General features: G+C 52.7%; 62 protein-coding genes, 2 tRNA genes, 1 pseudogene and 1 riboswitch (1 of these 66 running past the window's edge). Of the genes and pseudogenes, 35 read left to right on the forward strand and 30 right to left on the reverse strand.

Annotated features, from left to right (window positions below):
* Nucleotides 1-126 precede the first annotated feature (126 nt).
* Entirely contained in the window at nt 127-1,551 is a 1,425-nt protein-coding gene (gene sbcB / locus FHD02_RS18770; protein ID WP_137371247.1) for an exodeoxyribonuclease I, read from the reverse strand.
* 392 nt (nt 1,552-1,943) lie between these two features.
* Between sbcB and phsA the strand changes: the two genes are divergently transcribed.
* The 7 genes from phsA to FHD02_RS18805 all read left to right on the forward strand — a co-directional run bounded on the left by phsA (nt 1,944) and on the right by FHD02_RS18805 (nt 9,197).
* A complete protein-coding gene (gene phsA / locus FHD02_RS18775) occupies nt 1,944-4,217 on the forward strand; it encodes a thiosulfate reductase PhsA (RefSeq protein WP_137398461.1) in 2,274 nt (757 codons plus the stop codon).
* Nucleotides 4,218-4,231: 14 nt separating this feature from the next.
* Nucleotides 4,232-4,810: a thiosulfate reductase electron transport protein PhsB gene (gene phsB / locus FHD02_RS18780; protein ID WP_042307544.1), complete on the forward strand. Its 579-nt coding sequence runs from the start codon at nt 4,232-4,234 to the stop codon at nt 4,808-4,810.
* Nucleotides 4,807-5,574 (forward strand): thiosulfate reductase cytochrome B subunit, encoded by a 768-nt coding sequence (gene phsC, locus FHD02_RS18785; RefSeq protein WP_042307546.1) that lies wholly within the window; start codon nt 4,807-4,809, stop codon nt 5,572-5,574. Before phsB ends, phsC begins: the two co-directional genes overlap by 4 nt.
* A gap of 139 nt (nt 5,575-5,713) precedes the next feature.
* Nucleotides 5,714-6,886, forward strand: coding sequence for a serine-type D-Ala-D-Ala carboxypeptidase DacD (gene dacD / locus FHD02_RS18790; RefSeq protein ID WP_069323527.1), 1,173 nt, complete (start codon nt 5,714-5,716; stop codon nt 6,884-6,886).
* A 124-nt stretch (nt 6,887-7,010) separates the two neighbouring features.
* Complete coding sequence (sbmC, locus tag FHD02_RS18795) at nt 7,011-7,478, forward strand: DNA gyrase inhibitor SbmC (protein WP_042307550.1); 468 nt, start codon at nt 7,011-7,013, stop codon at nt 7,476-7,478.
* Between the two features lie 86 nt (nt 7,479-7,564).
* A complete protein-coding gene (locus FHD02_RS18800; protein ID WP_038641701.1) occupies nt 7,565-8,623 on the forward strand; it encodes an FUSC family protein in 1,059 nt (352 codons plus the stop codon).
* A gap of 238 nt (nt 8,624-8,861) precedes the next feature.
* Nucleotides 8,862-9,197, forward strand: a complete 336-nt coding sequence (locus tag FHD02_RS18805) for a DUF496 family protein (RefSeq protein ID WP_032939582.1) — start codon at nt 8,862-8,864, stop codon at nt 9,195-9,197.
* 39 nt (nt 9,198-9,236) lie between these two features.
* Here FHD02_RS18805 and FHD02_RS18810 read toward each other — a convergent pair whose 3' ends face one another.
* From FHD02_RS18810 to pduA, 21 genes are all read right to left on the reverse strand, one after another.
* Nucleotides 9,237-10,103, reverse strand: a complete 867-nt coding sequence (locus tag FHD02_RS18810; protein ID WP_137360863.1) for an L-threonine kinase — start codon at nt 10,101-10,103, stop codon at nt 9,237-9,239.
* Nucleotides 10,104-10,195: 92 nt separating this feature from the next.
* Complete coding sequence (locus tag FHD02_RS18815) at nt 10,196-11,410, reverse strand: acetate/propionate family kinase (protein WP_137360864.1); 1,215 nt, start codon at nt 11,408-11,410, stop codon at nt 10,196-10,198.
* Nucleotides 11,395-11,847 (reverse strand): EutP/PduV family microcompartment system protein, encoded by a 453-nt coding sequence (gene pduV / locus FHD02_RS18820; RefSeq protein WP_042307555.1) that lies wholly within the window; start codon nt 11,845-11,847, stop codon nt 11,395-11,397. Before pduV ends, FHD02_RS18815 begins: the two co-directional genes overlap by 16 nt.
* 4 nt (nt 11,848-11,851) lie before the next feature.
* Entirely contained in the window at nt 11,852-12,202 is a 351-nt protein-coding gene (gene pduU, locus FHD02_RS18825) for a propanediol utilization microcompartment protein PduU (RefSeq protein WP_032939586.1), read from the reverse strand.
* Entirely contained in the window at nt 12,202-12,756 is a 555-nt protein-coding gene (pduT, locus tag FHD02_RS18830) for a propanediol utilization microcompartment protein PduT (RefSeq protein WP_137360865.1), read from the reverse strand. The genes pduU and pduT overlap by 1 nt, the downstream gene beginning before the upstream one ends.
* Nucleotides 12,757-12,758: 2 nt before the next feature.
* Complete coding sequence (gene pduS, locus FHD02_RS18835) at nt 12,759-14,114, reverse strand: cobalamin reductase PduS (RefSeq protein WP_220394192.1); 1,356 nt, start codon at nt 14,112-14,114, stop codon at nt 12,759-12,761.
* Complete coding sequence (locus tag FHD02_RS18840) at nt 14,111-15,223, reverse strand: 1-propanol dehydrogenase PduQ (RefSeq protein WP_220394193.1); 1,113 nt, start codon at nt 15,221-15,223, stop codon at nt 14,111-14,113. The genes pduS and FHD02_RS18840 overlap by 4 nt, the downstream gene beginning before the upstream one ends.
* Before the next feature lie 10 nt (nt 15,224-15,233).
* On the reverse strand, nt 15,234-16,619 hold the full coding sequence (gene pduP, locus FHD02_RS18845; protein ID WP_220394194.1) for a CoA-acylating propionaldehyde dehydrogenase PduP: 1,386 nt from the start codon (nt 16,617-16,619) through the stop codon (nt 15,234-15,236).
* A complete protein-coding gene (pduO, locus tag FHD02_RS18850) occupies nt 16,616-17,623 on the reverse strand; it encodes a two-domain cob(I)yrinic acid a,c-diamide adenosyltransferase PduO (RefSeq protein WP_137371252.1) in 1,008 nt (335 codons plus the stop codon). Before pduO ends, pduP begins: the two co-directional genes overlap by 4 nt.
* Before the next feature lie 8 nt (nt 17,624-17,631).
* Nucleotides 17,632-17,907, reverse strand: a complete 276-nt coding sequence (locus FHD02_RS18855; RefSeq protein WP_042307565.1) for a EutN/CcmL family microcompartment protein — start codon at nt 17,905-17,907, stop codon at nt 17,632-17,634.
* A 3-nt stretch (nt 17,908-17,910) separates the two neighbouring features.
* Entirely contained in the window at nt 17,911-18,402 is a 492-nt protein-coding gene (gene pduM / locus FHD02_RS18860; protein WP_137371253.1) for a microcompartment protein PduM, read from the reverse strand.
* Nucleotides 18,399-19,031 carry a phosphate propanoyltransferase gene (locus tag FHD02_RS18865; protein ID WP_042307570.1) on the reverse strand — a complete coding sequence of 211 codons (633 nt, stop codon included), beginning with the start codon at nt 19,029-19,031 and terminating at the stop codon, nt 18,399-18,401. Before FHD02_RS18865 ends, pduM begins: the two co-directional genes overlap by 4 nt.
* Nucleotides 19,031-19,495: a BMC domain-containing protein gene (locus FHD02_RS18870; RefSeq protein ID WP_137365973.1), complete on the reverse strand. Its 465-nt coding sequence runs from the start codon at nt 19,493-19,495 to the stop codon at nt 19,031-19,033. Before FHD02_RS18870 ends, FHD02_RS18865 begins: the two co-directional genes overlap by 1 nt.
* Nucleotides 19,496-19,519: 24 nt before the next feature.
* Nucleotides 19,520-19,795, reverse strand: coding sequence for a propanediol utilization microcompartment protein PduJ (pduJ, locus tag FHD02_RS18875; protein ID WP_001057752.1), 276 nt, complete (start codon nt 19,793-19,795; stop codon nt 19,520-19,522).
* Between the two features lie 19 nt (nt 19,796-19,814).
* Nucleotides 19,815-20,165 carry a glycerol dehydratase reactivase beta/small subunit family protein gene (locus FHD02_RS18880; RefSeq protein ID WP_061381976.1) on the reverse strand — a complete coding sequence of 117 codons (351 nt, stop codon included), beginning with the start codon at nt 20,163-20,165 and terminating at the stop codon, nt 19,815-19,817.
* Nucleotides 20,155-21,987, reverse strand: coding sequence for a diol dehydratase reactivase subunit alpha (locus tag FHD02_RS18885; RefSeq protein WP_220394195.1), 1,833 nt, complete (start codon nt 21,985-21,987; stop codon nt 20,155-20,157). The genes FHD02_RS18880 and FHD02_RS18885 overlap by 11 nt, the downstream gene beginning before the upstream one ends.
* 15 nt (nt 21,988-22,002) lie before the next feature.
* Nucleotides 22,003-22,521, reverse strand: a complete 519-nt coding sequence (gene pduE, locus FHD02_RS18890; RefSeq protein WP_220394196.1) for a propanediol dehydratase small subunit PduE — start codon at nt 22,519-22,521, stop codon at nt 22,003-22,005.
* 14 nt (nt 22,522-22,535) lie between these two features.
* Entirely contained in the window at nt 22,536-23,210 is a 675-nt protein-coding gene (pduD, locus tag FHD02_RS18895) for a propanediol dehydratase medium subunit PduD (RefSeq protein ID WP_042307579.1), read from the reverse strand.
* A 10-nt stretch (nt 23,211-23,220) separates the two neighbouring features.
* Entirely contained in the window at nt 23,221-24,885 is a 1,665-nt protein-coding gene (gene pduC / locus FHD02_RS18900) for a propanediol dehydratase large subunit PduC (protein ID WP_042307581.1), read from the reverse strand.
* 18 nt (nt 24,886-24,903) lie between these two features.
* Nucleotides 24,904-25,716: a propanediol utilization microcompartment protein PduB gene (pduB, locus tag FHD02_RS18905; protein WP_003030252.1), complete on the reverse strand. Its 813-nt coding sequence runs from the start codon at nt 25,714-25,716 to the stop codon at nt 24,904-24,906.
* A complete protein-coding gene (gene pduA / locus FHD02_RS18910) occupies nt 25,716-25,997 on the reverse strand; it encodes a propanediol utilization microcompartment protein PduA (protein WP_003030255.1) in 282 nt (93 codons plus the stop codon). Before pduA ends, pduB begins: the two co-directional genes overlap by 1 nt.
* Nucleotides 25,998-26,521: 524 nt before the next feature.
* Here pduA and pduF point away from each other — a divergent pair.
* The 23 genes from pduF to ldtA all read left to right on the forward strand — a co-directional run bounded on the left by pduF (nt 26,522) and on the right by ldtA (nt 46,581).
* Entirely contained in the window at nt 26,522-27,331 is an 810-nt protein-coding gene (gene pduF, locus FHD02_RS18915) for a propanediol diffusion facilitator PduF (RefSeq protein WP_087855993.1), read from the forward strand.
* 203 nt (nt 27,332-27,534) lie between these two features.
* On the forward strand, nt 27,535-28,446 hold the full coding sequence (gene pocR, locus FHD02_RS18920; protein WP_006683984.1) for a regulatory protein PocR: 912 nt from the start codon (nt 27,535-27,537) through the stop codon (nt 28,444-28,446).
* Between the two features lie 329 nt (nt 28,447-28,775).
* Nucleotides 28,776-28,951: riboswitch (cobalamin riboswitch) on the forward strand.
* An 87-nt stretch (nt 28,952-29,038) separates the two neighbouring features.
* Nucleotides 29,039-30,418 carry a cobyrinate a,c-diamide synthase gene (locus tag FHD02_RS18925; RefSeq protein ID WP_085047977.1) on the forward strand — a complete coding sequence of 460 codons (1,380 nt, stop codon included), beginning with the start codon at nt 29,039-29,041 and terminating at the stop codon, nt 30,416-30,418.
* On the forward strand, nt 30,415-31,374 hold the full coding sequence (gene cbiB, locus FHD02_RS18930) for an adenosylcobinamide-phosphate synthase CbiB (RefSeq protein WP_137360870.1): 960 nt from the start codon (nt 30,415-30,417) through the stop codon (nt 31,372-31,374). The genes FHD02_RS18925 and cbiB overlap by 4 nt, the downstream gene beginning before the upstream one ends.
* A 10-nt stretch (nt 31,375-31,384) precedes the next feature.
* Complete coding sequence (locus FHD02_RS18935) at nt 31,385-32,017, forward strand: cobalt-precorrin-8 methylmutase (protein WP_008785140.1); 633 nt, start codon at nt 31,385-31,387, stop codon at nt 32,015-32,017.
* Nucleotides 32,014-33,150, forward strand: a complete 1,137-nt coding sequence (cbiD, locus tag FHD02_RS18940) for a cobalt-precorrin-5B (C(1))-methyltransferase CbiD (protein ID WP_137360871.1) — start codon at nt 32,014-32,016, stop codon at nt 33,148-33,150. Before FHD02_RS18935 ends, cbiD begins: the two co-directional genes overlap by 4 nt.
* A complete protein-coding gene (locus FHD02_RS18945) occupies nt 33,144-33,749 on the forward strand; it encodes a cobalt-precorrin-7 (C(5))-methyltransferase (RefSeq protein ID WP_137360872.1) in 606 nt (201 codons plus the stop codon). The genes cbiD and FHD02_RS18945 overlap by 7 nt, the downstream gene beginning before the upstream one ends.
* A complete protein-coding gene (locus FHD02_RS18950) occupies nt 33,739-34,308 on the forward strand; it encodes a decarboxylating cobalt-precorrin-6B (C(15))-methyltransferase (protein WP_137360873.1) in 570 nt (189 codons plus the stop codon). Before FHD02_RS18945 ends, FHD02_RS18950 begins: the two co-directional genes overlap by 11 nt.
* Nucleotides 34,301-35,074, forward strand: coding sequence for a cobalt-precorrin-4 methyltransferase (locus tag FHD02_RS18955; RefSeq protein WP_042307599.1), 774 nt, complete (start codon nt 34,301-34,303; stop codon nt 35,072-35,074). Before FHD02_RS18950 ends, FHD02_RS18955 begins: the two co-directional genes overlap by 8 nt.
* Nucleotides 35,055-36,110 (forward strand): cobalt-precorrin 5A hydrolase, encoded by a 1,056-nt coding sequence (gene cbiG, locus FHD02_RS18960; protein ID WP_042307600.1) that lies wholly within the window; start codon nt 35,055-35,057, stop codon nt 36,108-36,110. The genes FHD02_RS18955 and cbiG overlap by 20 nt, the downstream gene beginning before the upstream one ends.
* A complete protein-coding gene (locus FHD02_RS18965; RefSeq protein ID WP_003030278.1) occupies nt 36,110-36,835 on the forward strand; it encodes a precorrin-3B C(17)-methyltransferase in 726 nt (241 codons plus the stop codon). The genes cbiG and FHD02_RS18965 overlap by 1 nt, the downstream gene beginning before the upstream one ends.
* On the forward strand, nt 36,832-37,617 hold the full coding sequence (locus tag FHD02_RS18970; protein ID WP_137360874.1) for a cobalt-precorrin-6A reductase: 786 nt from the start codon (nt 36,832-36,834) through the stop codon (nt 37,615-37,617). The genes FHD02_RS18965 and FHD02_RS18970 overlap by 4 nt, the downstream gene beginning before the upstream one ends.
* Before the next feature lie 10 nt (nt 37,618-37,627).
* Nucleotides 37,628-38,422, forward strand: a complete 795-nt coding sequence (locus FHD02_RS18975; protein ID WP_042307607.1) for a sirohydrochlorin cobaltochelatase — start codon at nt 37,628-37,630, stop codon at nt 38,420-38,422.
* Nucleotides 38,419-39,132: a cobalt-factor II C(20)-methyltransferase gene (locus tag FHD02_RS18980; RefSeq protein WP_038641643.1), complete on the forward strand. Its 714-nt coding sequence runs from the start codon at nt 38,419-38,421 to the stop codon at nt 39,130-39,132. The genes FHD02_RS18975 and FHD02_RS18980 overlap by 4 nt, the downstream gene beginning before the upstream one ends.
* Nucleotides 39,129-39,866, forward strand: coding sequence for a cobalt ECF transporter S component CbiM (gene cbiM, locus FHD02_RS18985; RefSeq protein WP_061381969.1), 738 nt, complete (start codon nt 39,129-39,131; stop codon nt 39,864-39,866). The genes FHD02_RS18980 and cbiM overlap by 4 nt, the downstream gene beginning before the upstream one ends.
* Before the next feature lie 2 nt (nt 39,867-39,868).
* Nucleotides 39,869-40,150: an energy-coupling factor ABC transporter substrate-binding protein gene (locus tag FHD02_RS18990; protein WP_006683999.1), complete on the forward strand. Its 282-nt coding sequence runs from the start codon at nt 39,869-39,871 to the stop codon at nt 40,148-40,150.
* A complete protein-coding gene (locus tag FHD02_RS18995) occupies nt 40,137-40,814 on the forward strand; it encodes an energy-coupling factor ABC transporter transmembrane protein (RefSeq protein WP_137360896.1) in 678 nt (225 codons plus the stop codon). The genes FHD02_RS18990 and FHD02_RS18995 overlap by 14 nt, the downstream gene beginning before the upstream one ends.
* An 8-nt stretch (nt 40,815-40,822) precedes the next feature.
* Entirely contained in the window at nt 40,823-41,638 is an 816-nt protein-coding gene (locus tag FHD02_RS19000) for an energy-coupling factor ABC transporter ATP-binding protein (protein WP_038641638.1), read from the forward strand.
* Nucleotides 41,635-43,155, forward strand: a complete 1,521-nt coding sequence (locus tag FHD02_RS19005) for a cobyric acid synthase (RefSeq protein WP_220394197.1) — start codon at nt 41,635-41,637, stop codon at nt 43,153-43,155. The genes FHD02_RS19000 and FHD02_RS19005 overlap by 4 nt, the downstream gene beginning before the upstream one ends.
* On the forward strand, nt 43,152-43,697 hold the full coding sequence (cobU, locus tag FHD02_RS19010) for a bifunctional adenosylcobinamide kinase/adenosylcobinamide-phosphate guanylyltransferase (protein WP_042307622.1): 546 nt from the start codon (nt 43,152-43,154) through the stop codon (nt 43,695-43,697). The genes FHD02_RS19005 and cobU overlap by 4 nt, the downstream gene beginning before the upstream one ends.
* Nucleotides 43,694-44,437, forward strand: a complete 744-nt coding sequence (gene cobS / locus FHD02_RS19015; protein ID WP_220394198.1) for an adenosylcobinamide-GDP ribazoletransferase — start codon at nt 43,694-43,696, stop codon at nt 44,435-44,437. Before cobU ends, cobS begins: the two co-directional genes overlap by 4 nt.
* A 24-nt stretch (nt 44,438-44,461) precedes the next feature.
* Entirely contained in the window at nt 44,462-45,526 is a 1,065-nt protein-coding gene (gene cobT, locus FHD02_RS19020) for a nicotinate-nucleotide--dimethylbenzimidazole phosphoribosyltransferase (protein WP_220394199.1), read from the forward strand.
* 125 nt (nt 45,527-45,651) lie between these two features.
* On the forward strand, nt 45,652-46,581 hold the full coding sequence (gene ldtA / locus FHD02_RS19025) for a L,D-transpeptidase (protein WP_137360879.1): 930 nt from the start codon (nt 45,652-45,654) through the stop codon (nt 46,579-46,581).
* A gap of 24 nt (nt 46,582-46,605) precedes the next feature.
* Here the strand turns inward: ldtA and FHD02_RS19030 are convergent, their stop codons facing one another.
* The 5 genes from FHD02_RS19030 to mtfA form a co-directional block, all read right to left on the reverse strand.
* Complete coding sequence (locus tag FHD02_RS19030; protein ID WP_079223639.1) at nt 46,606-47,289, reverse strand: ABC transporter ATP-binding protein; 684 nt, start codon at nt 47,287-47,289, stop codon at nt 46,606-46,608.
* A gap of 10 nt (nt 47,290-47,299) precedes the next feature.
* Entirely contained in the window at nt 47,300-48,988 is a 1,689-nt protein-coding gene (locus FHD02_RS19035; protein WP_042307632.1) for an iron ABC transporter permease, read from the reverse strand.
* Nucleotides 48,972-50,009: an extracellular solute-binding protein gene (locus FHD02_RS19040; protein ID WP_137371256.1), complete on the reverse strand. Its 1,038-nt coding sequence runs from the start codon at nt 50,007-50,009 to the stop codon at nt 48,972-48,974. The genes FHD02_RS19035 and FHD02_RS19040 overlap by 17 nt, the downstream gene beginning before the upstream one ends.
* A gap of 249 nt (nt 50,010-50,258) precedes the next feature.
* Nucleotides 50,259-50,334, reverse strand: a tRNA-Asn gene (locus FHD02_RS19045).
* A 99-nt stretch (nt 50,335-50,433) separates the two neighbouring features.
* Nucleotides 50,434-51,231: a DgsA anti-repressor MtfA gene (gene mtfA, locus FHD02_RS19050; protein WP_137360881.1), complete on the reverse strand. Its 798-nt coding sequence runs from the start codon at nt 51,229-51,231 to the stop codon at nt 50,434-50,436.
* Nucleotides 51,232-51,324: 93 nt separating this feature from the next.
* On the opposite strand from mtfA, the gene FHD02_RS19055 reads away from it, so the two are divergent.
* Nucleotides 51,325-51,414, forward strand: a tRNA-Ser gene (locus FHD02_RS19055).
* A 27-nt stretch (nt 51,415-51,441) separates the two neighbouring features.
* On the opposite strand, the pseudogene FHD02_RS19060 reads toward FHD02_RS19055, so the two are convergent.
* Nucleotides 51,442-51,680, reverse strand: a pseudogene (locus FHD02_RS19060) (hypothetical protein); the annotation flags it as partial.
* A gap of 12 nt (nt 51,681-51,692) precedes the next feature.
* Nucleotides 51,693-52,079, reverse strand: coding sequence for a VOC family protein (locus FHD02_RS19065; RefSeq protein WP_079223651.1), 387 nt, complete (start codon nt 52,077-52,079; stop codon nt 51,693-51,695).
* Between the two features lie 283 nt (nt 52,080-52,362).
* Between FHD02_RS19065 and FHD02_RS19070 the strand changes: the two genes are divergently transcribed.
* Both FHD02_RS19070 and FHD02_RS19075 read left to right on the forward strand, forming a co-directional pair.
* Nucleotides 52,363-52,722 carry a hypothetical protein gene (locus tag FHD02_RS19070; RefSeq protein ID WP_137360882.1) on the forward strand — a complete coding sequence of 120 codons (360 nt, stop codon included), beginning with the start codon at nt 52,363-52,365 and terminating at the stop codon, nt 52,720-52,722.
* A gap of 79 nt (nt 52,723-52,801) precedes the next feature.
* A complete protein-coding gene (locus FHD02_RS19075) occupies nt 52,802-53,134 on the forward strand; it encodes an EmrE family multidrug efflux SMR transporter (RefSeq protein WP_064507035.1) in 333 nt (110 codons plus the stop codon).
* A 105-nt stretch (nt 53,135-53,239) separates the two neighbouring features.
* On the opposite strand, the gene ompC is transcribed toward FHD02_RS19075, so the two are convergent.
* Nucleotides 53,240-54,415 (reverse strand): porin OmpC, encoded by a 1,176-nt coding sequence (gene ompC / locus FHD02_RS19080; protein WP_137360883.1) that lies wholly within the window; start codon nt 54,413-54,415, stop codon nt 53,240-53,242.
* Nucleotides 54,416-54,855: 440 nt separating this feature from the next.
* Here ompC and FHD02_RS19085 point away from each other — a divergent pair, with 440 nt between their 5' ends.
* Nucleotides 54,856-55,548 (forward strand): phosphohydrolase, encoded by a 693-nt coding sequence (locus tag FHD02_RS19085; protein ID WP_137360884.1) that lies wholly within the window; start codon nt 54,856-54,858, stop codon nt 55,546-55,548.
* 76 nt (nt 55,549-55,624) lie between these two features.
* Nucleotides 55,625-55,877, forward strand: the 5' end (the start) of a protein-coding gene (locus FHD02_RS19090; protein WP_137360885.1) for a DNA cytosine methyltransferase. The gene runs 1,178 nt beyond the window's last position; the window shows 253 of its 1,431 coding nt (coding positions 1-253); the start codon lies at nt 55,625-55,627; the stop codon falls past the right edge of the window.

The raw sequence follows: 55,877 nt of genomic DNA on the forward strand, positions 1-55,877 counted from the left end.
AAGTAACGAAGTCTGATGCAAATGTCAGATCGTATGCGCCTGTTAGGGCGCGGCTGGTAACAGAGCCTTATAGGCGCATCAGAAAAACCTCCGGCTATGCCGGAGGATATTTATTATACGTGGGATTTATACAATCTCTTGCGCATATTGCCAGAGCGCTTTCAGCAGCGTCAGCTTTTCTTTGTTATCCGCATATTGCTGACTCAGCATCTGTAACTCATTGGCGTAATTTTGCAAAAACTCCGGCGTGAATACCTGACGACGATGGTCCAGCCAGCGCTGTTGTTCGGCTTCATCCAGCGTTCCAGGGAAGTTACGCGCGCGGTAGTTAAACAGCAGCTTTTCAATGCGTTTATCGACAAAGGTGATATCCAGCGCCGGTAAATTGCGCGGTTCGGTTTCCAGAACGATTTTCATCGCGGCGCGGTCGGCATCGCTGAAAAAGCCGTTGTACAACTGGGCATCTACGTTATCCGATGGCGCAAAGGGTTCTGCCTCGGCAAAGATAGCCACGACTTTGTCGCGCACCTGGGGGTTTTCGCGCAGAATTTTGAGATTATCCAGACAATGCTGGCGGTTAATACCGAGACGATCGGCATCTTCCGGGCGCAGGGTGTTCGCCTGTGCCAGTACCGGACATTTGTTGATGTGCACCAGTTTAACCGGAACTGCGGGGTTATCTCCCAGATCTGCCTTAGCGGTATAGAGCCGCTCACGCAGCGCGTCGCTGTCCAGTTCGAGCAGTGGTGAAATATCACCGGCCAGATCGACCATGATAACCGCGTTGCGATTTTCCGGATGCCAGGCCATTGGCGCCACCCAACTGGTGTTACCGCGCCATGCGCCGAACATGCCCGAGACATGGACCAGCGGCTTCATCTGCGGCACATCAATTAGCGCCGCCAGCTTGTGCTTATTACGATGGCTATAGAGATACTCAAACAGACGAGGCTGGCGTGACTTGACTAATTGCGCCATCGCAATCGTGGCATACACATCGGCCATTGCATCGTGGGCATTGGCATGCTCAATCCCATTCGCTTTGGTCAAATGTTCCAGGCGAAAGCTGGGCAAGCCATCGTCATTTTCTGGCCAGTTAATACCTTCAGGACGCAGGGCATAGCAGGCTCGCATTACATCCAGCAGATCCCAGCGCGAATTATCGTTCTGCCAGCTCCATGCATAGGGATCGTAGAAATTGCGATACAGGATATTTCGCGTCACTTCATCATCGAAGCGCACATTGTTATAGCCCAAAATGCAGGTTTTCGGCACGGTAAACAGGGCGTGAATACGCGCAGCAAAAGCAGCTTCATTTTCTCCCTTTTCACGTGCTTCCTGCGGTGTGATGCCGGTAATAAGCACCGCCTCTGGCTGTGGCAAGTAGTCGTCTGCGGGTTTGCAATAAAAGACTTCAGGTTCACCGATAATGTTGAAATCGTTATCTGTGCGGATGGCCGCAAATTGTGCGGGTCTGTCCAGCGCCGGATGGGTACCAAAAGTCTCGTAATCGTGGAAGAGAAAGCCAGGTTGCTGCTTGCCGTCATTCATTGTTCAGTTATGTCCGGGATCAATTTAGCGCTTATCCAAGAATACCAAAAAATAGCGAGGTAATCAGCAAGAGGATTATCGATGCGGAATGGCCTACGCAAGAAAATTGCGCTGAACACGGCTTCGAACGAATGATTAATTATTTTCTTACCGTTAAAGGAAATTACTGGAATAAACTTTCTTAAAATCACACCTTGGGAAATAAGTTAATTGATAACCATTATTGTTATTTCATTTTCTGTTTTCTGGATGTTTTAAAAGTCTTTTAAAAACAACGACCTTATATTTTTATTAATGCGCTTGTATGCATTGTAATAAAATGTGAGTGAGGTTAAAAATTAATAATATAAACTCCATATAATAATTGGATATATCTAATAACAGGAGGTTATATGAGCATAAGTCGGCGTAATTTTTTACGAGGGGTGGGTATAGGTTGCTCAGCCTGTGCGATAGGCAGTTTTCCACCAGGCGCACTGGCGCGGAATTCTCCCGAGCACATAAAAGGGAAAACATCCCTGACGCCAAGTTTGTGCGAAATGTGTTCTTTTCGCTGCCCAATTCAGGCTCAGGTAATTAATAATAAGACGGTTTTTATTCAAGGAAACCCTAATGCGCCTCAGCAGGGGACGCGTGTCTGCGCGCGCGGAGGCAGCGGTGTTAGCCTGGTCAACGACCCGCATCGTATTGTTAAACCGATGAAACGCACAGGACCTCGCGGGAGCGGTGAATGGCAGGTGATTAGCTGGCAGCAGGCATATAAAGAAATTGCCGAGAAAATGACGGCAATAAAAGCGCAGCATGGTCCCGAGGGGGTCGTATTCTCTTCCAAGTCCGGTTCGCTTTCTGGCCATTTATTTCATCTCGCAACGGCTTTTGGATCGCCGAACACGTTTACTCACGCGTCGACATGTCCCGCCGGAAAAGCGATTGCCGCTAAAGTTATGATGGGCGGCGATTTAGCCATGGATATCGTCAATACCCGTTATATGGTCTCTTTTGGCCATAACCTCTATGAAGGCATTGAAGTTGCCGACACGCATGAACTGATGACCGCGCAGGAAAAGGGCGCGAAGATGGTCAGTTTTGATCCCCGTTTGTCCGTCTTCTCCAGCAAAGCGGATGAATGGCATGCGCTTAAGCCTGGCGGTGACTTACCGGTGCTTATGGCGATGTGTCACGTCATGATCAAAGAAAATCTGTATGACGCAGACTTTGTGGCACGCTACACCACAGGGTTTGACCAACTGGCTGAAGCGGTGCAAGAGACCACGCCGGAATGGGCGCAAAAGCTCGCTGATGTGCCTGCAGATGTGATTATCCGGGTCACCCGCGAAATGGCCGCCTGCGCGCCTCACGCCATCGTCAGTCCGGGTCATCGTGCGACGTTTTCGCAAGAAGAAATTGATATGCGGCGCATGATTTTCACCCTCAATGTGTTACTTGGAAATATTGAGCGTGAGGGGGGATTGTATCAGAAAAAAGCGGCGGCAACGTACAATAAGCTGGCCGGAGAGAAAGTTGCTCCCGTGCTGGCAAAACCCGATGCCAAGTTACCCAAACCAACGGCGCAGCGTATCGATCTGGTTGCCCCGCAGTTCAAGTACATCGCGGCCGGCGGCGGCGTAGTGCAGAGCATTATTGATGCCGTCTTAAATCAAACGCCGTATCCGGTGAAGGGATGGATTATGTCCCGACACAACCCTTTCCAGACCGTGACCTGTCGACCAGATCTGGTTAAGACTGTTGAACAGCTCGACCTGGTGGTCAGCTGCGATGTCTATTTAAGCGAAAGCGCGGCGTATGCCGATTATCTTTTACCTGAATGTACTTACCTTGAGCGCGATGAAGAAGTTTCTGATATGTCAGGGCTGAATCCAGCCTATGCCCTGCGTCAGCAGGTTGTAGAGCCTATCGGTGATGCGCGTCCGAGCTGGCAAATCTGGAAAGAACTGGCTGTTCAGTTAGGCCTTGGGCAATTCTACCCATGGCAGGATATGCAAACGCGTCAGCTGTACCAGCTTAATGGTGATCATGCGTTATCTGCTGAGCTACGTCAGAAAGGGTATCGGGAGTGGGGTGTTCCGCTATTGCTGCGCGAACCCGAAGCGGTGCGTCAGTTTGTGGCGCGCTATCCGGGCGCGGTTGCGGTTGATAGCGACGGCACCTATGGTGAACAACTGCGCTTTAAATCCCCGTCAGGAAAAATCGAACTCTACTCTGCGGAGCTGGAAACACTCCTGCCTGGCTACGGTGTTCCTCGCGCCCGCAATTTCGCGCTCAAAGGCGACAATGAACTCTACTTTATTCAAGGGAAAGTGGCGGTTCATACCAATGGCGCAACGCAATATGTGCCACTGCTGAGTGAGTTGATGTGGGACAACGCTGTGTGGATCCACCCGCAAACGGCCCGTGAAAAAGGCATCAAAAGCGGCGATGACATCTGGCTGGAAAATGCAACCGGTAAGGAAAAAGGCAAAGCGCTGGTCACCGCCGGTATTCGACCCGATACGCTATTCGTCTATATGGGATTTGGCGCCAAGGCAGGAGCCAAAACAGCCGCGACGACGCACGGAATTCACTGCGGTAATTTGCTTCCGCATGTCACCAGTCCGGTGTCAGGTACGGTGGTCCACACCTCTGGCGTTACGCTTCGTCGGGCATGAGAAAGGAGTACATCATGAATCAATCAACAAACCCTTATGTCATGCTGCATGACGAAAAACGCTGTATTGGTTGTCAGGCGTGTACGGTTGCCTGCAAGGTACTGAATGACGTGCCTGAAGGTTTTAGCCGCTTACAGGTGCAGATCCGTTCACCGGAACAGGAACCCGAGGCACTGTCCCACTTCCAGTTTGTTCGTGTTTCCTGCCAGCATTGTGAAGATGCGCCGTGCGTCAGCGTTTGTCCAACCGGTGCTTCATTCCGTGATGAAAACGGTATTGTGCAGGTGGATAAATCCCGCTGTATTGGCTGTGACTACTGCGTTGCTGCTTGTCCGTTCCATGTCCGTTATCTCAATCCACAAACGGGAATCGCAGACAAATGTAATTTCTGCGCGGATACCCGCCTGGAGGTCGGACAGTCACCCGCCTGCGTTTCCGTTTGTCCTACGGATGCGTTGAAGTTTGGTCGTCGCGATGATCCAGAAATACAGCACTGGATCAATCAAAAAGAGGTTTATCGCCAGCAGGATACGCGTAGTGGTCCGGTGAGTGTTTATCGGCGTAAAGAGATCCATCAGGAGGGTAAAGTATGAATTCTATCTGGGGAGCGGAGCTTAACTATGCGCCGGACTACTGGCCGCTGTGGCTCATTTATGCGGGCGTTATTGTTGTGCTGATGATTGCAGGGTTGATCACGCACGCGCTGTTACGTCGGATGCTGGCGCCGAAAACGGCAACCGGAGAGGAGCACCGGGAATACCTCTATTCGCTGGCTGTTCGCCGTTGGCACTGGGGAAATGCGCTACTCTTTATTCTGCTTTTGCTGAGCGGCCTGTTTGGCCACTTCTCTGTCGGACCGGTAGCGTTGATGGTACAGGTGCATACCTGGTGCGGCTTCGCATTGCTGGCCTTCTGGATAGGCTTTGTGTTAATAAACGCAACCAGCGGCAACGGCTGCCATTATCGCGTGAAGTTAAACGGGTTGATATCACGCTGCCTGCTGCAAACGCGCTTTTATCTGTATGGCATCATGAAAGGCGAGCCGCATCCGTTTGCCGCAACGGCAAAGGATAAATTTAACCCACTGCAACAACTGGCCTACCTGGCCATTATGTACGCGCTGGTTCCGCTGTTGATCATCACAGGGTTGTTATGCCTCTACCCGCAGGTGGTAGCGGCAGGGCCTGTAATGCTGGTGCTGCATATGGCGTTAGCGATTGTGGGTTTACTGTTCATCTGCGCACATATTTACCTGTGTACGCTGGGCGACACGCCAGGGCAAATTTTCCGCAGTATGATCGACGGCTACCATCGCCATCGCAGTCATCACGCAGAGACTGCGCCACGCAAAGGATAATTTCGCGCGCGGTTTGTCTCTGACAGCCTTGTATAACAGCAAGAAAATGTGCCTTATGTCACATTTTCTTGCAATTTATTCAAGTTTGTTCGACAGAACTTCCGTAAAAAGAACGGCTATTTCTCCCTTTTCTGAGGACATGCTGTTGAAACGCCGTTTGTTTATTGCCGCTTCACTATTCACGATGAGTTTTACGTCCGCCTGGGCGACCGATGCCGCCAGCTTCGCCCCTCAGCCGCCTGCGATAAATGCCGGGGCGTGGGTATTAATGGATTACACCACGGGCCAAATTCTGACAGCCGGTAATGAACACCAGCAACGTAACCCCGCCAGTCTGACCAAGCTGATGACCGGCTATGTTGTTGATCGCGCAATCGACAGTAAGCGCATTAGTCCAACCGATATTGTCACCGTTGGGCGCGATGCCTGGGCGAAAGACAATCCGGTATTCGTCGGTTCATCCCTGATGTTCCTGAAACAAGGCGATCGTGTTTCGGTGCGCGACCTCAGCCGCGGGCTAATTGTTGATTCAGGTAATGATGCCTGCGTGGCGCTGGCGGATTACATCGCCGGGGGACAACCGCAGTTTGTCGCGATGATGAACAACTATGCGCAAAAGCTGAACCTGCAGGACACCCATTTTGAAACGGTCCATGGTCTGGATGCGCCAGGTCAGCATAGCTCTGCTTACGATCTGGCCGTATTGTCGAGGGCTATCATCCATGGTGAACCAGATTTCTACCATATGTACAGTGAGAAAAGCCTTACCTGGAACGGAATCACGCAGCAAAACCGTAATGGCCTGTTGTGGGATAAAACCATGAACGTTGATGGTCTGAAGACAGGGCATACCTCCGGGGCCGGGTTCAACCTGATCGCTTCCGCCGTTGATGGACAACGTCGACTGATTGCGGTTGTGATGGGGGCTGAGAGTGCGAAAGGGCGCGAAGACCAGGCGCGTAAGCTGCTGCAATGGGGGCAACAAAACTTCGATACGGTGCAGGTTTTGCGTAGCGGTAAGCAGGTCGGTACTGAACGGATCTGGTATGGCGACAAAGAAAAAATCAGCCTGGGCACCGAGCAGGATTTCTGGATGGCCCTGCCTAAAGCGGAAGTCGCTAACATTAAAGCAAAATATGTCCTTGATAAGAAAGAACTGGTCGCGCCAATCGCGGCACATCAGCGTGTGGGTGAAATTGAACTCTACGATCGGGATAAGCTGGTGGCGCACTGGCCTCTGGTTACGCTGGAGTCCGTCAGCGAAGGTGGCGTTTTCTCGCGTCTGAGCGATTATTTCCACCATAAGGCGTAGTTATTTCCTGGAATGCCTGACTGGCAAGAGTGCGAATCTGCTCACATAATAATCACTATTTGCTTGTGGCCGTAATACCTAAAAATTACACTGTATATAAATACAGTGTAATCGCGGAGGTTATATGGAGTACGAGATTAAGCAGGTCGATAAACGCAGGATTGCCGGTTTTCATATGGTTGGTCCGTGGGAACAAACGGTAAAGCAGGGTTTTGAGCAGTTAATGAAGTGGGTCGACGGGAAGCAAATTGTTCCGCTGGAATGGATAGCCGTTTATTACGACAATCCTGACGTTGTCCCGGCGGAGAAACTGCGTTGCGATACCGTGGTATCCGTGCCTGAAGATTTTGCGATCCCGGAAAATAGCGAAGGGGTGATCCTGACCGAAGTGGCGGGTGGCGACTATGCTATTGCCGTTGCGCGCGTTGAAAATCATGATTTTGCCACGCCCTGGTATCAGTTCTTTGACCGCCTGATGCAGGATACGACTTACGAAATAGCCGCTAAACCCTGCTTTGAAGTGTACATGAACAATGGCATGGAGGATGGCTACTGGGACATTGAAATGTACATACCGGTGCAGTCGAAGTAACTGTTTTTGATGCAAAACAGGATGATATTTTCAGGCAAAAAACGAGTACAATTTTGTTCTTTGCTATTCGCTGACGGAGTGCATGAGTGCGTGCCAATAAGTCACTGAGTCCTTTTGAAATTCGTTTGTATCGTCATTATCGTGTAGTGCACGGTATTCGCATTGCGCTTGCGTTTATTCTCACTTTTCTGTTGGTACGCCTGTTAAACATTCCTGAAGGTACATGGCCTCTGATCACGCTGGTGGTGATCATGGGGCCTATTTCTTTTTGGGGTAACGTTGTTCCCCGAGCTTTTGAACGGATTGGCGGCACGATCCTGGGATCGGTGCTTGGGCTGGTGGCACTGCGTCTGGAGCTCTTTTCGCTTCCGCTAATGCTGATATGGTGCGCGGTGGCGATGTTTCTCTGCGGTTGGCTGGCATTGGGCAAAAAACCGTATCAGGCGCTGCTGATTGGTATTACGCTTGCTGTCGTTGTGGGCGCGCCCGCTGGGGATATGAATACGGCGTTATGGCGCGGTGGCGATGTTATTCTCGGTTCGTTACTGGCGATGCTGTTTACCGGCGTGTGGCCACAACGGGCATTTATACACTGGCGTATTCAGCTGGCGCATTGCGTAACGGGGTACAATCGAGTGTACCAGGCGGCGCTCTCCCCCAATCTGCTTGAACAACCGCGACTGGAGAAGCATTTACAACAGCTGTTAAGCGAGGTTGTCAAAATGCGCGGGCTCATCGTCCCTGCCAGTAAAGAAACCCACATTCAAAAATCCATTTTTGAAGCTATTCAGACGGTTAATCGTAACCTCGTCTGCATGCTGGAGCTGCAAATTAATGCACTCTGGGCCAGCCGTACCAGCCATTTTGTTATGCTGAACGCGCATACTCTGCGTGAAACCCAGCTCAGGACGCAGCAGGCGCTACTGACAATAACGCATGCATTATATGAAGGTAACCCGCAGCCAGTACTTGCCAATACGGAGAAGCTCAATGATACCGTGGTGGAGCTGCGTCAGCTTATCGCTGAGCATAAAGGTGATAATGTCGCGGAAACGCCTATTCACGGCTACGTTTGGTTGAATATGGAGATGGCGCGACAGCTGGAGTTACTTTCGCATTTAATCTGTCGCGCGTTGCGCAAATAAAGAGCAGATGAGGGGATTGGTTCTACTGCTGCTTCGATTCAGCAAAGATTAGAGGTATGATACTGAAAAAGGCTAAAACCATTGGTAACTGCAATGGCTTTACCCTCGATAATTCAGGTTTCAGCCATGCATTGTCGATGCAGATGCAACTTGAAGTATGGCGGGCATGAAAGTAATGTTGACCCACTTTAGCCGTTGTTTTAACGAATCCGAATCTCACATTATCAGGGGTGTAAAAATGGAAACTACCAAGCCTTCTTTCCAGGACGTGCTGGAATTTGTTCGTCTGTTCCGTCGTAAAAACAAACTGCAACGTGAAATCCAGGACGTTGAGAAAAAGATCCGTGACAACCAGAAACGTGTCCTGCTGTTGGACAACCTGAGCGACTACATCAAGCCTGGCATGAGCGTCGAAGCGATCCAGGGCATTATTGCCAGCATGAAAAGCGATTACGAAGATCGCGTTGATGATTACATCATCAAAAATGCTGAGATCTCAAAAGAGCGCCGCGATATTTCTAAGAAGCTGAAAGCCATGGGTGAACTGAAAAACGGCGAAGCCAAAGCTGAGTAACGATTTATGCTTGTCCGGGTCGCTGCTGTGCGGCGACCCTTATTGCAGTTCAACTCCGCCTGTGACCATCCGCAATAAATGCTGTTCTGGCCAGTGAACCGTTAGTTTTTTCTGTGTCAGCATCCATTTTATGTAATCCACATCATGACGTGTTCTGTCCAGCATCAGGCCGACAACGCTGCCGCTGTGCGCAACGTTAACACCGTATAAATCACATTCCTCTACCAGCGCTAATAGTGAATCAAAATCTGGTTTCGGTAACAGCAATTGGCTGGCGGTTGCGCTAAGCGTGGCGGCTTCGCCCATCCGGTAAGGATTTTGGCTGATACAGGCTTCCTGTACCTTTTCCCATGCTCGTTTGAGGGCCGGAGCGCCTGCCTGTAACCCGGCATGACGGGGAATACGGTGATAATCCGCAGTACGCAAGGTCTCCGGGCTTTCGAGAACCAACAGATCGAGTTGAGGCTGGGCTTCGCAGGCAATTTGCGTGGAGGCGTCGTTATGATCGAAAAGGGTAAGCTTACGAAAAACGGTGCTGTCGGTAGGCTCCAGCGAAACGCAAAGGTGCGCCAGCGTAGGCTCATCCAGGTGATGGCCCAGATGATGTGCTGTGGCGACAGCGGTGGCGGCAATATCTGCAGTGCTGCTGGCCATTCCTTTAGCGATGGGAATAGTTGACTGGACATCAATTCGGATATCCTGACTCATCTGCGCCGGGTATTGCCAGTGCTGCAATAGCCGATTAACCATCGCCCGTGAAAGTGGACGTTCCTCTGCCAGCGGCGAGCCTGAAGTGACCTCAACGGTGCTATACCATTCGACCGGGCAGGAGACTAATTTCTCACTGCCCAGAATCCAGCCCTGGATAAGTTCTCCGCACGATGCGGGACATTGCGCAACAGCCACGTCTTCACCTTTGTGATCAGCAATCTTCGGCGCATAGTGTCATGGCGATCATGCTATTACCATGATTTGCCGCAATTTGCGGTGCGGCAGCGCTAAGCGGGAATGCCCAATGTCACAGTTTCTGATATCGCTAAACGCATAACGTCCTGCGCTATCATCAGCTCTTCATTGGTATTAATCACCGCCACTTTAACCAGCGCATTTTCTGTCTGAATAAACGTGGCGTTTCGCTGATTTTTTTCTTCATCGACGGCCAGTCCCAGGAAATTCAGATTGCGACAAATTGCCGCTCGCGCTCGCGCTGAGTTCTCGCCGATCCCACCGGTAAACACCAGCGCGTCCAGACCGCCCATCTGCATAATATAGCTGCCAATGGTGGCGCGAATTCGCTCGGCAAAAAGCGTCAACGCCAGCGCCGCCTGATGATTACCTGCATCTGCGGCATGTTCAACATCGCGATAGTCAGGTGAGATGCCAGAGACACCGAGTAGTCCGGATTCATTGTTGAGCAATTGGTTGAGCTGCTGCGGTGTTTTGCCTTCGCGCAGGGCAATCCATGGCAAAATCGATGGGTCAATATCGCCGCTTCGCGTGCCCATCATTACGCCTGACTGCGGCGTAAATCCCATTGAGGTATTAACCGATTGCCCACCCTTAATGGCGCAGATGCTGCTGCCGTTGCCGAGATGGCAACAAACGACGCGCAGGGCGCTGAGGGGCACGCCCAGCTTTTCAGCAAGCTGGGCGCTGACGTATTTGTGGCTGGTGCCATGAAAACCGTAACGACGAATACCCAGCTCTGAATAGTAACGCCAGGGCAGGGGATAAATAAAAGAAGGCTCGTCAAGAGTCTGATGAAAAGCCGTGTCAAAAACCGCAACGGCTGGCGTTTCGGGTAATAGCTGGCGAAATACCGTGATCCCCAGGGCATTTACCGGGTTATGTAGCGGCGCCAGTTCCGCAAGGCGATCGATTTCCGCCAGCGTTTCATCAGTCACCAACGCGGAGTCTTTAAAAGATTCCCCGCCGTGCGCAACGCGATGCCCTACGCCGTCGATCTCCTGCAGGCTGCTAATAATGTTGTGGCTGAGCAGTTTTTCCAGTAACAGCGTCACTGCTTCACGGTGATCGGCTACGGGCAATGTTTCCTGCCATTTCTGCGCTGGCGTCTTAAGGGTGACCTGCGCATCAGACATACCGATACGTTCGATCAACCCCTGACAAATCATTTCACCTTGTGGCATCGCCAGCAGCTGAAACTTAAGCGAGGAACTCCCCGCGTTAATGGCCATTATTTTGTGAGACATGAAAGTTCCTTTGCATTCAGGAAAATGAACATCTCATCGACCCCTGTATTCTCCAGCGCGCTGGTGACAAACACTTTTTGCGCGCCAGCCTCGATTAACCAGCTCTCAACGAGGGAAATGCGCTGCGGGTTGGCTAAATCGGCTTTAGTGACGAGGCCAATAACGGGTCGGTTCATTGGGCCGGTGAAACCGGGAGAAAATGGTGACCACGGCGCGTCAGCATTGAGGACCAGCGCGATGATGTCTGCTTCACAGGAGCTGGCCAGCAGCGCACTATACAGACAGCGGTTTTCAAGATATTCGCCCGGTGTATCTATCGCTGTGGGCGACCAGACTATGGCCTGGGTCTTCTGATAGTGAAGTGCTTCTCCCCGCATGCATTGTGTGAGCGACGTTTTTCCGCACTGGCTGGGTCCGATTAGCATGATGCGTTTCATGAGATTACGTCCGGGTGATGGGGCAAGCGGTAAAACGCATCATTTCGCCCAGCGTTCGGGTTACCTGTTTCAGCGCGTACTCAACGGCGGAGACATCGCCCGTCAGTACCACTGCGCCGGTAAATCGGTCGAGAAAACCAATCTCTACCGCCCCGGATTTCGTGGCGATATCGCAGGCGATAATTGAGGCTTCGCTGGGGGTAATCGTCAAAATCCCGATTGCGGATACTGAATCCTGTAATCCCAGCTTCTTGAACAAATCTTTTCCGGGATTGGCGATAAGATGCGCCAGCGTGACCTGCTTGCCAGGAACATATTCCTGGATCATACGATCCGTGGTGGGCTGTCTTTCCATTATCCCTCCACCATCTGCCGCCACATGCTTTCATGCGGGCGAGGTATGACAGAACGATAAACCAACAGGCCTTTTTCACCCGCGCTTTCACTGGCAACCGTTACTGCGTTATTCACATCGGATACATCGCCAGCGACAACCATGTAGCACTTGCCGCCAATACCAAATGCCATGTGCACGCGAACCAACGTGACATTGGAAGCTTTAACTGCGCGATCCGCGGCACAGATACAGGCCGCCACGCTCCATGTTTCAACAATCCCGACGGCCTGACGCTTATCCACGCTATTTAACCCGCTGATCGCCGGGAGTACGCTGGCATGGATATTAGGCAGTACCAGACTATCAACGAGCATATCGCCAGCAAGAGATGTACCAGTGGCTATCGCCTGCTGTACTGCGCCTACGTCACCACCAAGCATAAGCAGGAATTTTCCCGGGCAGAGGGTCTTGCTGACCAGTAAATTCACATTCGCGCTTTTTAACATGGCATCGCCAGCTTCCATTCCTTTGGCAATGCTGGTGAGTTCTAAGATCCCTATAGCCTGAGACATGATTAACCTCTTATTACCGTGATGGATTGCTCAGTGATTTCGCTGACAATACCGTCAATACTGGCGTGGACTGGCGCACCTAATGCGCCTGCCGGCACATCGGCAACGCATTGACCGCGAACAACGCGATCGCCTTGCTGTACACATGGGATGGCGCTGGCGCCAATATGCTGGCGTAGCAACAGCGTCGTTTCATCGGTGGAATAATCAGTCTCAGCCAATGGCGCATCGTGATACCAGTCGCTAAGACCCAGTTTGGTAATAAGGCGCTTAACCGGGATCAACCGGTACTTCGCCATTTCATCCTCAGGATTTAGCGGCCCTTCATAACGATGGTTGAGCGCCCGTAGTTCGCGTTTAAGCATGCGGTTGATTCGCATCGGCGATATTCCAACCGGACAGGCTACGCTTTCACAGACATTGCATTCTGAGCAGGTCAGGGCCGTGAGCAGCAGCTGTGGTGTGGCCGCCTGCTGATAATTAACCGCGCGAACCAGCAGGTGTGGTGATAATTCATGGCCAATTAAGTGCCTTGGGCACAAATCCGTACACAAACGGCACTGCTCGCATACGGTTTTTGCGACGGAAAGCACGGTGCGTTCATCCTGCATTCGCCGCTGAATCAGCGCATGAGATTTTGGTAAAACCAGCAACCCCACGGTGGTTTTGCTGACGGGGGTATCCAGGGAGGTAATCAGACCGCCCATCATCGGGCCGCCATTAATAAATCCAGGATCGTCAACGGTTGCGCCTCCCGCCAGCGCCAGCACCTCGCGAAGTGACATCCCGATAGGGACAGTGAGAGTGATTGGTTTGGCGACTGCGCCGTTGACGGTCAGCGTGCGACGGGTAACGGGATATTGCTGTTCAACCGCTCTGGCGATGTTGAGCACGGTCTGGACGTTATTGACCACCACGCCGACGCTGACCGGCAGTGCGGCAGGTGGGACCCTCCGGCCTGTTGCCATCCAGATGGTCAGCACCTCGTCACCGGCCGGGTAGACATCTGGTAAAATGTGTAACCGGATATCGGCAGGAAGCAGGGGAGCTAACGCATTGATAGCATTCTGGTATTTTTCTTTGAGCGCAATAATACCGGCACTGGCTCCGGTAGCCGTCATGGCATATTTAACGCCGCGAATAAGTCGACCTGCCTGGACGCTCATCAATTGCTGGTCAACTTTTAACATCGGTTCACATTCGGCGGCATTCACCAGAAATGTATCGACCTGCGCCTGTAATTTTACGTGTGCAGGAAAACCCGCACCGCCTGCCCCGACAACGCCAGCAGCCCGAACGCGTTCGCGTATCGTCTGCGCATCATAAAGCGTGGACTCTGCCGTCATGGCTGTATTCATAATAATTCCTCAAGCAATTCCTGCATGGCACTGGCGTCGGCAACACGAGGATTGGTTTGCAGCGTGACATCAGCCAGCGCGGCCTGAACCATCGACGGTATACGCTGTGACCAGATTTGCTTTCCGTCTTTGAGCGCGTCAACGAAAGAAGGTAACGCACACTGTTTTTTGAGAAGCTCAATGTGATGAATGAGCGCATTCAGCGCAGCCGTATCGTTCGCATTATCCGGGCATAAATGGCAGGCTTTAGCGAAACGGGCATAGCGCTTCGCGGCCCTGGGGTCGCGGGCGTTAAAATGAATGACAGGGGCCAGCAGCAGCGCATTGGCAAGTCCGTGTGGCAGATGAAACTGGCCGCCTAACTGATGGGCAATCGCATGGTTTATCCCCAACCCCGCCTGACTAAATGCCATTCCCGCGAGTGTCGACGCGTTGTGCATTTTCCCCCTGGTTGCCAGACACTCGCCTTTGCTGACGGCGACGGGAAGGTACTGGAAGACGATTTGTGCCGCTTTTTCCGCCAGCGCGTCGGTGAAATCGCTGGCCTTCGTGGACACGTAAGCCTCCAGCGCATGCGTCAGGACGTCCATGCCTGTATTCGCGGTGATGGCTGGAGGTACGCTGACAACCAGTGTTGGATCGAGGATGGCTATATCCGGGTAAAGCGCATTATTAAACAAGGGATATTTAATGCCTTTATCCGGATCGCTAATCACGCAGGCGCTGGTCACTTCCGAGCCTGTCCCGCTGGTGGTTGGAATAGCAACACAGGTTTCGATTTCAATACCGAACTGTCGGCTGAACCAAACGATGGCTTTCGCGGCATCCAGCGCTGAGCCTCCGCCAAAACCAATGACAACATCCGGTTGCAGAGACTGCATTTGCGCAATCCCTTGCACCACCGTGCTAATGGTTGGATCGGGGGTAATATCGCTGAAAATGCTGATGCGATTATCCGCAGGAAGCGTGTTGCGCAGCTTTTCAATCACAGGAGAACGCGCAAGAAAACCATCGCAGATAATCCAGATATGCTTATTCGTGAAACGTTTGAGCATATCCAGGCTTCCCTGACCGCTGTACAATCGAGTTTGCAGTGAAAAGCTTTTCATAACGGCCCCATTAGCGAATAGAAAAACCGTTTGTCAGCACGCAACGACGAGAACGTGCGAAAGTACGTGCCGATGTTGTTCCTTCACCGGTCGGCGTCGCAATCGTGAAAGTGGTAAAGCCTTCACCACCCACGCCAATCCCGGCGTAAGAGGGGCCATTTTTCACAAAAATGGAGGTTTGAAGCGTGCGTGCGGCAAGATTCAAACGCGACACATTTTGTGAATGCATAATGGCGGTGTGATGCAATCCCTCTTCAACTTTCAGGGCCAACGTTAACGCACTGTCAAAATCGCTCACCGTGACGACGGGGAGCATTGGCATCAGTTGCTCGCTGGTAACCCATGGGTCGTCAGCCTTGACGAGACCTATCAGTAATCGAGGTGCTTTTGCCGGAACAGGTATTCCTGCGGCTTCCAGTAAGGTTGCCGGGCTTTTCCCTACCAGCTTTTTATTGGTCATGCCTTCGGGCAGACAGACTGCGCGCAGTTTGTCTACCTCTTCGCTAGTGAGAAGCAGCGCGCCAAAAGACTGCATTTGTTGAACCAGGCGTTCGGCAACGGCACCAACAACAATCAGGCTCTTCTCAGCAATGCAGGGGAGGTTGTAATCAAAGGATGCGCCGTTGATGATATCTTCCGCCGCCTTAACCAGGTCGGCAGTTTCATCGACAATACAGGGAGGGTTTCCTGCGCCTGCGCCAATGACTTTTTTCCCGCTTTTCATGCCCATAGCAACAATGCCAGGGCCACCGGTAATCGCCAGAACTGCAATTTTAGGGTGTGCCATCATCTGCTGGGTAGCCTCAAAGGTGGGTTCTGTGACCGTGACGACAAGATTCCGGATCCCGCAGCAGCGGAAAACAATATCCTCAATCATGGCAATCAGTTTGAGTGAGACCGCTTTCGCGCCCGGATGCGGGCTAAAATAAACGCTGTTCCCCGCAGCCAGCATACTAATGCTGTTGTTAATTATGGTTTCCGTCGGGTTGGTACTGGGGGCGACGGAGCCAATCACGCCAAACGGTGAATACTCGAATAACACCATGCCGCCATCGCCGGTCAGTGCCGTGGTGGTGAGATCTTCGATTCCTGGAGTGTTGTCCAGCGCAGCTTTATTCTTGAGGAATTTATCCTCTTTGTTGCCCATTCCAGTTTCGGCTGCGCTCTCAGCGGCCAGGGAAGCAAGATGAGGCGTCAGTTCTTCTCGCAGGGCGTGAATGATGGCGCTGCGGGTTTTTAATGGCGATTGCTGGTAACGTAAAAAAGCCTGATGAGCGGCATCGATAGCTTCACCAACGGACGGAAAGATTCCGTTTCCTTTGGTTTCTGTTTTTGCCGGGGCGAGTTGTTCACTCAAAATGTTACGGATGAGGGTTTCAAGTTCTGAAGTATTCATTGATGTGTTCTCACGTTAATCGCCGCAATGGCCGTTTCTGCAATGTCCATATCCTGTTCAACGCTTCCCCCGCTGATGCCAAGACCCCCAAGAAGTAAACCTTCACGCCATAATGCGAACCCGCCGCCAAAAGTGACGACTTTTCCCTGCATATGGCTTTCCAGACCGTAAAGCGCTGCGCCTGGTTGCACCGCAGACGTTAATTCATGCGTGGCGGTTTTCATCGCCACGGCGGTCCAGGCTTTTTTAGGTGCCAGTTCGCTACTGACGAGCAATGCGTCAGGCATGCGCCAGGTCACCGTTTGGGTCCCGTTCGCATCAACAATGCTGATGACGACCGGGACCTGAAGTTCTTCTGCTCTTGTTACCGCAGCGCGAGTCAGTTGGTGGAGCTCCTGAAAAGACAGAGACATCGCCGGCTCCTTTATGGCTGATGTACGGATGGCGGAGAGATAGCGCTCAGCCACTTTCTGAATAATGTCGTTTTGATGGGCGTCATGATCTTCTGCTCGTGCGAGCGCATATAAGCAGTCGGACAGACGATTGATATAACGCATCAGAACGTGTCTGACGTCGATATCGGCAGAGAGCTCGACCAGTCGCCTCTCTGCGCGGCGGGCCAGCGTGCGGGCAAAGTGCAGACGGCTGGCGGCTTCGCTGCGGCCAGGTAAAATAAAGCTGTGCAGCGGCGGTACTCTACCCATCGCGGTATCGATGGCGGTTTCCAACGCTGCAATTTCTTCTGAGCTGATGTAGCGCTGCTCTGGGTTTGGTTGTTCGCTCTCGCTGGCGAGTTCGGCGCTGAACCAAAAAAGCTGCAGTTGAATGTTTTCAAGTAACTTGCGGTGCTGTGGGTTTTTCGCCGCGCAAACGCACAGGCTAAGTGCTGCATTGAGTTCGTCCAGCGTCCCGTAAGCCTCGACGCGTGGATGCGTTTTGCTTACGCGTTGCCCGGTAAAGAGGGCCGTTGTGCCGGCATCGCCAGTGCGGGTATAAATCGCCATAGTTCCTCCTAACGAGAAAGCGTGTCGACAATGCCGACAATAGCCAGATCGATGGCCTCATTTGGGCCGGAGAAAACGTGCCTGGCACTGGAGCCGCTGCTGAGTAAAACCAGTTCGCCGGTTCCCGCGCCGACAGAATCAACGGCGACTTCGTCCCCGGTCGTCGGGGAGGCTGGCAGCTCTCCGTCAGCACTCACCCGACGTACCAGTAACAGCTTCTTCCCGACCAGGGAGGGGGACTTTTGCGTGGAGACAACAACGCCTGTAACCCGTGCCAGATGCATAGCTCACTCCTGCTTAATTAATTGGACATTTCGCGTACTGACAGTTTCCTGAGCCAGCGCAGTGACGACACATCGACGGCGTAGCACTAAAACCGCATCGTGCAATTGGGCGACGTCGGCGTAACTGAGAAGTTTTTCAGGATGCAGAACGATGGCTCGCCCCAGTTCGTCACCAAATTCCAGCGGCAGACGCGCGAGTTTTTTCACGGGTACTGCGGGTAACAAGTGGTGATGTAGTGAAATTTTCACGCGGACTCCGCATGCCAGCGCTTCGTGGATCGTGACCACCGACATATTGGCAGAGCTGCTTTCGGCAATTTGTTCCAGCAGGAGCAGATCAGCCTGTAAAATGTGCAGCGACGAATACTGGCAGCATAGTATCCGTGGGTCTATTTCCCGTAACTGCGCGACGCTAAGGGAGATCGTGCTTGCCGCGCGTTTTTTTAATCGGGAAACAACCTCCTCGATAATGCGTTGCAGCAGTTCGTTGTTCATCGTGAAGTCACCAATGTGGCGAATGCCTGAGGATTATCCGCCCCCGCAGCATTGGCTTCGTCGGTATCAATATGCATCTCAAGGCGCATATCCGGCGAAACGCGTACGGCGACGTTATCGAAAATCAGCCGGCGTTCATCGCCATTAATGGCGACCGAGACTTTATCGCCATGGGAAACCCGCAGGATCAAGGCATCGAGCGGCGACATATGGATATGCCGTTGAGCAACGATGACGCCGCATGTTAAGTCCAGTTCAGCAAATGGACTGACAAGGCGAATACCCGGCGTGCCCTGGATATTGCCCGACATACGCAGCGGGGCAGCAATACCTAGCGTACGGGCATCGGTACGTGAAATTTCAACCTGACTGGTGCTACGTAGCGGGCCGAGTAAACGCACATTTTTTAACTGTCCTTTAGGTCCGACCAGCGTGACGGTCTGCTCTGCAGCGTATTGGCCTGGCTGCAATAGCCCTTTTTTCTCGCTGATAGGCTGATTGGGAAACAAACGGACGTAATCTTCAGCGCAAAGATGAATATGACGATTAGAGATCCCCAGCGGAATAGGGCGCTCGCGCATTTCATCCAGAACTTTGGTGACCGTTGACTTGAGTTGCTGTTTATCCATCACGCTTTACCTCGTTTTCCAGAGTGCAGACAAAGAGAGCGGGGCTCACCTTTCTGGCGGGTACAGGCTGGGTCAAGGCACAGATTGCAGCTAATCAACTCCGCATTTTGCGGCGCTTCGGACGCTGTACTGTCCACCAATATCTCTTCTTGCGGCTCGACCTGGATGGGGGCGGGTGTTGGCTCTGCTTCCGGGGCAACGCTATGTGACAGGATTCCGTCCCCCGGTCTGGAAATGACTTTGTGAGCCACCAGCCCATCGCGTTGGTCAGCGAAATTGACACCGGTAGAAATGGCCGCCTGCACGGAGGCCACATCCCCGATAATCTTGATCACCGTCCAGCCTGAACCGTTGGTTTTTTCGAGGCCCACCAGCGTGATGGAGGCGGCTTTCGCCATGACGTCCGCGCAACTGATGGCTAATGCCAGACCACTAACTTCGAGTAATCCCAGTGATTGCTTCACGCTGTGCTCCTTGGTTGCAACGACTTATGCGGATTTAGGTAAAATGGCTTCAACGTCGCTGTGCGGACGCGGGATAACGTGGCAGGATTTCACCTCGCCAACGGCGCTTGCCGCTGCGCTTCCTGCATCTACTGCGGCTTTCACCGCGCCGACATCACCACGGACCATAACGGTGATCAGGCCTGAGCCGATTTTTTCGTAACCAACCAACTGCACGTTTGCGGATTTCACCATGGCATCAGCGGCTTCAATAGCGCCGACAAGCCCTTTTGTTTCAACCAGTCCCAGTGCGTTATTCATACTGCTTGTCTCCTGTGGGTTATGAGTGGCATTCCCGGAATGGAATGCCTTTAACCAGCCGCGCAGCGTTATTACCGATGCTGCGACGAGCGTGGTTATCTTGTTGATACATCAGCGTAAAAAGCGGCGCTGACGCGGGTAGGTTTTTGTAGTGCACGATCAGTTTTTCGCGACTGCAGCCAATGCCAACCAGCAGTGGCGACTGACATGCCGCGAGCCATGCGTTGTGCGTAACGTCGGTTGAATGGCCCTCCTGAATCACAAAGGGGATCCCTTCTTCTTCAATACCCAGCAGCACGTCGCTCCAGGCGTTGGCGCAGTCACCGGTGGTGAAGATAACGATGGCTGGCGTGTTGAGATTACTTTCCATGAGCGAACGCCTTGTGCCAGGAGAGAATCAGCCCGGTCGCAACCGCATTGCGCGGACCTTCGGTGCCACGAATGTTGCCGCGCCCGGCAACCAGGCGATAATGCGCCAGTGCATCGGTGACCAGTTGCGGTACTTCGAAGTCCAGGGACGAGCCGCCAACCAGCACCACAAAGGGAATATCCCGAATGTTCCCGGTCGGACTCACCTGACGTAAGGCTCTGAGCGCGTTGGTGACAAAAACGCGCTCCTTGGCGCTGCGGCGAATGGCCCGTACTTTCTCCAGCGCCAGTTCGCCTGGCAGGGGCACCAGCTCATCAGGTTTTACTACGCACACGCGGGCAAAAACCGTTGGCGGAAGAGGCTCAGGGAAGAACTGAACGCTGCCATCTTCGTGGCGAAGATGGAACAAGCTCTCAACTTTCGCCAGCGGGTACTTTTTGATCTCTTCGGCGAGATAACGGTCATCCAGCCCCAGTTCACGGGCAATAATCATCGTGACCATATCGCCCGCGCCCGCCAGGTGTGTGGCAATAATTTCGCCTTTCGGGTTGATGATGGAGGCGTCGGTCGATCCCGCACCGAGATCCAGAATAGCCAGTGGTCGCGTTGTGCCCGGAGTGGTTAAAGCCCCGAGTATGGCAGCTTCGGCTTCAGCCCCGCCAACCTGGACATCAATGTTGAGCTTTTGCGTGATTTCCTGAGCAATCATCGCCATTTGCAGGCGATCTGATTTCACCATTGAGGCAATGCCGACAGCCTGTTCCAGCGAAAATTCACCGGCAAGCCCGCCGGTCACGCTGACGGGAACCGAGGTATCAACCGCCAGTAGATCCTGAATAAAGATTTCCTGACTGGGTTTGTTGGTTAATTCAGCCATTGTCTGGCGTACATGCTCCAGCATGCCGCCAATATTGGTCCCCGCTTCGCCGGTGACGTTATCCAGTTTCGGACACTCACCAACGGCTTTCATAATCGCGTCAGCGCCAGCTGCTACGTCGACGCGTACGGTACGGCCTTGTGACTGTAGCTCCAGATTCCCGGCAGGAATGGCTCGGGCTTTCACATCGCCTGACGGCGTTTTCACCACTACGGCTGAGCGGTTGCCGATCAGCGCCCGCGCCATCGGGACAATGTTTTTAGTCTCGTCGGCATTGAGACCAAAAACGGTCGCAATCCCGTAGGGGTTAGAAAGCGTTTCAATGACCTTTCCTGGAACCGCGACTTCAATAGCAGCTAACATACCCAATGGGATACGGTCGATATGAAGCACTTCATCCACGATGGGCAGGGGGTGAGTCAGACGATTGCTGACCAACACGCCATCGTCTTGCTGCAAAATTACGCCAGTTAACTGGTATCCTGCGCGTAGCGAGGCATTAATCATCGTGGCGACATCGGCGAAATCGAATGCTGATGACACCACCAGAATATAAGGTGTATCCGCCGGACGGCTGAGCAGGTCTTCCGGCGTAATAGTAATGCCAACACCCAGCCCGACACCGCCCGGCGTTTTAGGGTTATGGCCGATCATGGTGGATTCAGTGATGATGGTTTCGGTAATCGTTTCCATCGCCACGTCGCCAATGACCGGAGTGGCTTCATTAATACGGATGAGCGAAATATCGCTGACATTGATGCCGGCGTTTTTTGCTGCCAGCGTAAGTGCCTCCTGAATGCCAAACACATTACGCAATGTGCCCTTAATCCCGGTGGTTTCTGCCAGGGCGCTGTTGGTAATACTCAACGCTCCAGACTCATCCAGGGTAGCCAGAGCGACTTCCGTTGATGAGTTACCTATGTCAATGCCAGCTATATATCGCATGATCCTGTCCCTGAGTTAGTCGTCGCCTTTGAGTTTTTTACGCTCAACGTACAGCGCTGCCGCTTCACGAACGAAAGCCGCACAGATCTTTGCCTGATAACGATTTTCGAGATCGTCAGCGATAGCCATCAGCTCATCTTTAGTAGAGCGATACGGGCGTAGTGCGTTGTAGATCTCCAGGATGCGATCATCAGGTACAGCGGTTAGCTCTGCGGCGCGCTCAAAGTTCATCGCCAGCCTGTCACGCCCGGCATCTTTGGCGATTTCCGCCTGCAGGCGCAGCGTTTCAGGCGTGATGCGCATGTCCTGTGCCGTCACCTTGTTGCTCAGAACATTTTCGAGCGTGAAGTCATCCAGAGTTTTATTGGTCGCGGTTTTTACCCACTCAGGATGTTTATTCGCGAGAGGGTAATCCGTGACTTTCGCGGTATGTGCTGATGAACTTGCCGCAACCAGAGTAGCGGACTCGCTTTGCAGGCTGTTCATCCGGCTCAGCACATCCCGAACCATCGATTCAATTGCGTCGGTATTCATGGAGTTATCCTTTATCAAAGCGCCACGCGCAGTTCCTGCGGGTTTTTGCCCGTCACGACGTATTTGGTCTCTTTAATATGCAGAATGGCCGATTTCGCCTGGTACTTAGGTCGGGCCATCTGGTCATTCAGCGTAGGGACCGGTTGCGGAGATTCACGCTTGGCATAACGCGCGGCGTTTTTACCGATCTGACGATAGGTTTCCAGCGTCAGAAGCGGCGCCTGAGGGAACAGTTCCAGATTAGAAAGCGGCGGTAACCCCTGCTGGTGGATAACCGTGGTACCTTTTGACTGGATGCCGATAGAGATCCCGGAACCGCTCAGACGGTTGCCTTCCACGGCGACAAACGCGACATCAGAGGATTTAAAGCAGCGGATAACGCGTGCTTTAATGCCTTCCTCTTCAATCCCGGCAATCACTTCGCGCAAGATATTCTTATGCGGGATCCCGACGATATTGACAGTTTGTGAGAGCCCGAACGCCGGACCTACGGCAATAATCACTTCGTCCTGCTGCTGACCTTGTTTAGCTTCGCCAATCTCGGTCAGAAAACTGTCGGCCTGTACCGCTGTGGTCTGTGGCGCGCTTGCCGCTGACGATGTGCGGAATGAGACGGGTTTGTCGCTGGTCTGCATTTCAGACAGTACGTCTTCAATTATCTGGCGCAGCAGCTTTTCATTGATTTCCATTTTTCACCCCTTAGCCAAGTTCGTTGGGATCAAGTGCGCCAGGGATGTTTTTGATCTCTTCCCAGCGTTCGCCTTGCAGGCGATAACCTGTTGCCGGACCGGCATAGTCATTGACGTCATTTACTGCGGATAGCACCTGTCCGTCGCCAACGATAATGGCGGAGGTATGCAGATAATCCCCGGTTAACTTGGCTTTCTGGATGTTGAGCATGTCCTGAGCGACATCGGTAAACCCGCCCTGAGCAAGCGCTTTTACCACTTCCAGGCCGTTACGGTTTTTATTGATAATCTCTTGTGCGAACTTGATGTCTTCCACGATGTTGCGCTCCGGCATATCTTTCGAACCGTGGGCGTAGGTCGCAGCCTCCACTTCTTCATCCGTGATTGGTGGTAATCCCATCCCGGCAAATACTGCCTGTAGCGCACGCGCCGCTTTGTTACGAATGGCGATAACATCTTCTTCTCGAACTGGACGCAGACCGCCGTCCACTTTCAGGTCGCGCTGGATAACGTTGTAGTCATCAAAGTCTTCCGCATCTTCGTTGGAACCGGCGAACATGTTGTCGTAGTTCGGTACCGCGGAATAACCGGAAGAGATGAAGTCAGTACCTGGCAGGAACTGCATCAGCAGACGCGCGGTACGACGCATATCCGAGTGGGTAAAGGTCTGGTCGTTGCTGGAGGCGCATTCCAGATCCAGAGAAGAACAGATTAGGTTTTCGGCCAGAACCGCACGAATACCGGACGGTACGGCGGAAGGCACGCCGATGCAGCTTACTGAGCCGTTCTGCAAACCCTGCACGCCAGCGGCTTTGGTGATGTAAATGCAGCGTGCTTCCAGATAAAGCATTGATTTACCTTCGGCGTAACCCATCTGAACTTCTGAGCCAGAGCCGGAGGTAAAGCGCATTTTCAGGCCGCGAGAGGCGTAGGAAGAGGCGAGGAAGCCTTTCGACCATGGCGTGTCGTCGCCGTCGGTAAAGACGGGTTCTGTACCATAGACGGAGATAGTTTCCGCGTAGCATGTGTGGCCCAGCATGCCGAGCTTAAGTTCGGTCGCTTCTTCCAGCGAGCACTGAGTTAACACGCCAGGGCGCCCAACCTGTGAACCGACTAACAGGGCAATGGCGTTAAATGGCGCGTAGCGTGCGACGGCAACGGTCGTTTCCTGTTCGTCAAATCCGCGCCATGCGCCTTCTGCGGCGTCTGCGGCAATCTGTACCGGGTTATCTTTAACGTTAGTGACGTGCGCCTGTTGAGACGGAGTACGACGAGCACGCATTTTCTGCATGGCCATCATCATCTCGACGACGTTCATATGGGACACCACTTCGACAATTTTAGCTGGTGTCATTGCGGTGGTCAGCGGCACGATATCTTTGCGCTTCACGTTAGGGTCGCAAAGCATATTGGCTAGTTTGACCGAGTCCATTGCCATGACTTCTTCAGCGCGCGCCAGGTTAATGCCGTAGCGGGCAATGAAATGGTCAATTAAGTCAAATTCACTGGCGGATTTGCCATCCAGTTCAGTCACTGTACCGTTGACGATTTTAATCGATGGTTTAGGGTCGTTCGGGCTTTCCATCGCAATGAAGCCTTCTTCGATCCACTCCTTAACGAAACCATCCTGATTCACAGGGCGTTTCGCCAGTGCTTCAAATCTTTTCGATCTCATGAATCAGCCTCACTGATATCAGATATAGGACGGACGATCGTTTTTCGGCTCTGAGCCGAGGGTCCCGAGTACGGTTTTACCAATTTCACGGGCGGAGATAACGGCCTGACGAACTGCGCCGGAATCACCTGAGATGACCAGAATGGCTTCGTTGCTGAAGCTGGTGCCATGGGCCGGGGAGCTGTAGGCTACAACTTCCACATTGGCGGATTTCAGCGCAGTATCAGCCATCAGGACACCTACGGAGGCTGGTGCACCGACAATCACACCACAGGCACGGCCAATCGGTGCGCCAAAGGCTTTTTCCAGCGCGTAGCTGGCGCGGGCGGTGTATTGCATCTCGATGTGACCGGCTTCGTTCGCATAAACATCGCCAAAGGTGCGATCCAGCTCTTTCAGCGCAACCTCAATTCCGCGTTTCACGTCGGAAACATCGTTGCCGCCGAGGATAATCAGCGAGCCGTGGCCCGCGCCGCCTTTGGTATCTCGTGGTAATTCAATACTGACGACTTCCGTATTTGTTGCTTTTACCGCTTCATCGGCGGCCATAATGTGCGGACCCGCGCCAGTACGGGCGCCAAGGATGCCAATGGAGCGATAACGTTTTTCAAGTTTCATCGCGTCCAGTAAGGCGCTGTCTACGTTGGCGATTACCAGACCGACGGTGTCGCCAATCGCGGTACCGACAAACTCCGTTAAACTGCAGCTTTTCTCTGCCATAGCCGTTTCTCGTGTTGGGTGATTATTTTCAGGGATAGCCTGCTGTTCTGGGGTTGCCACGCGAGCAATCACCTGCGCCATGATCTGTTCAACCAGCTCATTGCTGCTCATTAGCTAATTCCCTTCGGTAAGATTTTTTCTACATCGGTATGAGGGCGCGGGATAACGTGTACGGCTTTCACTTCTCCCACATTACGGGCTGCGGCGGCGCCGGCATCTGTTGCTGCTTTGACTGCGCCGACATCGCCGCGGACAATAACGGTTACCAGCCCCGAACCAATTTTTTCGTAGCCGACCAGCATTACATTGGCTGACTTCACCATTGCATCTGCGGCCTCTATGGCTGCAGTTAAGCCTTTGGTTTCTACCATTCCTAACGCTTCTTGTTGCATAAAGACCTCGCCTGGGTTGTCCCGATATTCATGACTATAAAAAGAAGCGAGGAAAAAGAATGGCTGAGTTGAAAGTATGAATGAAAAAATAGTGAGGTTATGGTGATATAAAATTGCTATGTTTTATTTTATCTTTTTGTTTTTAATGGTTATTTTTTATTTTAATAATATGAATATTTGGTTATGTTAATTCCATATTTACACTTTTGTTAGTGACATTAAAAATGGCATTTGCTATGCGGAAAAATGAAAATGTGATGATTGTCTGAAAACATAATTCTGCCAATAGCAATATTTTATCGTTTCACAAATGTACCACTAATAGTGGATTTTCCTGTGTTCTCGCCTGTTTTAATAAAAGTGATAGCAAGAATTTGCTATCTCAGCACGATTTTGAGGGGCATGCCGCCTTCAGATTGCCAACATTTTGCCGATACGGCTTTTTATAGTAAGCCTTGAAGTATTCTACGTACCAGCAAGGAGTCCGCTGGTAAAGACACGAACTCTGCTTAGAAGGTGTCACAATGAACGATTCACTAAAAGCGCAATGCATTGCTGAGTTTTTGGGTACCGGGCTGTTTTTGTTTTTTGGCATCGGATGCCTGAGCGCACTTAAAGTCGCGGGCGCCAGTTTGGGATTATGGGAGATCTGCATCATATGGGGGTTGGGGATCTCGCTTGCCGTTTACCTGACAGCGGGGATTTCTGGCGCGCATCTCAATCCTGCAATCACCATCGCCCTGTGGTTATTTGCCTGTTTTCCGGGGCGCAAAGTTGTGCCATACACCGTAGCGCAGGTTGCGGGTGCCTTTGGCGGCGCGTTGCTAGCCTATCTGCTGTACGGAAGTCTATTTACCGAGTATGAGTCTGCCCATCAAATGGTGCGTGGCAGCCTTGAAAGCCTGCAACTGGCCAGTATTTTTAGTACTTATCCAGCGGCGGCGCTCAGCGTCTGGCAGGCTGCGCTGGTTGAAGTGGTGATCACTTCCATTCTGATGGGCATGATCATGGCACTTACCGATGACGGTAATGGCGTCCCCAGAGGGCCATTGGCGCCTTTATTGATTGGCATTCTGGTGGCTGTTCTCGGTGCATCTACCGGGCCTCTCACCGGATTTGCGATGAACCCGGCACGTGATTTCGGTCCAAAATTATTTGCATGGATGGCCGGGTGGGGAGATGTGGCGATGACCGGCGGGCGTGATATCCCTTATTTCATCGTACCGATTGTGGCCCCCATCATCGGTGCGTGCGCAGGCGCAGCAATTTATCGTTATTTTATTGGCAAAAATTTACCGTGTAATACGTGTAAACTGGAGGAAAATGAGAGCTAGCTTCACGGAAGATGTTTATTTTTAAAGCGTAAAAACTGTTTTCGTGATCCGGTTTCCTGAACCGCTGAAAAAGTCTCCCCACAATGGGAGACTTTTGTTATGTTCGATGATGACTTTCATCAGCGCCCAGGAAAGCGAGATGAAACTGGATGTGTAAATAGTATGTTTTATTTATAACAATAAATTAACTGAGAGGTTTTATCATGATTTCTGCGAGTGCCCTGAACTCAGAACTCATTAATAAAATCGCACAGGATTTTGCGCAGGCCACCAGTCTGGCTGTTGTGGTTGTCAATATTCACGGTGATGAAATTTCTGAGCTTTTTAATTTCACCCCTTTTTGTCAGTTGATGCGCCAGCATCCTCAGCACAGTACCCGTTGTCGTATGAGCGATCGCTGTGGCGGGCTGGAAGCTTCAAAATCCGATCAACCCTGCATCTATCGCTGCCACGCGGGGCTTACCGACTTCTCAATTCCGCTGGTAATTGCGGGTCACCTGGTTGGGTTCGTATTGTGTGGTCAGGTGCGTTTAAGTAACGATGTCGGCCTGGTGGATATCCTGAACGTCGATGACCGCTGGCAAGCCGATCCCGAACTGCTCAGTGAATTTCGTAATGTGCCGGAGATGGACTATTCGCGCGTTATCGCCTCGGCGGATCTGCTAAAGCTCATCGTGGAAAATTGCCTTAAAAAACAACTAAATTTTGTGGTTATCAAAGACAACCCGCAGCAGGCAGAGCCAGTACGCGCCAACCGAACGCCGAATCCTCACGACAGCAAAATGAAAAAAGCGCTGCGCTATATTGATGCGCATTTGTCAGATGAGTTACGCCTGGAAGATGTTGCGTCTCATGTTTACCTTAGCCCTTACTATTTCAGTAAATTGTTCAAAAAATATCAGGGTATCGGGTTTAACGCCTGGGTAAATCAACAGCGAATGGCGAGTGCCAAAGAGTTGCTCTGTCATAGTGACTGGAGCATAGCCAGCATTGCGCGTAATTTAGGCTTTTCACAAACCAGCTATTTCTGCAAAGTATTCCGCCAGACGTATCAGGTTACGCCGCAGGCATTTCGCCAGCAAATAAATGTCATTTCACGCGGTGAGTCCGCTTAAATAGCAATATTTTGCTATTGCCGATTTTTGATATCGGGCGCTATGTCAGTAATTATAAAATGAAAAGTAACAACAGCAGTCAATAAATTGTCATAGCGCAACAAAATAATAGTATTAGAGGGATAAACTGCACCAGTTTTTATTTTTGTGATGAGATACAGTGTCTGCATGCCTGACTTTCTTTATTCTTTGCAGACACTTTCATTCAAAATGTGAACATGTGAATAAGTGGGTTTATGCCAGATAATTGGCTGAATGAACCCGGAAAGATATTAAATTGAATTATTGTCATGAGGTCGTGAATTTACCTCATAACAGGGAGCTTAATTACGGCTCCTGAACTGACAGGTTTGCCACATTTGTGGTAGGGAAGGGGGTGAGAATCCCCCGCAGCCCCCGCTGCTGTGATGCTGACGACCCCGTATGGACCACTGATCGCAAGATTGGGAAGGACGGGTGAGGATGACGCTAAGCCAGAAGACCTGCCTGTCAGTGACTACCAACAACTTCGGTGGGAAGTGGGTGGTTCAGATGCATACAGTCGAGAGACTGGGTATCTCTACACCCCTACCACCCTGAACAGGATCAGGGTATGGCGGCCAATTTTCACGCATTTGTTCTTGCAGGTACCGGAAGCGGCTGTGGTAAAACCACGGTGACGCTGGGCTTGTTGAGCTTGTTGAAAAAACGCGGTTTACGCGTCCAGCCTTGCAAAGTGGGGCCTGATTACCTTGATACCGGCTGGCATACAGCGGTATGCGGTACCGCTTCCCGCAATCTTGATAGCTTCATGCTTCCCGCTTCCACTCTGAATGCTTTATTCCGCGAGCAGATGCAACATGCCGATATCGCCGTGATTGAAGGCGTGATGGGGTTGTATGACGGTTATGGTACCGACCCGAACTACTGCAGTACCGCCGCGATGGCCAAACAGTTAGGTTGCCCGGTCATCTTACTGGTTGATGGTAAAGCTGTTTCCACCTCGATAGCCGCAACGGTAATGGGGTTTCAGCATTTTGATCCCACGCTGAACATCGCCGGGGTGATCGTTAATCGGGTCAACAGCGAAACGCATTATCAGTTGCTGAAGGTGGCGATTGAGCGTTACTGTTCCGTTCCTGTATTAGGCTACGTTCCCCGTATGGAAGGCGTTGCGCTTCCGGAGCGTCATCTGGGGCTGGTTACTGCGCGTGAGTCTGTTATCAATCAGCAGCCGTGGCAGGCCTTTGCCGCGACGCTGGAGCAGACGCTGGATATCGATGCTCTACTGAAATTAAGCCAGCTAAACACCCTCCCTGCGGGTGAATGGCCTACGCTTCCCGATACTGATGCCGGAGAAGGGCTAACGCTTGCTATCGCTGATGACGAAGCGTTCAACTTTTATTACCCGGACAATATTACTTTGCTTGAACGCACGGGGCTGAAGATTGTCCGTTTTAGCCCGTTGCACGACACCTGTTTACCTGATTGTCAGATGATCTGGCTGGGTGGCGGATACCCTGAGTTACATGCTGCGGCTCTGGCCCGCAATGTCCCGATGCTTAAGCAATTGCGAGCCGCACATCACCGCGGCGTGGCGATTTACGCCGAGTGCGGTGGGCTGATGTATCTCGGCAGTTCGCTGGAGGACAGCCACGGTGATAGCTGGTTGATGGCGGATATCATTCCCGGTCACAGCAAAATGGGGAAACGTCTGACCCGATTTGGCTACTGCGAGGCGCAGGCCGCGCAGCAAACCTTGTTAGCTGCAGAAGGCGAAGTGCTGCGCGGGCATGAATTTCACTACTCAGATTTTATTCCTGAAACTCCCGCGGTGATGCACTGTCGCAAAGTGCGCGATGGCAAAACGTTGCAGACCTGGTCCGGCGGCTGGCAGGTGGGTAACACTTTCGCCAGCTATCTACACGTTCATTTTGCTCAACGTCCGCAGATGCTTAACCATTGGTTGGCAGCCGCGAGGAGCGCGCTATGACGATCCTTGCGTGGTGTGTTGCCTGGCTGCTTGATTTTATTATCGGCGATCCGCAGAACTGGTCGCATCCGGTGCGCTGGATTGGCAATCTGATTTCTGCCATGCAGCGAGTCGTACGGCGCTACTGCCATAGCGATCGTGCGTTGCGCATTGGTGGCGCGGTGATGTGGGTAGTGGTGGTTGGCCTGACCTGGACTGTCTCCTGGGGCGTACTGGCGCTGGCGCACTCTATTCATCCCTGGCTTGGATGGATGGTGGAGGTTTGGATGATCTTTACCGTGCTTGCTGGGCGCTGTCTGGCGAACGCCGCGCAGGATGTCGAACGTCCGTTGCGTGCCGGTAACCTTGCCGCAAGTCGGGAAAAGTTATCTTGGATCGTGGGTCGCGATACCTCGCAATTACAACCTCAGCAGATCAATCGTGCCGTGGTGGAAACCGTGGCCGAAAACACCGTTGATGGCATCATCGCGCCGCTGTTTTTCCTTCTTCTCGGCGGCGCGCCTTTGGCGATGGCCTACAAAGCGGTAAATACCCTTGACTCCATGGTGGGTTACAAACATGAAAAATACCGCGCTATCGGTATGGTCAGCGCGCGTCTGGATGATGTCGCAAATTATATTCCTGCGAGACTGAGCTGGCTGCTGCTGGGCGTGGCTGCATTTTTATGCCGTCAGGACGGTTCGCGTGCTTTGCAGATCGGCTGGCGCGATCGCTACAACCACAGCAGCCCAAACTGTGCGTGGTCGGAGGCCTCAGTTGCCGGGGCATTAGGCATTCGTCTGGGTGGCCCTAATGACTACTTTGGCGAGCGCGTTGAGAAACCGTGGATCGGTGATGCGCAACGCGACATTTCGGTAGACGACATTTCCCATACGATTCGATTGATGTGGGTGGCATCGACGCTGGCACTGGCGCTGTTTATCGCGCTGCGGTGGCTGCTGGTCGGTGTAGCCTGAGGACAACACTATGCAATATATCCAGCAACCCCAGGCTATTGAGGCCAAAAGTTTCGACATTATTGGCGAGATTATCCGTGAAACCCGCCCGGACTATCAGTTTGCCAGTCCGTTGCATGAAGCCATTATCAAGCGGGTCATTCACACCACGGCGGATTTCGACTGGCTGGACATTCTGTGGTTTTCCAGTGATGTGTTGGAGCAGTTCTGCGCGGCGCTTAGCCGTTCGAGCGTAATTTATACCGATACCACGATGGCCCTTTCCGGGATCAATAAAACGCTGTTGGCAAAATTTGGCGGCGAGTGCCGCTGCTATATCAGCGATCCACGGGTCGTACGAACGGCAAAAGAGCAGGGGATCACCCGTTCAATGGCGGCTGTCGATATTGCGGTGAAAGAAGAGGGGGAAAAGCTGTTTGTCTTTGGCAATGCGCCGACAGCGCTGTTCCGTCTGCTTGAGCATGATGTTGCCGTCAGCGGTGTGGTTGGTGTACCGGTCGGGTTCGTGGGTGCTGAGGAGTCGAAAGATGCGCTGACCCAAAGCAACCTCCCGGCCATTGCTGCGTTAGGACGTAAAGGGGGAAGTAACGTCGCCGCTGCTATCGTCAACGCCATGCTTTATCACATGCAGGGGGCGCGATGAGCGAGGCCTTCGATACGCCGGTGTGGCACAACGGTAAAGCGCTGCGTAAAGGATATACCACGGGATCGTGCGCGACGGCGGCTGCAAAAGTGGCGGCGCTGATGGTATTGCGCCAGCACCTGATCCATCAGGTTTCCATCGTGACGCCTTCCGGGGTGACGCTGTGCCTGAACGTCGAATCGCCGCATATCGAAGGGCAGCAGGCGATAGCCGCGATCCGTAAAGACGGTGGCGATGATGTCGATGCCACGCATGGGATGCTGATTTTTGCCCGCGTGACGTTAGATGATAGTGGCGTGATCGCCTTACAGGGCGGAGAAGGAGTCGGTACGGTAACCCGCAAAGGGATCGGCCTCCCGGTGGGGAGTTCGGCGATTAACCGGACACCTCGCCAGACCATTGAGTCTGCGGTACGTGAGGCGATTGGTCCAAATCGTGGGGCGCAGATTGAGATCTTCGCGCCGGAAGGCGAAGAGCGGGCGCAAAAAACCTACAACTCGCGTCTCGGCATTCTGGGCGGTATTTCGATTATTGGCACCACGGGTATCGTCACGCCAATGTCGGAAGAGAGCTGGAAACGTTCGCTGTCGCTGGAGCTGGAAATTAAACGTGCGGCGGGTCTGGATCGCGTGGTACTGGTGCCGGGAAACCACGGTGAACGTTTTGTGCGCGAGCAGATGGGCATCGACACGCAGGTTGTGGTCACTATGAGCAACTTTGTCGGCTACATGATTGAAGAAGCCGTCCGTCTGGGATTTCGGCAAATCGTGCTGGTGGGACATCCCGGGAAACTTATCAAAATCGCGGCGGGGATCTTCCATACCCACAGCCATATTGCCGATGCGCGCATGGAAACGCTGGTGGCCCATCTCGCGTTGCTTGGCGCACCGCTGGAACTGCTGAGGCTGGTCAGCGACTGCGATACTACCGAAGCGGCGATGGAACACATCGACGCGTACGGCTTTCAGCATATTTATAACCATCTGGCGAAGCGTATCTGTATGCGCGTTCTGCAAACGTTGCGCTTTACCAAAAATCCCCCGACCTGCGACGCCATCATGTTCTCGTTTGACAATCAGGTGCTTGGCAGTAATCGCCCGATCGCTGAAATTGCTGAGGAGATGCAATGTTAACCGTTGTGGGAATGGGACCCGCGGGTTTGCATTTGATGACGCCTGCGGCGCGTGAAGCGGTCGCAACGGCTGATGTGCTGGTCGGCGGAAAGCGGCATTTGCAGCAATTCCCGGATTTTACCGGTGAGCGGTTTGCTCTTGGCGCCAATATTGCGGAGCTCCTGAACTGGGTAACTGCGCACCAGGATAAGCATGTCGTCGTGCTGGCGTCTGGCGATCCGTTGTTCTACGGCATTGGGACGCGCATGGTGGCGCATTTTGGCATCGGGCAGGTACGCATTATTCCCGGTATTAGCGCGGTGCAGTATCTGTGCGCGCAGTCCGGTATCGATATGAACGATATGTGGCTGACCAGTAGCCACGGGCGCAGCGTCTGTTTCGATGAGCTGGCCCTACATAACAAGGTGGGGATGGTAACAGATGCGTTGTGCGGCCCACGTGAAATCGCACAGCAGCTAATCACTCGAGGCAAGGGGCATCGCTGGATGGTTATTGGCGAAAACCTGGCGATGGAAAACGAGCGGATCCATGTCCTGCCTGTGAGTGAAATTAACGCCGACTATGACATGAATGCAGTGGTGATCCTTGATGAAAGATGAGCTGTTTCTGCGTGGAGAAAAGGTGCCGATGACCAAAGAAGCGGTACGTGCACTTGCCCTCTCAAAACTTGAATTACACCGTGCCAGTCATCTGATTGATATTGGGGCGGGAACTGGCAGCGTGTCGATAGAAGCGGCGCTGCAATATCCCGGATTGCGCGTGACGGCAATCGAACGTAACCCGGCGGCGCTCAGGCTGCTGGATGAAAATCGCCAGCATTTTGCCTGCGCAAATATCGACATTTTTCCCGGCGTTGCGCCAATGACCATCGCCGAAAAAGCCGATGCCATTTTTATGGGTGGCAGCGGTGGGCATCTGACCGATCTCATTGACTGGTCGATGCGTCAACTGCATCCCGCCGGGCGGCTGGTCATGACGTTTATCCTCCAGGAAAACCTCAACACCGCGTTGGTTCATCTGGACCATCTGGGCGTACAGGGAGCGGATTGCCTGCAGCTACAGGTTTCCTCGCTTACCACGCTTGGCAGTGGTCATTATTTCAAACCGAATAACCCCGTATTTGTTATCGCCTGTCAGAAGGAAGGAAACCATGTCTGAGATTTTTGATCCCCGTAGCGTGTGGTTCGTTGGCGCAGGTCCTGGCGATCGCGAGCTGATTACCCTCAAAGGTTACCGTTTGCTACAACAGGCGCAGGTGGTTATCTACGCTGGATCGCTGATTAACACCGAACTGCTGGAATATTGTCCCGCCGATGCTGAATGCCACGACAGCGCTGAACTGCATCTGGAGCAGATCCTCGATCTGATGGAAGCTGGCGTGAAGGCTGGCAAGACCGTGGTGCGTCTGCAAACTGGCGATGTCTCACTGTACGGTTCCGTCCGCGAGCAGGGCGAGGAACTGACCAAACGCGGGATCGACTGGCAGGTGGTGCCCGGCGTCAGCGCCTTCCTCGGTGCGGCGGCAGAACTCGGCGTGGAGTACACCGTGCCTGAAGTCTCACAAAGCCTGATCATTACCCGTCTGGAAGGGCGTACGCCGGTCCCCGAGCGCGAACAGCTGGAGTCGTTTGCCAGTCACCAGACATCTATGGCGATTTATCTGTCCGTCCAGCGTATTCATCGGGTGGCCGAGCGTTTAATTGAAGGCGGTTATCCGGCGACCACGCCAGTGGCGGTGATCTACAAAGCGACCTGGCCGGAAAGCCAGACCGTGCGCGGTACCCTGGCGGATATTGGCGACAAGGTGCGCGATGCGGGCATCCGCAAAACGGCCCTGATTCTGGTCGGTAATTTCCTGGGCTCGGAGTATCACTACTCCAAACTCTATGCGGCGGACTTTAGCCATGAATACCGTAAAGCCTGAGTCAATTGCGCTTTTTTGCCTGACGCCAGGTGGCGTTGTGCTGGCGAAACGTCTGGCGGCTATGCTGCCGGTCACCTGTTTTACCAGTGAAAAGCTGCTGGAGGAGGGGTTTATTCCCTTTGAAAACGGCTTTGCCAATACCGCCCGTGATGCGTTTATGAACTACTCGGCGCTGATTTTTATCGGGGCGACCGGCATTGCGGTTCGCGTGCTGGCTCCGCTGGTCAACGATAAATTTTGCGATCCGGCGGTGGTGGTCATTGATGAACGTGCCCAGCATGTCATCAGCCTGCTTTCCGGTCACGCGGGGGGCGCGAATGCGCTGGCGCGTTATCTGGCAGGCATGTTGGGGGCCGACCCGGTAATCACCACGGCGACGGATGTCAACGATATGGCGGCCCTGGATACACTGGCATTCCAGTTGAATGCGCGGATGAGCGATTTCCGTTCGGCGGTGAAGATCGTTAATCAGATGCTGGTCAGCAACAAACGGGTTGGCCTGTGGTGGGATGATGAACTGACCCAGGATGTCAGCCATTGTGATCGCCGTGGTTTTATCACGGTAACCGATCTCAATCAGCTTCCCGAACTGGATGCGCTGGTGTGTATCACCTTACGCACCAATTTACCCGATCTGCCTGTTCCGCACTGGAAGCTGGTGCCGCAGCGGGTTGTGGCTGGAATTGGTTGTCGCCGCGACACACCGTTCCCGCTGCTTGCTGCGCTGCTTGCCCGCCAACTTGAAGCCCAGCAGCTCGATCCGTTGGCACTAAAAGCCATTGGTAGTATCACGCTGAAAAAGGATGAGCAGGGCCTCATCCAGTTGGCCTCGTGCTGCCGCGTGCCTTTCGAAACCTTTACCGCTGACGCGCTGCGTGAGCATGAACACCGTTTTCCGGCCTCATCGTTTGTTCGCAAAACGGTGGGGACAGGAAGCGTTTCTGGTCCTGCAGCCTGGCTGCTGAGCCACGGACAACTGTTAGGCGAGACCCTGCGAGAACAGGGCGTCACTATCACTTTGGGAGTTTCACACTGATGTTAAGCGTAATTGGAATTGGCCCTGGCTCGCAGGCAATGATGACCATGGAAGCCGTTGAAGCTTTGCAGGCAGCGGAAATTATCGTTGGCTATAAAACCTACACCCATCTGGTAAAGGCTTTCACGGGCGATAAGCAGGTGATCAAAACCGGAATGTGCAAAGAGATTGAACGCTGTCAGGCGGCAATCGAACTGGCGCAGGCGGGTCACAATGTGGCACTCATCAGCAGCGGTGATGCGGGGATTTACGGTATGGCCGGGCTGGTGCTGGAGCTGGTCAGTAAGCAAAAGCTGGATGTTGAGGTCAGACTGATCCCAGGCATGACTGCCAGCATTGCCGCCGCCTCTTTGCTGGGCGCACCGTTGATGCACGACTTCTGCCACATCAGCTTAAGCGATCTGCTAACGCCATGGCCGGTTATCGAAAAACGCATTGTTGCCGCTGGTGAAGCCGACTTTGTTATCTGTTTCTACAACCCACGCAGTCGGGGTCGCGAAGGACACCTGGCGCGCGCATTTGAGCTGCTTTCAGCCAGCAAGAGCGCGCAAACGCCGGTCGGTATTGTGAAGTCAGCCGGACGTAAAAAGCAGGAAAAATGGCTGACCACCTTGGGTGAAATGGACTTTGAGCCGGTTGATATGACCAGTCTGGTGATCGTTGGCAACAAAACAACCTACGTGCAGGACGGCCTGATGATCACGCCACGAGGTTATGTGCTGTGAATTACGGTGACGTGTTGGTCATGGGCGGTACCAGCGATGCGCGCATGCTGTGCCAGCAACTGGATGCGGCAAACGTGGCCTACACCCTGTCAGTTGCGACCCCGACGGGGAAGCAGCTGGCGGGAGACATCAAAGGTCAGGTGCGCTGCGGACGTCTGGAACGCGAGCAAATGATAGCCTGGCTGCAGGAAAATCGGACGCGCTGGGTGATCGACGCCTCGCATCCGTATGCCGAGGTGGTGAGCCGCAACATCATGAGCGCTTGTGAAGCCGCGGGCGTACTGCTGAGCCGCTATCAGCGTCCTGAACAGTTGAGTGGTTTAACCCACCCGCATCTGCATACCGTGCAGAGTATTCAGCAAGCCTGCGAGGTGGCGCGACGCTTCGGTAAACGCGTGTTGCTCACCACCGGCAGTAAAGATCTGGCCATCTGGCGCGAAGGGTTGCCTGAAAAAACGCTGCTGGCGCGCGTTCTGCCTGTACCTGAGGTCATTCAGCAATGCGCTGATCTGGGCTTTGGCGTCGGTGAGATCTTCGCCTTGTGCGGACCGTTTAGCGCCGAGTTCAACGCCGCGTTTTATCGTCAGTGTCAGGCTGATGTGGTGATCACCAAAGCATCCGGTGCGGAAGGTGGTTATCAGGAAAAAGTTCAACCCTGTCTGGATGCCGGTATCCCCTGCATCGTGATTACACGTCCGGCACCGTTGGTGACGGGAGAAGAGTTACTGGAAAGTCAGGCCGCATTTGGGGCGCGTTTAACGCGCTGGCTGGCCGCTGCTTAAGGAGTTAGAGATGAAAAAGGCGCTTCTGGTGGTCAGCTTTGGCACCAGCTATCACGACACTTGTGAGAAAAATATTGTGGCCTGTGAGCGCGATCTCGCGGCCAGTTGCCCGGATCGTGACCTGTTCCGGGCGTTTACCTCTGGGATGATTATCCGCAAGCTCAAGCAGCGTGATGGCATTGATATCGACACGCCGCTGCAGGCGCTGCAAAAGCTGGCGGAGCAGGGGTATCAGGATGTGGCTATTCAGTCACTGCACATCATCAACGGCGATGAATACGAAAAAATTGTCCGCGAAGTGCAAAGTATGCGTCCGCTGTTTTCTCGCCTGACGCTCGGCGTACCGCTGCTGAGCAGCCATGAAGATTACGCCCAGCTGATGCTGGCGCTGCAACAGCAGATGCCGCCGCTTGGCGAAAAGGAAAAAGTGGTGTTTATGGGGCACGGCGCCAGCCATCATGCCTTTGCCGCTTATGCCTGTCTCGACCATATGATGACGGCGCAGCGCTACCCGGCGCGGGTCGGCGCGGTGGAAAGCTACCCGGAAGTAGATGTGTTAATTGAGAGTTTGTCTCAGGAAGGGGTGACGGCGGTGCATCTGATGCCGCTGATGTTAGTTGCTGGCGACCATGCCATCAATGATATGGCCTCCGACGAAGACGATTCGTGGAAGACATTGTTTAATGCGGCCGGGATACGGGCTACGCCGTGGCTCAGTGGGTTGGGTGAGAATCCGGCGGTGCGCGCCATGTTTGTGGCGCATTTGCAGCAGGCGCTGAATGTGGCGCTGGAGGAAGCGGCATGAGCGGCAAACTGTACGCGTTAAGCACCGGGCCAGGCGCTTCCGATCTCATCACCGTGCGTGCCGCACGCACGCTGGGTCAGCTCGATATTCTCTATGCGCCTGCCGGGCGGAAAGGCGGCGATAGCCTGGCGCTGTCAATCGTGCGGGAGTATATCGGCGAGCAGACCGAAGTCCGCTGCTGCCATTTTCCTATGAGTGCCGACAGTGCTGAAAAAGAGGCAGTCTGGGATGAGGTTGCTGCCGCGCTGGTTCAGGAAGTGGAGGCCGGTAAACAGGTTGGTTTTATTACCCTTGGTGATGCCATGCTGTTCAGTACCTGGGTCTTTTTACTCCAGCGTATTGGCTGTCCTGACTGGTTGGAAATCGTTCCGGGCGTGACCTCTTTCGCCGCGATTGCCGCGCGCTCAAAAACGCCGCTCGCTATGGAGCAACAGTCGCTGGCGGTGGTCTCCTGTACCGCGCCGGAAGCGGAAATCCAGCAGGCGCTAAAGCAGCATGACAGCCTGGTACTAATGAAGGTGTACGGTCGTTTTGCGCGCATCAAAGCATTGCTGCAACAAGAGGGCTTGTTGAATTGCGCATTGATGATGTCTGAAGCCACGCTGCCTGGTGAGCAGTGCTGGCGTCATCTCAACGAAGTCAGCGACGACCAGCCGCTGCCTTATTTCTCGACCATTCTGGTTAATAAACAGTGGGAGTATGCACAATGAAGCTTGAACAACAGCTAAAACAGCTGTCTTTCAGCGGGTTGGCTGCGGCGCTATTACTGATGATTGTCCCTGAGCAAGCGTTCGCCATGCACATTATGGAAGGCTTCTTGCCGCCAATGTGGGCGCTGGCCTGGTGGCTGCTGTTTTTACCTTGCCTGTGGTACGGATTAGTGCGCTTGCGTCAAATCGTCCAGGAAGACAGCCACCAAAAAGTGTTATTGGCCCTGTGCGGCGCGTTTATTTTTGTGCTGTCGGCGCTGAAAATTCCTTCCGTTACCGGAAGCTGCTCGCATCCGACCGGTGTCGGCCTGGCGGTTATCCTGTTCGGACCGGGTGTGGTCGCTATTCTCGGTGCGATAGTCCTGCTGTTCCAGGCCTTGCTGCTGGCGCACGGCGGTTTAACGACGCTCGGGGCCAACGGCATGTCGATGGCGGTGATTGGCCCGGTAGTGGGTTACATGGTGTGGAAAATGGCCTGCCGAGCGGGGCTACGCCGGGATGTCTGCGTCTTCCTGTGTGCCATGTTGGCGGATCTCGTCACCTATTTTGTTACTTCTGTTCAGTTGGGCGTTGCGTTCCCGGATCCGTCCGCTGGCGCAGTGGGGTCGATTGTGAAATTCATGGGCATTTTCTGCCTGACGCAGATCCCAATCGCGATTGCGGAAGGTCTCCTCACCGTAATGATTTATGACCAGCTAACCAAACGACAGTTGATAACCGCACAAGGACATTAACGATGAAAAAGACGCTGATTTTGTTAGGCATGGTGGTGGCGCTGGTGATCCTGCCGTTCTTTATCAACCACGGTGGAGAGTACGGTGGTTCAGACGGTGAGGCGGAAAGCCAGATTCAGGCTATCGCCCCGCATTATGAGCCGTGGTTCCAGCCGTTGTACGAACCGGCAAGTGGCGAAATTGAAAGCCTGCTGTTTACGCTCCAGGGGTCGCTGGGCGCAGCCGTAATTTTCTACATTCTGGGTTACACCAAGGGCAGACAACGCCGTGATGACCGGGCTTGACAGGCTTAGCTATCAAAGCCGCTGGTTTCATGTCTCACCGGTGCGGAAATTTCTGCTCTGGCTGCTGATGATGATTCTGGCGTTCACCCTGCCCCCGCTGGGGCAGGGTATTGAGCTGTTACTGATTGCCGCGCTGAGCTGCTGGCTGCTGCGCATTTCCTTCTGGCGTTGGTGCCGCTGGATGGCATTGCCGTTTGGTTTTCTGACGGTTGGTGTTGTGACCATCCTGTTTAGTTTTAGCCGCGATCCGCAAACCCTGCTGGCCAGTATCCCCGTAGGAAGCTATTGGTTAGGCGTGAGCGCGCCAGGCTTGGTCACTGCCAATGAAACCTTCTGGCGCAGCCTTGCAGCGCTGGCGGCAACCTTCTGGTTAGTGCTGAATCTGCCGTTTCCGCAGTTGATTATTTTACTCAAACGCGCACACGTTCCTCGCCTGCTGACTGAACAGATCCTGCTGACCTGGCGGTTTATTTTTATCCTGTTAGATGAGGCGCTGGCTATTCATCGCGCGCAAACGCTGCGTTTTGGTTATCGTAGCTTACCGTTGGGCTACCGTTCGCTGGCAATGCTGGTGGGACTGTTATTTACCCGTGTGTTGATCCGCTACCAGCAAATGACCACCACCCTGGATATCAAACTGTATCAAGGTGATTTTCACCTGTAAGGAAAAGTATGCTTGCCACTTCAGCGCTTTGGTTTCGCTATCAGGATGACCCGATCCTCAAAGGGCTAACGCTGGACTTTTCTACGCATGCCGTCACCGGGCTGGTAGGGGCCAATGGCTGCGGGAAATCCACGCTGTTTATGAATCTGAGCGGGTTATTGCGACCGCAGCAAGGCGCGGTGATGTGGCAGGGCAAACCGCTGGATTACAGCAAGCGCGGCCTGCTGGCGCTGCGCCAGCAGGTGGCAACCGTATTTCAGGATCCCGATCAGCAAATCTTTTATACCGATATCGACAGCGATATTGCGTTCAGCCTGCGCAACCTTGGGGTGGATGAAGCTGAAATCTCACGCCGGGTGGAGGATGCGCTCACGCTGGTTGATGCCCAGCATTTTCGCCATCAGCCGATTCAGTGTTTAAGCCACGGGCAAAAAAAACGCGTGGCGATTGCTGGTGCGCTGGTGTTGCAGGCGCAATATCTGCTACTGGATGAACCCACTGCAGGCCTTGACCCATCAGGCCGCACGCAGATGATTGAGATAATCAAACGCATCGTAGCGCAAGGAAACCATGTGGTGATCTCCAGCCATGATATCGATCTTATCTATGAGGTCAGCGATGCAGTTTACGTTTTACGCCGGGGCGAAGTGCTGACGCACGGCACGCCGGGTGAGGTTTTCGCCCGGACGGATCTTATTGAACAAGCTGGATTGACTCAGCCCTGGCTGGTGAAGCTGCATACTGAGCTGGGTTTCCCGCTGTGTAAAACAGAGGCTGAATTTTTTAGTCGTATGCGAGAGAACGCACTGAAGGAGGCGTCATGACGCAGGCAATAATGTTGCAGGGAACGGCATCTGATGTGGGTAAAAGCGTATTGGTCGCCGGGCTGTGTCGAATTTTTTACCAGGACGGACTGCGTACCGCGCCGTTTAAATCGCAGAATATGGCGCTGAACTCGGGTATTACGCCAGAGGGTAAAGAGATGGGCCGGGCGCAAATTTTTCAGGCGGAAGCTGCCGGCATTACGCCGGATGTGCGTATGAACCCGGTGCTGCTTAAGCCGACCAGCGATCGTAAAGCGCAGGTTGTGCTGATGGGTAAAGTAGCGACCGATATGGATGCGGTGAGTTATCACGAGTATAAGCCGCGCCTGCGGGAGCAGATCCTGTCAGTGTATAACAGCCTGGCGCAGGAGTTCGATGTGCTGGTGCTGGAAGGCGCGGGAAGCCCCGCTGAGATTAATCTGCGCGATCGCGATATCGTCAATATGGGCATGGCTGAGATGGCGCAATGCCCGGTTGTTCTGGTGGCAGATATCGATCGTGGCGGCGTGTTTGCCTCTATTTACGGCACGCTGGCGCTACTGCATGACCATGAACGCGCCAGGGTAAAAGGGGTTATCATCAATAAATTTCGCGGTGATGTGGCGCTGCTGTACTCCGGTGTCGAGCAAATTGAAGCGCTGACCGGTGTTCCGGTGCTGGGCGTCATGCCATGGCTGGATGTTGATCTGGAAGATGAAGACGGCGTGGCGCTGCAAAAGGGCAAGTATCTGCGTACTGACAAACGCGACATCGACATTGCCGTTGTTCAACTCCCGCACATTTCTAATTTTACTGATTTCAATGCGCTTGCGGCACAACCGGATGTGCGCGTGCGCTATGTTCGCCAGCCTGAAGAACTGGCGGGGGCCGATCTGGTGATTCTGCCAGGTAGCAAAAACACGCTGGGCGATTTGGTCTGGCTGCGTGAAAGCGGAATGGCGCATGGCGTCGTGCAATTACATCGTAATAACGTACCGGTGGTGGGGATTTGCGGCGGCTACCAAATGCTCGGCGACACCATCATTGATGAGGTGGAATCAGGGCTCGGTACGCTGCCGGGTCTGGGCTTGCTTAATACGGTGACCCATTTTGCCCAGCATAAAACCACGACCCTGGTTGAGGGGCAAATGTCTTCTGCGCTGCCTGACTGGCTGGCGGGCGCGGCGGGGTTATCCGTTCGCGGTTATGAAATCCATATGGGCGAAACGGCATTATCCGAAGCATGCCAGTCGGTAATGACACTGCGCAAAGAAGATGGCAATGTCGCTGACGGCGCGGTAACGCCGGATGGCCTGGCGTTCGGTACCTATCTTCACGGACTGTTCGACAGCGATGCATTTACCCGTGCGTTGGTGAATGGCCTGCGTGTACGCAAAGGGTTAGCACCGCTGGATTCCACCTTCCATTACGCGCAATATAAATCGCAGCAGTTTGATCTGCTGGCGGATGCGATGCGACAACACATCGATATTGAGAAAATTTATACCATCATGCAGCAACATCAGGAGCCCGTATGATGATTCTGGTTACGGGCGGCGCACGAAGCGGCAAGAGTCGGCATGCGGAAGCGCTGATCGCTGATTCCCCAAACGTTCTGTATATCGCGACTTCGCAGATTTTTGATGAGGAGATGGCGGCGCGAATTCAGCACCATCGCGATGGGCGTCCCGCACACTGGCGTACTGCCGAGCGCTGGCAACATCTCGATGAACTGATAACGGCAGCAAACGATCCTCAGGAAGCCATTTTGCTGGAGTGTATCACCACCATGGTAACCAATCTGCTGTTTGCGCTGGGTGGTGACAGCGACCCGGATAGCTGGGATTACGCGGCGATGGAGCAGTCCATTGAGGATGAGATCCGTTCGCTAATTGCTGCCTGTCAGCGCTGTCCGGCAACGGTCGTACTGGTGACTAACGAAGTCGGAATGGGGATTGTTCCGGAAAACCGTCTGGCCCGTCATTTTCGCGATATTGCAGGACGCGTGAACCAGCGACTGGCGACGGCAGCTGATGAGGTGTGGCTGGTGGTATCAGGAATTGGAGTCAAAATTAAATGAGTAAGTTGTTCTGGGCAATGCTGTCTTTCATCAGCCGCTTGCCCGTTCCTGCTCGCTGGTCGCAAGGACTGGATTTCGAGCACTATTCGCGCGGTATCGTGATGTTCCCCCTGATAGGCGTGGTGCTGGGCGGGCTAACGGGGTTGGTCTTTATGGCGCTGCAGCCCTGGTGTGGTATTCCACTGGCAGCCTTGTTTGCCGTATTGACGCTGGCGTTGTTGACCGGAGGTTTTCATCTGGACGGCCTGGCGGATACCTGTGACGGTATTTTTTCTGCCCGTCGACGCGAACGGATGCTGGAAATCATGCGCGACAGCCGTCTGGGAACCCATGGCGGGCTGGCGTTAATTTTCGTTTTGCTGGCCAAAGTGCTGGTGGTGAGCGAACTGGCTTTACGTGACACGCCAATGCTGGCGGCGCTGGCTGCGGCATGTGTCGCCGGGCGGGGTACCGCTGTTTTGCTAATGTATCGACATCGCTACGCCCGCGAAGAAGGGCTGGGTAATGTCTTCATCGGCAAAATTACCGGGCGTCAAACCGCCGTCACGCTGGGGTTGGCGGCGATCCTGGCCGCCGTGCTGCTTCCGGGTATGCGGGGCGTGGCGGCGCTGGTTGTCACGATGGTGGCGATTTTCATTCTTGGGCAGTTATTAAAACGTACGTTGGGTGGGCAAACCGGCGATACGCTGGGCGCAGCCATTGAACTTGGCGAGTTAATATTCTTGCTGGCTCTGCTTTGAGTCAGCCAACATACTGGAACCCTTATGCAGACTTTGACCTCTTTACTCCACGCGATTCCTTCACCTGACAGTGCCGCGATGCTGCGTGCTCAGCAGCATATTGATGGCTTACTAAAGCCGCCGGGCAGTCTGGGTCGCCTCGAATCGCTCGCCGTGCAACTGGCTGGTATGCCTGGCCTGAAAGGCGCACCGCATGTGAACGGCAAAGCGATGCTGGTGATGTGCGCCGATCACGGCGTCTTGGATGAAGGGGTTGCCGTTTCGCCTAAAGTGGTTACGGCTATTCAGGCCGCCAATATGACGCGTGGCACGACCGGCGTTTGCGTTCTGGCCGCTCAGGCTGGAGCAAAGGTGCATGTCATTGACGTGGGAATTGACGCGGAGCTTATCCCCGGCGTGGTGAATATGCGCGTCGCGCGCGGCTGCGGCAATATTGCCCAGGGCCCGGCAATGAGCCGTTCGCAGGCCGAGGAACTGCTGCTGGAAGTTATCCGCTATACCCATGAACTGGCGAAAGAGGGCGTAACGCTGTTTGGCGTGGGTGAACTCGGTATGGCAAATACCACGCCTGCGGCGGCTATCGTCAGCGTGCTGACCGGCAGCGATGCCGAGGATGTGGTAGGTATTGGCGCTAACCTGCCGCTTTCAAGAGTAGGCAATAAAGTTGAGGTTGTGCGGCGAGCCATTGCCGTCAATCAACCGGATCGTAATGACGGTATCGATGTACTGGCTAAAGTGGGCGGGTTTGATCTGGTGGGCATGGCGGGGGTGATGCTTGGCGCGGCCTCCTGTGGGCTGCCGGTCGTGCTGGATGGTTTTCTTTCATACTCTGCTGCGCTGGCGGCCTGCCAGATCGCACCGCAGATTAAACCCTATCTGATTCCGTCACATTTCTCTGCTGAGAAGGGGGCTCGCACTGCGTTGGCGCATCTGGAGCTGGATCCGTATCTCAATATGGGGATGCGTTTAGGTGAAGGCAGCGGGGCCGCGCTGGCGATGCCGATTATTGAGGCAGCCTGCGCGATGTACCACAACATGGGGCAGTTAGCCGCCAGCAACATTGTGCTACCGGATGGTAAAGAAGCATAGTAACGTGAGCTATGAACCTCGCCGCTTGGCGAGGTTTTTTATGCGCATTGAAGTTGTAACCCACTAAAAGTGATAATAAAAGCTATAATTACTGGATATCGGCTGCAGCAACGGAAAGGTAAAAGATGCGTCGTGTAAAACTGCTTTGTTCACTCATCATGCTGTTTGCAAGTCAGGTAGCACACGCGGTGAGTTATCCGCTGCCGCCAGAGGGGAGTCGTCTGGTAGGTACCCCGCTGACGATAACGGTCCCGCCCGGAAACACCCAGCCGCTGGAGGCATTTGCCGCGCAGTACGGGCAGGGATTGAGCAATATGCTCGAGGCTAATCCCGGCGTAGATGTTTTTCTGCCTAAGTCTGGCTCAACGCTGGTGGTGCCGCAGCAACTGATATTGCCGGATACCGTGCGTGAAGGCATTGTTATCAATGTCGCCGAAATGCGTCTTTACTATTATCCCGCGGGCAGCAATACGGTAGAGGTTTTACCCATTGGTATTGGTCAGGCAGGGAGAGAAACCCCGCGTAACTGGGTGACCGCGGTTGAGCGTAAGCAGGAAGCGCCGAGCTGGACGCCGACGCCGAATACCCGCCGTGAATACGCCGCACGTGGGGAAACCTTACCGGCGTTTGTCCCTGCCGGACCAGATAATCCGATGGGGCTGTATGCAATTTATATCGGCAGACTTTATGCCATTCACGGCACTAATGCTAACTTTGGTATTGGTCTGCGGGTGAGCCAGGGCTGCATCCGTTTGCGTAATGACGATATTAAGTACCTGTTTGACACGGTGCCGGTAGGAACGCGTGTGCAACTGATTGACCGACCGGTGAAATACAGCGTGGAGCCAGACGGCAGTCGCTGGGTAGAAGTGCATGAGCCGCTGTCACGAAATCGTTCGGAGTACGAGTCTGACAGAAAGGTTCCCTTGCCGATCACTCCCGCTTTGCGCACATTTATCAGCGGGAGTGGCGTGGACGTGAGCCGCGGGAATCAGGCGCTGGAAAGACGCTCCGGCATGCCAGTAAACATCAGCCAGGTTCAGCAGCATTTTTAATATCAAAGCGGCCCAGGTTTATCGTCAGGTAAGATGGGGCGCTTTTTTAATTTGATACTGGCCCATTTTTACCACGCCGATATGGTCTGCCATTAGCTGCGCTTCATGCTCGCTGTGGGTAACCAGCAGTGCCGTTTGCCCGGCAGCGCGCAAAATATCCCGTACCTCGTTGCCAAGGCGCTCACGTGTGCGCTTATCAAGGCTGGAAAAGGGTTCATCCAGTAACAGGATTTCCGGATGTGGTGCCAGCGCACGCGCAAGGGCGATGCGCTGCTGTTGACCGCCGGAAAGTTCATGGGGATAGCGGCTGGCATGGCTATGTAACTCCACCATTTTTAACAGTTCCGCCACCCTTGTCTGCTGCTCTTCACGCGGCATGCGGCGTAATCCAAAGGCGACATTTTGGTGCGCGGTCAGATGTGGAAATAGCGCATATTCCTGAAAAACCATGCCGACATGGCGTTTTTCAGGCGGGAGATGAACACCGGGAGCGGCAACACGATGCTGGGACACATAGATCTCTCCGCTTCGCAGTCGTTCAAACCCCGCAACGGCGCGTAGAACCGTGGTTTTCCCGCAGCCTGAAGCACCCAACAGACAGGCGATTTCCCCTTTGCGTACCGACATTGAAAATCCATTCAGTACCGATTGCTGGCTGTTGCCATAGGCAACGTGCACATCCTGGAGGCGTAATGCAATTTCTGACATTGTTACTCTCTTAACCCCGGCGAGTCATTTGGTGACGCACCAATAAAATAACCGGTAGCGTGCCAGCTAAAACAATCATTAGCGCGGCGATTGCACCTTCTTCATAAGTTCCACGAGCGGCTTCCGCATACAGCAATGTTGCCAGCGTTTCGAAGTTAACCGGACGCAAAAGTAATGTTGTGGGTAGCTCTTTCATCGCGTCGGCAAAAACCAGCAGAGCGCTGCTCACCAGGGCCGGGCGCAGTAAAGGGAAATGAACCCGTGCAAACGTGCCCGCACCATTCTCGCCCAACAGCCGGGAAGCCTGCTCCAGCGAAGGTGGAATGCGTCCCAGACCGGAATCCAGCGCGCCGATGGCAATCGCCTGGAAACGCATAGCACAGCAAATAACCAGCAGGATCCCGGCTGACATCAGCGGTAGGCCACGCACATCCAGCAAGTCAGCCAGCCAACGGTCAACCGCCATGGCGGGCGTTAAAAAACCAATCGCCAGGATTGTGCCGGGAACCGCGTAGCCTAAAGAGGCCAGACGCATCACGCCACGGCGAAACCCCGGCATCGCGTTGTCTGCAGCGCTATGGCGAGCGCTCCAGGCTACCAACAGACTGACACAAACCACCACCAGCGTGGTTCCCGCCGCGAGCAAGAGCGTATTTTGTAATGCTGACAGTAACGAGGGTGAAAGGAGGTTGTCATCGCCGATACGTTTGGCGCTTTCCCACATTAAAAACAGCACCGGGGCCAGAAAACCCAGCACAACCGGCAGCGAAATAACGGTACCAAGCAGCCAGCCGCGCCAACCCTGCACGCGCGTGGGTTGAATTTCCCGCAGACTGCGGCTGCTGAACCCCTGTTTTCTGCGGCCATAAAATTCCAGCGTCAGAATAAAGAAGATAAACATCAGCATCATGCTGGCGATTTGCGCAGCTGAAGATAAATCGGAGCGCGAGATCCACGTGGTGTACACGGTAACAGTTAACGTCTGTACCCCAAGGAATTCCGACGCGCCGATGTCGTTAAGCGTTTCCAGCAATGCCAGACTGATGCCAACGGCCAGGGCCGGACGTGCCATGGGGAGGGCAACACGAAAAAAAGTTCCGGTCGCGCTGCATCCCAGCGTACGTGCGGCTTCCAGCAAATGAGCCGGCTGGCTGATAAACATGGCGCGTGTGGTCAGGTACACATAAGGATAAAGTACTAAGCCGAGCAGAATTATTGCACCAGAAAGAGAGCGTAAATCTGGCAGGCGGAACTGTCGTGGGCTGTCAAAGCCCAGTAAGAAACGAATAAAGGTTTGCAGGGGACCAATCGGATGCAGCAGATCGAGCCAGGCAAAGGCGACGATGTAGGTCGGCATCGCCAGCGGCAATAGTAGCGCCCAACTGAGAATTTTGCGGCCAGGAAAATCCCATGCCGTCACCGCCCATGCGCTACCTACACCAATGACGCCGACCATCACGGCGACCCCCGCTAACAACAGTACGGTGTTTTTTAACGCGGCAGGCAACACCCACGTCAGGAGATTATCCCAGTGAGATAAATCGGCCTGGGTAGCCTGCCAGATCAGCGCAATGATGGGTGTCAGGACGCCAAGCGCCACGCACAGCGCGCCAAGATGCAACGGCGTTAATAATGACTGCGGCCCGGAAACCAGGCCGCGTAACGCTGGAAACTGCAAAGGTTTATTGATCGAATCCAACTTTATCTACCAGCAGGCTAGCTTGTTTACGATATTTCACGATTTCGGTTAACGGTGTCTTATCGACATCAATTTCACCGATGGTGGCGCTGATAACCGGATCAAGCGTTACGCCTTTCAGTACCGGATATTCGAAGTTCGCTTTCGCATACTGCTGCTGGGCAGGCGCGGAAACCAGATACTCCATCAGCTTAACGGCATCGGCTTTATTTGGCGCATAGCGGGCAACGGCAGCGCCGCTGATATTGACGTGTGTACCACCATTCTCAAAGGTTGGTTTTACGACTTTGATGGCATCGCCCCATTGACGAGCATCGCTGCCTTCTTTGGCATTTTTCATATGGCCGACGTAATAGGAGTTAGCCAGACCGATATCACAAATTCCACCGAGGATATCGCGGGCAACATCGCGGTCACCGCCGGTAGCTTTACGGGCCAGGTTAGCTTTCACGCCGCGCAACCAGTCTTCGGTTTTAGCTTCTCCGTGATGGGCAATCATCGCGGCAATCAGCGCCGTGTTATACGGATGTTGTCCAGAGCGGATACAGACTTTTCCTTTATACTCCGGGCTGGCGAGTTGTTCGTAATGCCAGTTATCGATTGGCAGTGACTTCTCGGCATACAGCACGCGGGCGCGCATAGAAAGCGCAAACCACTGATTATCCGCACCGCGAAGGTTAGCAGGAATGGCGGCTTTCAGCGCTTCTGACTCTACCGGTTGGGTCACACCCGCTTCAACTAAATCGAGGAGATTGCCTGCATCTACGGTCATCAGCAGGTCGGCAGGTGAATTTTTCCCTTCTGCTTTGACACGCTCAAGCATGCCATCCTTGATATAGACCGTACTTACATTGATACCGCTGGTTTTTGTCCAGCTATCGAGTAAAGGCTGGATTAGGCCGGGTTCGCGGGTAGTGTAAAGCGTTAATGTTTCCTGGGCGAAAGCCGGCAGGCTAACAGCGAAGACCAGGGCAGAGGCAAGCGTGATACGGTGCAGTCCGGTGCGAGGCAGAGCATTCATCGTTTATATCCCAGAGTAATTGGAATGTACAGTGAACCGAGCAGGGCTCGTTCTTTTGGCTCGCGTACAATAAATGATAATCACTAGCAGTTACAATAATTGCAAAGTTTAAACGATTTACATTTACATAACTTTAATCAATGGTGTGAAGAGACATGGAATAGGGGTGGTACAACAAGCAGAATGCTTTTATGAAAGCCTGAAAAGCAAAAAGCCCGCTCAAGTTTCCTTAAGCAGGCTTCTTAAATTTGGCTCCTCTGACTGGACTCGAACCAGTGACATACGGATTAACAGTCCGCCGTTCTACCGACTGAACTACAGAGGAATCGTGTGAACGAGGCGCATATTACTGACCTCACCCTGAGGTGTCAACAGTAAAATTAGCGCGTCATTTCAATTGGTTAATTAATCTTCAAATTCAGTGTTAATGCACGTTTGATGAGCGATAATGGCCATCTTCGGGGTTATCTCGTAACCGTTGCATTGGATTTTGGCGATAAAACAGGATGAAACGCTGCCATAAAGCCGGGAAACGTGGAGCAAATAATTCAGGAGCACTGAAAAAATACTCGGATAATACGGCAAAACATTCGGCCGGATCGGTTGCAGCGTAAGCATCTATACTGCATGCGGTTTCCCCTACCAGATCGATTTCATCCTGAATGTTGTTCATTGCGGCATGCAGGTCGTGCTCCCAGCCGGCAATATCTCGCAGAGGAATCGCCGGAATACCGCTGGCGCGATCGCCATTACGCATATCCAGCTTGTGCGCGACTTCATGAATGATCAGATTAAAGCCTGAGGCATCAAAGGAATCCTGAATATCAAGCCAGTTGAGGATTATCGGACCTTGCTGCCAGCTCTGCCCGGACTGAACGACACGTTGATTGTGCACCAGACCAATTTCGTCTTCCCATTCGTCGTCTACAACAAATGGGGCAGGGTAGATGAGAACTTCATGAAATCCATCCAGCCACTCGAACCCTAATTCCAGAACAGGTAAACAGAAGAGCAGAGCAATGCGCGCACTTTTCAGCGGGTCCAGTTCAAACCCCTGAAGTGCTACCAATCTTTTTTGCTGTAAAAAGCGCTCGGCCAGGGCGATAAGTCTGGCTTGTTCTTGCTCGGTGAGATTCACCAGAAGCGGAATAGCCAGGGCGTTATCCCACGGCCAGTCGTCATTTCGGGCTGTTTCTTGCTCTTTCCAGGGCCACTTAATCATCGTTTTGCTCGCAAACTCGTCACTTGAACGAAATTGACGGAACTGGGTCTGTTAAAATGCCAAATTACCTGGCATCATGGCAACCGCCAAAACGGAGAGATGCCAGAGCGGCTGAATGGACCGGTCTCGAAAACCGGAGTGGGGGCAACTCCACCGGGGGTTCAAATCCCCCTCTCTCCGCCACTATTCAAACACTTAGCTCAATCCCTTTCAACGACTCATGTCACACTTGGTATAGTGTCGGTATATTCGCTTAGTATAAAGCTCGCCATCATCATCTTCTGATTTGTTCAATACCGGAAGATCCAGTGTGGGGAAAATTTTCACTTTTCTGTCATAAACCACAACTTGCATTCAGTTTTGTGACCTGAGAATAGTTGTTTGTCCTTTCTCGAGCCTTGGTAATCTGATATCCCCCTGGCTTTGAGTTCATGAAAGATACATGGCAATATTTATTGAGGTTATGCCCACGACTTGTTTTGGATAACCACCCTATATCCGTCGAGGTCAACAAATGTCCTTCCGTTCACGTCCCAGTAGGGATTGAATGACGCTGTCATTCTGAAACCAGCATCGTTCATTCTTTCGCAGACATGCGACCATTCATTTGCATCAGGGTAATAAAGAACGAGTAAATCTTCTTCAGTGTGCAAAGGTTGAACGGGATGGTTTTGGCAAAAGGTGAATTCTATGTGCCAGTCTAAGTCTTCCCGCCCTAACATTATTCCATTGAACCCCTCATGATCGTTAAATTCAGCAATTTTATGTAGTCCCAATCCCTGGCTGTACATCAGAAAAGATCTTTCGAGATTGTTGACGGGTTTGGCAATACGCATATGAGTAAACATCCGGGGTCTCCAGGGGAAATACCGTTTAACATTGCAATCGCGCTGAGTTTACATGTGATTATCTTTTCCATTTGTCCATAAGAGCCTCCGAAATATCATGCTTCACCTTGCTAACGGTCTGCCGCCGACACTGAGTGGACTGTCAGATTCGGTTTGGCTCTGTGCCCTGACAGTGCCAGTTCTGCTCCTTCAGTATTGCCACACCCTGTGTAGCTGTAAAATAAACCGTGGAAATGATAATTATTTCTATTTATCATTATTTTTTTGAGAGGGGGATAACACTATGAATAACAAGATTTTTGGTGTGGCTTTAATTACTACTTTGTCTGCTGGTTTAGCTTTTAGTACTCATGCAAGTGAAACAATCAGCAAAACCGAGGTAAGAACGTTGGTGGATGAAAACAATAAATTCAAAGTTGTATATGATATTGATGATAAAGGAAAAGTTATAAATATCAGATTTCCTGATGGAGTCGTTGATGCTGATACTAAGCAAAAAATTACCAGGGAAATGGAAAGATGGGCATTCGAAGCTGGCAAACCACAGACCGATGTCCATTCTATGGTGACGTTAAAATTAACCACAACGTCTGCGCATGGCACGCCTCGCGGCGCTTCAGACGGCCTTTTTGTACTGAGCTAAAGTAGTTTTGGCTGTGTTCAAACTCACCTAACCCTTTGTGATACGATGATTGTCTTAGATCGTCACATGGGGCCAGATTTTGAATTCATACATTTTCCTTGCCGGGGCCATTATAGCTGAAGTAATAGGTACAACCCTGATGAAGTTCTCTGACGGATTTACACGCCTATGGCCATCTGTAGCAACCATTGTGTGTTACTGCACTGCTTTTTATCTTCTCTCTCAGACGCTGTCGACCATTCCAACGGGCATTGCGTATGCAATTTGGTCAGGTGCTGGAATCGTATTAATCAGCCTTTTGGGCTGGTTAGTAAGTGGGCAAAAGCTGGATTTCCCGGCGATCGCAGGCATGTTCCTGATTTGCGCTGGGGTTCTGGTTATTAATATTTTTTCAAAGTCTTCCCCACATTAATTCTATTGAAAGAGTGTCGGATATCTGGCGCTGTTAGCAGATCTTATCCCCGTGCGCTAAAAAAGCCCGCTTCAAATGAAGCGGGCTTGCGTATTTTGTGGGTAATTAGAACTGGTAGACTAAACCAACGGCAACGATGTCGTCAGTCGCGATACCATTGCTTTCATAGAAGCTGTCGTCTTCGTCCAGCAGGTTGATTTTGTAATCAACGTAGGTAGACATGTTTTTGTTGAAGTAGTAGGTCATGCCCACATCAACATATTTGACCAGATCTTTGTCGGTGTAGCGTGGGGTGCCATTGCTATGGTGATCCCAGCCGCCTAAATCAACGCCTTTAGACTGCAGGAATGCAACGGACGGGCGCAAACCAAAGTCAAACTGGTATTGTGCAACAACTTCGAAGTTTTGCGTTTTGTTAGCAATACCGCCTTCAACTCCATCCCCTTTACCATATGCGGTCATATTGCGTGTTTCAGCATACATGGCTGCCAGGTACACGTTGTTAGCGTCATATTTTGCACCAACGGTCCAGGCATCCGCAGTTTCACCGCCTGCGTATTTATTGGCGTAGCTATGATCGTTGCGACCTTTAGCAACCTGATTATTAGTACGGTCAGAGCTGGAGTATGCCGCACCGAGGCTTAAACCGAAGTCGAAGTCATAGGAGGTAGACATACCGAAACCGTCGCCATTTTCACGAGACAGTCTACGTCCATCACCATTACCAGTACCTTCGCCTGAACCACCATCTTCGTTATTGCCCTGGTACTGCAGAGCGAAGTTCAGACCATCAACCTCACCGAAGAAACCTTTATTACGGTAGGTGGCAACGCCGTTGGTACGACCGGTCATATACACGTCGGTCTGGGTGTAGGTATCGCCGCCGAATTCCGGCAGCATATCGGTCCAGGCTTCTACGTCGTAGACAACGCCATAGTTACGACCGTAGTCAAAGGTACCGTTCTGACCAAAACCTAAGCCAGCGAAAGCCAGGCGGGTCCATGAATCTGCACCCTCACCTTCGGTGCCGTTGGCCTGGACGTTATATTCCCACTGACCATAGCCAGTCAGCATGTCGTTGATCTGGGTTTCGCCTTTAAAGCCCACACGTACATAGGTCTGATCGCCGTCGCTACCCGCATCGTCAGAGAAATAATGCAGACCATCGACTTTGCCGTACAGATCCAGTTTATTGCCGTTCTTATTATAAATTTCAGCGGCATTCGCTGCGCCTGCAGCTAATAAAGCAGGGAGGAGAAGTGCCAGTACTTTTCTTTTCATTATGTATTCCCTTATGATAATAATTAATATGAATATGTAGTACTATCCGAAAGACTACATTGAAATACTATCTATGAAGTTCATTTAATTTAAAATATAACATGTAACAAATATATTTAAAATATTTCAAATTGTTTCAATTTTGTCTTTTTATAACTATGTGTGTATGTTTTAGATAAAGCTATTAATTTTATAAATTAGTATTTATCAATAACTTATGATTTTTAATTTTCTATTTGCATTGTTTATTTTATTACTGCTGATTATTTGTTGCTCAATTGCGGGTGACCATCGGGAAATATTCTGGCCACAAGCTTATAAATTTCTTGGGGTTATACAAGTGTAAAAATAATAATATATAGATATAAATCGCAGCGCTGGCAGTAGTCTGAAATGGAAATTGTTGTTAAGGTGGTTTTCTTTCTGCAAAGAGAGACCGTATGGAACTACAGGACTGGCAGTCAAAATTTGAAGCCTGGCTACGTGATAACCACTCCGGACAGGATGCTGCCCATGATATCTCTCATTTTCGTCGCGTGTGGAAGACCTCGCAAAAGCTAAGTCCAGATGCGAGCGTAGACTGGTTGGTGGTGCTGACGGCGTGCTACTTCCATGATCTTGTTAGCTTACCGAAAAACCATCCGGATCGTCATCGCTCGTCAGTATTGGCGGCGCAGGAAACACGTCGCATGTTGAGGCGCGACTTCCCAGATTTTCCGCAACACAGTATACCGGCCGTGTGCCATGCCATTGAGGCGCACAGTTTCAGCGCGAAGATCGCACCGGAAACCATTGAAGCTAAAATCGTGCAGGATGCTGACAGGCTTGAGGCGTTGGGTGCCATTGGGTTAGCGCGCGTGTTTGCCGTGTCTGGTGCGTTAGGCGTGGCGCTATTTGATGCCGAAGATCCGTTTGCCCGTCAGCGTGGTCTTGACGATAAACAGTACGCGCTCGATCACTTTCAGACTAAATTATTGACGCTGCCGATGACAATGCAAACTGAACAAGGTCGACATTTAGCGCAGCATAATGCTGACTTCTTACTGACGTACATGGCGAAGCTGAGTGCGGAGTTAAAAGGGGAGTATGAAATGCTGGATCTTGACGCGATTCAACCCTTTAAAGCAGGTTAGCCGCCAGTACAGCCGCAACGTCAACCGCGCGATTTTATGTTAATCTGTCGGTTATCCATTTCGGCCGGTTAAAAGTATGCAGGATAATTTTTCAGTAGCAGGCTCCATGAACCCGATGACAGATGATAACAAGGCCGCCGCGCAGGTGATTTTGGCTAAGTTGCTTGAAATATATGACGTGAAAACCCTGGTTGCTCATCTGAATGGTGTTGGCGAGAACCGCTGGAGTCCGGCCATCTTTAAGCGAGTGATGGCGAACGAAACATGGCATCGCCTCAGCGACAATGAGCTTACTCATCTGAATTCCTTGCTGCCGACGCCACCTGCGC

Source organism: Citrobacter sp. EC_71 (assembly GCF_019584005.1).
Lineage (GTDB): Bacteria > Pseudomonadota > Gammaproteobacteria > Enterobacterales > Enterobacteriaceae > Citrobacter > Citrobacter werkmanii.

Bases quoted from the DNA above. Each gene is read 5' to 3' on its own strand.
- sbcB (WP_137371247.1), bottom strand. From the start codon at position 1,551: ATGAATGACGGCAAGCAGCAACCTGGCTTTCTCTTCCACGATTACGAG.
- phsA (WP_137398461.1), top strand. From the start codon at position 1,944: ATGAGCATAAGTCGGCGTAATTTTTTACGAGGGGTGGGTATAGGTTGC.
- phsB (WP_042307544.1), top strand. From the start codon at position 4,232: ATGAATCAATCAACAAACCCTTATGTCATGCTGCATGACGAAAAACGC.
- phsC (WP_042307546.1), top strand. From the start codon at position 4,807: ATGAATTCTATCTGGGGAGCGGAGCTTAACTATGCGCCGGACTACTGG.
- dacD (WP_069323527.1), top strand. From the start codon at position 5,714: ATGCTGTTGAAACGCCGTTTGTTTATTGCCGCTTCACTATTCACGATG.
- sbmC (WP_042307550.1), top strand. From the start codon at position 7,011: ATGGAGTACGAGATTAAGCAGGTCGATAAACGCAGGATTGCCGGTTTT.
- FHD02_RS18805 (WP_032939582.1), top strand. From the start codon at position 8,862: ATGGAAACTACCAAGCCTTCTTTCCAGGACGTGCTGGAATTTGTTCGT.
- FHD02_RS18815 (WP_137360864.1), bottom strand. From the start codon at position 11,410: ATGTCTCACAAAATAATGGCCATTAACGCGGGGAGTTCCTCGCTTAAG.
- pduV (WP_042307555.1), bottom strand. From the start codon at position 11,847: ATGAAACGCATCATGCTAATCGGACCCAGCCAGTGCGGAAAAACGTCG.
- pduU (WP_032939586.1), bottom strand. From the start codon at position 12,202: ATGGAAAGACAGCCCACCACGGATCGTATGATCCAGGAATATGTTCCT.
- pduT (WP_137360865.1), bottom strand. From the start codon at position 12,756: ATGTCTCAGGCTATAGGGATCTTAGAACTCACCAGCATTGCCAAAGGA.
- pduS (WP_220394192.1), bottom strand. From the start codon at position 14,114: ATGAATACAGCCATGACGGCAGAGTCCACGCTTTATGATGCGCAGACG.
- FHD02_RS18840 (WP_220394193.1), bottom strand. From the start codon at position 15,223: ATGAAAAGCTTTTCACTGCAAACTCGATTGTACAGCGGTCAGGGAAGC.
- pduP (WP_220394194.1), bottom strand. From the start codon at position 16,619: ATGAATACTTCAGAACTTGAAACCCTCATCCGTAACATTTTGAGTGAA.
- pduO (WP_137371252.1), bottom strand. From the start codon at position 17,623: ATGGCGATTTATACCCGCACTGGCGATGCCGGCACAACGGCCCTCTTT.
- FHD02_RS18855 (WP_042307565.1), bottom strand. From the start codon at position 17,907: ATGCATCTGGCACGGGTTACAGGCGTTGTTGTCTCCACGCAAAAGTCC.
- pduM (WP_137371253.1), bottom strand. From the start codon at position 18,402: ATGAACAACGAACTGCTGCAACGCATTATCGAGGAGGTTGTTTCCCGA.
- FHD02_RS18865 (WP_042307570.1), bottom strand. From the start codon at position 19,031: ATGGATAAACAGCAACTCAAGTCAACGGTCACCAAAGTTCTGGATGAA.
- pduJ (WP_001057752.1), bottom strand. From the start codon at position 19,795: ATGAATAACGCACTGGGACTGGTTGAAACAAAAGGGCTTGTCGGCGCT.
- FHD02_RS18880 (WP_061381976.1), bottom strand. From the start codon at position 20,165: ATGGAAAGTAATCTCAACACGCCAGCCATCGTTATCTTCACCACCGGT.
- FHD02_RS18885 (WP_220394195.1), bottom strand. From the start codon at position 21,987: ATGCGATATATAGCTGGCATTGACATAGGTAACTCATCAACGGAAGTC.
- pduE (WP_220394196.1), bottom strand. From the start codon at position 22,521: ATGAATACCGACGCAATTGAATCGATGGTTCGGGATGTGCTGAGCCGG.
- pduD (WP_042307579.1), bottom strand. From the start codon at position 23,210: ATGGAAATCAATGAAAAGCTGCTGCGCCAGATAATTGAAGACGTACTG.
- pduC (WP_042307581.1), bottom strand. From the start codon at position 24,885: ATGAGATCGAAAAGATTTGAAGCACTGGCGAAACGCCCTGTGAATCAG.
- pduB (WP_003030252.1), bottom strand. From the start codon at position 25,716: ATGAGCAGCAATGAGCTGGTTGAACAGATCATGGCGCAGGTGATTGCT.
- pduA (WP_003030255.1), bottom strand. From the start codon at position 25,997: ATGCAACAAGAAGCGTTAGGAATGGTAGAAACCAAAGGCTTAACTGCA.
- pduF (WP_087855993.1), top strand. From the start codon at position 26,522: ATGAACGATTCACTAAAAGCGCAATGCATTGCTGAGTTTTTGGGTACC.
- pocR (WP_006683984.1), top strand. From the start codon at position 27,535: ATGATTTCTGCGAGTGCCCTGAACTCAGAACTCATTAATAAAATCGCA.
- FHD02_RS18925 (WP_085047977.1), top strand. From the start codon at position 29,039: ATGGCGGCCAATTTTCACGCATTTGTTCTTGCAGGTACCGGAAGCGGC.
- cbiB (WP_137360870.1), top strand. From the start codon at position 30,415: ATGACGATCCTTGCGTGGTGTGTTGCCTGGCTGCTTGATTTTATTATC.
- FHD02_RS18935 (WP_008785140.1), top strand. From the start codon at position 31,385: ATGCAATATATCCAGCAACCCCAGGCTATTGAGGCCAAAAGTTTCGAC.
- cbiD (WP_137360871.1), top strand. From the start codon at position 32,014: ATGAGCGAGGCCTTCGATACGCCGGTGTGGCACAACGGTAAAGCGCTG.
- FHD02_RS18945 (WP_137360872.1), top strand. From the start codon at position 33,144: ATGTTAACCGTTGTGGGAATGGGACCCGCGGGTTTGCATTTGATGACG.
- FHD02_RS18950 (WP_137360873.1), top strand. From the start codon at position 33,739: ATGAAAGATGAGCTGTTTCTGCGTGGAGAAAAGGTGCCGATGACCAAA.
- FHD02_RS18955 (WP_042307599.1), top strand. From the start codon at position 34,301: ATGTCTGAGATTTTTGATCCCCGTAGCGTGTGGTTCGTTGGCGCAGGT.
- cbiG (WP_042307600.1), top strand. From the start codon at position 35,055: ATGAATACCGTAAAGCCTGAGTCAATTGCGCTTTTTTGCCTGACGCCA.
- FHD02_RS18965 (WP_003030278.1), top strand. From the start codon at position 36,110: ATGTTAAGCGTAATTGGAATTGGCCCTGGCTCGCAGGCAATGATGACC.
- FHD02_RS18975 (WP_042307607.1), top strand. From the start codon at position 37,628: ATGAAAAAGGCGCTTCTGGTGGTCAGCTTTGGCACCAGCTATCACGAC.
- FHD02_RS18980 (WP_038641643.1), top strand. From the start codon at position 38,419: ATGAGCGGCAAACTGTACGCGTTAAGCACCGGGCCAGGCGCTTCCGAT.
- cbiM (WP_061381969.1), top strand. From the start codon at position 39,129: ATGAAGCTTGAACAACAGCTAAAACAGCTGTCTTTCAGCGGGTTGGCT.
- FHD02_RS18990 (WP_006683999.1), top strand. From the start codon at position 39,869: ATGAAAAAGACGCTGATTTTGTTAGGCATGGTGGTGGCGCTGGTGATC.
- FHD02_RS18995 (WP_137360896.1), top strand. From the start codon at position 40,137: ATGACCGGGCTTGACAGGCTTAGCTATCAAAGCCGCTGGTTTCATGTC.
- FHD02_RS19000 (WP_038641638.1), top strand. From the start codon at position 40,823: ATGCTTGCCACTTCAGCGCTTTGGTTTCGCTATCAGGATGACCCGATC.
- FHD02_RS19005 (WP_220394197.1), top strand. From the start codon at position 41,635: ATGACGCAGGCAATAATGTTGCAGGGAACGGCATCTGATGTGGGTAAA.
- cobU (WP_042307622.1), top strand. From the start codon at position 43,152: ATGATGATTCTGGTTACGGGCGGCGCACGAAGCGGCAAGAGTCGGCAT.
- cobS (WP_220394198.1), top strand. From the start codon at position 43,694: ATGAGTAAGTTGTTCTGGGCAATGCTGTCTTTCATCAGCCGCTTGCCC.
- cobT (WP_220394199.1), top strand. From the start codon at position 44,462: ATGCAGACTTTGACCTCTTTACTCCACGCGATTCCTTCACCTGACAGT.
- ldtA (WP_137360879.1), top strand. From the start codon at position 45,652: ATGCGTCGTGTAAAACTGCTTTGTTCACTCATCATGCTGTTTGCAAGT.
- FHD02_RS19030 (WP_079223639.1), bottom strand. From the start codon at position 47,289: ATGTCAGAAATTGCATTACGCCTCCAGGATGTGCACGTTGCCTATGGC.
- FHD02_RS19040 (WP_137371256.1), bottom strand. From the start codon at position 50,009: ATGAATGCTCTGCCTCGCACCGGACTGCACCGTATCACGCTTGCCTCT.
- mtfA (WP_137360881.1), bottom strand. From the start codon at position 51,231: ATGATTAAGTGGCCCTGGAAAGAGCAAGAAACAGCCCGAAATGACGAC.
- FHD02_RS19065 (WP_079223651.1), bottom strand. From the start codon at position 52,079: ATGTTTACTCATATGCGTATTGCCAAACCCGTCAACAATCTCGAAAGA.
- FHD02_RS19070 (WP_137360882.1), top strand. From the start codon at position 52,363: ATGAATAACAAGATTTTTGGTGTGGCTTTAATTACTACTTTGTCTGCT.
- ompC (WP_137360883.1), bottom strand. From the start codon at position 54,415: ATGAAAAGAAAAGTACTGGCACTTCTCCTCCCTGCTTTATTAGCTGCA.
- FHD02_RS19085 (WP_137360884.1), top strand. From the start codon at position 54,856: ATGGAACTACAGGACTGGCAGTCAAAATTTGAAGCCTGGCTACGTGAT.